This is a genomic window from Winogradskyella wichelsiae (genome assembly GCF_013403925.1).
GTDB lineage: Bacteria > Bacteroidota > Bacteroidia > Flavobacteriales > Flavobacteriaceae > Winogradskyella > Winogradskyella wichelsiae.
Window position 1 is genome coordinate 115,344 of record NZ_JABFDJ010000002.1, and the last position, 57,671, is coordinate 173,014.

Annotated in this window: 49 protein-coding genes (2 of these 49 cut by a window edge); 28 read left to right on the plus strand and 21 right to left on the minus strand. The window is 32.2% G+C overall.

Translation table 11 applies throughout. The annotated features are described in order from the left end of the window. The 4 genes from HM985_RS04180 to HM985_RS04195 form a co-directional block, all read right to left on the minus strand. Positions 1–2,353 carry the 5' portion of a TonB-dependent receptor gene (locus HM985_RS04180; protein WP_179375051.1) on the minus strand. Its footprint begins 377 nt before the window's first position, so only the first 2,353 of its 2,730 coding nucleotides appear in the window; its start codon is at positions 2,351–2,353; its stop codon lies beyond the left edge, outside the window. A gap of 77 nt (positions 2,354–2,430) precedes the next feature. Next, positions 2,431–3,303, minus strand: coding sequence for a GLPGLI family protein (locus tag HM985_RS04185; RefSeq protein WP_179375052.1), 873 nt, complete (start codon positions 3,301–3,303; stop codon positions 2,431–2,433). Between the two features lie 111 nt (positions 3,304–3,414). Beyond that, positions 3,415–4,272: a GLPGLI family protein gene (locus HM985_RS04190; RefSeq protein ID WP_179375053.1), complete on the minus strand. Its 858-nt coding sequence runs from the start codon at positions 4,270–4,272 to the stop codon at positions 3,415–3,417. Next, the gene (locus HM985_RS04195; protein WP_179375054.1) at positions 4,272–4,664 is read right to left on the minus strand and encodes a hypothetical protein; all 393 of its coding nucleotides are present in this window, start codon (positions 4,662–4,664) and stop codon (positions 4,272–4,274) included. Before HM985_RS04195 ends, HM985_RS04190 begins: the two co-directional genes overlap by 1 nt. Before the next feature lie 125 nt (positions 4,665–4,789). Here HM985_RS04195 and HM985_RS04200 point away from each other — a divergent pair, with 125 nt between their 5' ends. The 4 genes from HM985_RS04200 (at position 4,790) to HM985_RS04215 (ending at position 8,479) form a co-directional block, all read left to right on the plus strand. Continuing rightward, a complete protein-coding gene (locus HM985_RS04200; protein WP_179375055.1) occupies positions 4,790–6,328 on the plus strand; it encodes a sensor histidine kinase in 1,539 nt (512 codons plus the stop codon). After that, on the plus strand, positions 6,321–7,004 hold the full coding sequence (locus HM985_RS04205) for a response regulator transcription factor (protein WP_179375056.1): 684 nt from the start codon (positions 6,321–6,323) through the stop codon (positions 7,002–7,004). Before HM985_RS04200 ends, HM985_RS04205 begins: the two co-directional genes overlap by 8 nt. Before the next feature lie 62 nt (positions 7,005–7,066). Continuing rightward, positions 7,067–7,861: a hypothetical protein gene (locus HM985_RS04210; RefSeq protein WP_179375057.1), complete on the plus strand. Its 795-nt coding sequence runs from the start codon at positions 7,067–7,069 to the stop codon at positions 7,859–7,861. A gap of 3 nt (positions 7,862–7,864) precedes the next feature. Continuing rightward, positions 7,865–8,479 carry a deoxynucleoside kinase gene (locus HM985_RS04215; protein ID WP_179375058.1) on the plus strand — a complete coding sequence of 205 codons (615 nt, stop codon included), beginning with the start codon at positions 7,865–7,867 and terminating at the stop codon, positions 8,477–8,479. Positions 8,480–8,534: 55 nt separating this feature from the next. On the opposite strand, the gene HM985_RS04220 is transcribed toward HM985_RS04215, so the two are convergent. Further along, positions 8,535–9,539, minus strand: a complete 1,005-nt coding sequence (locus tag HM985_RS04220; RefSeq protein WP_179375059.1) for an App1 family protein — start codon at positions 9,537–9,539, stop codon at positions 8,535–8,537. A gap of 164 nt (positions 9,540–9,703) precedes the next feature. Here HM985_RS04220 and HM985_RS04225 point away from each other — a divergent pair, with 164 nt between their 5' ends. The 4 genes from HM985_RS04225 to lspA all read left to right on the plus strand — a co-directional run bounded on the left by HM985_RS04225 (position 9,704) and on the right by lspA (position 15,447). Further along, positions 9,704–12,259, plus strand: a complete 2,556-nt coding sequence (locus tag HM985_RS04225; protein ID WP_179375060.1) for a S9 family peptidase — start codon at positions 9,704–9,706, stop codon at positions 12,257–12,259. 134 nt (positions 12,260–12,393) lie between these two features. Then, positions 12,394–13,947 carry an NAD(P)/FAD-dependent oxidoreductase gene (locus tag HM985_RS04230; protein WP_179375061.1) on the plus strand — a complete coding sequence of 518 codons (1,554 nt, stop codon included), beginning with the start codon at positions 12,394–12,396 and terminating at the stop codon, positions 13,945–13,947. A gap of 94 nt (positions 13,948–14,041) precedes the next feature. Beyond that, a complete protein-coding gene (gene fabD / locus HM985_RS04235) occupies positions 14,042–14,935 on the plus strand; it encodes an ACP S-malonyltransferase (protein WP_179375062.1) in 894 nt (297 codons plus the stop codon). Positions 14,936–14,946: 11 nt separating this feature from the next. Beyond that, positions 14,947–15,447, plus strand: coding sequence for a signal peptidase II (lspA, locus tag HM985_RS04240; protein ID WP_218843365.1), 501 nt, complete (start codon positions 14,947–14,949; stop codon positions 15,445–15,447). On the opposite strand, the gene HM985_RS17215 is transcribed toward lspA, so the two are convergent. The 3 genes from HM985_RS17215 to HM985_RS04250 all read right to left on the minus strand — a co-directional run bounded on the left by HM985_RS17215 (position 15,448) and on the right by HM985_RS04250 (position 18,160). Beyond that, positions 15,448–15,639, minus strand: a complete 192-nt coding sequence (locus tag HM985_RS17215) for a hypothetical protein (protein WP_246284952.1) — start codon at positions 15,637–15,639, stop codon at positions 15,448–15,450. A gap of 255 nt (positions 15,640–15,894) precedes the next feature. Next, positions 15,895–16,914, minus strand: coding sequence for a UDP-glucose 4-epimerase GalE (gene galE / locus HM985_RS04245; protein ID WP_179375063.1), 1,020 nt, complete (start codon positions 16,912–16,914; stop codon positions 15,895–15,897). Positions 16,915–16,999: 85 nt separating this feature from the next. Next, positions 17,000–18,160, minus strand: coding sequence for a DegT/DnrJ/EryC1/StrS family aminotransferase (locus HM985_RS04250; RefSeq protein ID WP_179375064.1), 1,161 nt, complete (start codon positions 18,158–18,160; stop codon positions 17,000–17,002). Positions 18,161–18,283: 123 nt separating this feature from the next. Here HM985_RS04250 and HM985_RS04255 point away from each other — a divergent pair, with 123 nt between their 5' ends. Beyond that, on the plus strand, positions 18,284–19,522 hold the full coding sequence (locus HM985_RS04255; protein ID WP_179375065.1) for a 3-deoxy-D-manno-octulosonic acid transferase: 1,239 nt from the start codon (positions 18,284–18,286) through the stop codon (positions 19,520–19,522). Positions 19,523–19,525: 3 nt separating this feature from the next. Here the strand turns inward: HM985_RS04255 and HM985_RS04260 are convergent, their stop codons facing one another. Further along, positions 19,526–20,785, minus strand: a complete 1,260-nt coding sequence (locus tag HM985_RS04260; RefSeq protein ID WP_246284953.1) for a M20/M25/M40 family metallo-hydrolase — start codon at positions 20,783–20,785, stop codon at positions 19,526–19,528. Positions 20,786–21,094: 309 nt separating this feature from the next. Here HM985_RS04260 and HM985_RS04265 point away from each other — a divergent pair, with 309 nt between their 5' ends. Further along, positions 21,095–21,508 carry a hypothetical protein gene (locus tag HM985_RS04265; RefSeq protein WP_179375067.1) on the plus strand — a complete coding sequence of 138 codons (414 nt, stop codon included), beginning with the start codon at positions 21,095–21,097 and terminating at the stop codon, positions 21,506–21,508. 69 nt (positions 21,509–21,577) lie between these two features. Here HM985_RS04265 and HM985_RS04270 read toward each other — a convergent pair whose 3' ends face one another. The 11 genes from HM985_RS04270 to HM985_RS04320 all read right to left on the minus strand — a co-directional run bounded on the left by HM985_RS04270 (position 21,578) and on the right by HM985_RS04320 (position 42,723). Continuing rightward, a complete protein-coding gene (locus HM985_RS04270) occupies positions 21,578–22,582 on the minus strand; it encodes a LacI family DNA-binding transcriptional regulator (RefSeq protein WP_179375068.1) in 1,005 nt (334 codons plus the stop codon). A 203-nt stretch (positions 22,583–22,785) separates the two neighbouring features. Then, complete coding sequence (locus tag HM985_RS04275) at positions 22,786–24,204, minus strand: MFS transporter (RefSeq protein ID WP_179375069.1); 1,419 nt, start codon at positions 24,202–24,204, stop codon at positions 22,786–22,788. 2 nt (positions 24,205–24,206) lie between these two features. Beyond that, complete coding sequence (locus HM985_RS04280) at positions 24,207–25,715, minus strand: glycoside hydrolase family 30 protein (RefSeq protein ID WP_179375070.1); 1,509 nt, start codon at positions 25,713–25,715, stop codon at positions 24,207–24,209. Positions 25,716–25,726: 11 nt separating this feature from the next. Continuing rightward, complete coding sequence (locus tag HM985_RS04285) at positions 25,727–26,785, minus strand: glycoside hydrolase family 2 TIM barrel-domain containing protein (protein ID WP_246284954.1); 1,059 nt, start codon at positions 26,783–26,785, stop codon at positions 25,727–25,729. Next, positions 26,786–28,075 (minus strand): glycoside hydrolase family 17 protein, encoded by a 1,290-nt coding sequence (locus HM985_RS04290; RefSeq protein WP_179375071.1) that lies wholly within the window; start codon positions 28,073–28,075, stop codon positions 26,786–26,788. A 13-nt stretch (positions 28,076–28,088) separates the two neighbouring features. Then, positions 28,089–31,547 (minus strand): hypothetical protein, encoded by a 3,459-nt coding sequence (locus HM985_RS04295; protein ID WP_179375072.1) that lies wholly within the window; start codon positions 31,545–31,547, stop codon positions 28,089–28,091. A gap of 176 nt (positions 31,548–31,723) precedes the next feature. Next, positions 31,724–33,355, minus strand: coding sequence for a glycoside hydrolase family 16 protein (locus tag HM985_RS04300; RefSeq protein WP_179375073.1), 1,632 nt, complete (start codon positions 33,353–33,355; stop codon positions 31,724–31,726). A gap of 13 nt (positions 33,356–33,368) precedes the next feature. Next, positions 33,369–34,973, minus strand: a complete 1,605-nt coding sequence (locus tag HM985_RS04305) for a hypothetical protein (RefSeq protein WP_179375074.1) — start codon at positions 34,971–34,973, stop codon at positions 33,369–33,371. Positions 34,974–34,985: 12 nt separating this feature from the next. Continuing rightward, a complete protein-coding gene (locus HM985_RS04310) occupies positions 34,986–36,485 on the minus strand; it encodes a RagB/SusD family nutrient uptake outer membrane protein (protein ID WP_179375075.1) in 1,500 nt (499 codons plus the stop codon). A gap of 21 nt (positions 36,486–36,506) precedes the next feature. Beyond that, positions 36,507–39,656, minus strand: coding sequence for a SusC/RagA family TonB-linked outer membrane protein (locus HM985_RS04315; RefSeq protein ID WP_179375076.1), 3,150 nt, complete (start codon positions 39,654–39,656; stop codon positions 36,507–36,509). 247 nt (positions 39,657–39,903) lie between these two features. Continuing rightward, on the minus strand, positions 39,904–42,723 hold the full coding sequence (locus tag HM985_RS04320; protein ID WP_179375077.1) for a triple tyrosine motif-containing protein: 2,820 nt from the start codon (positions 42,721–42,723) through the stop codon (positions 39,904–39,906). A gap of 206 nt (positions 42,724–42,929) precedes the next feature. Here HM985_RS04320 and HM985_RS04325 point away from each other — a divergent pair, with 206 nt between their 5' ends. Beyond that, positions 42,930–43,538, plus strand: a complete 609-nt coding sequence (locus tag HM985_RS04325) for a hypothetical protein (RefSeq protein WP_179375078.1) — start codon at positions 42,930–42,932, stop codon at positions 43,536–43,538. Between the two features lie 46 nt (positions 43,539–43,584). On the opposite strand, the gene HM985_RS04330 is transcribed toward HM985_RS04325, so the two are convergent. Further along, a complete protein-coding gene (locus tag HM985_RS04330) occupies positions 43,585–44,829 on the minus strand; it encodes an NAD(P)/FAD-dependent oxidoreductase (RefSeq protein ID WP_179375079.1) in 1,245 nt (414 codons plus the stop codon). A 108-nt stretch (positions 44,830–44,937) separates the two neighbouring features. Between HM985_RS04330 and HM985_RS04335 the strand changes: the two genes are divergently transcribed. From HM985_RS04335 to HM985_RS04415, 17 genes are all read left to right on the plus strand, one after another. After that, positions 44,938–46,470 carry an HAL/PAL/TAL family ammonia-lyase gene (locus HM985_RS04335; RefSeq protein ID WP_179375080.1) on the plus strand — a complete coding sequence of 511 codons (1,533 nt, stop codon included), beginning with the start codon at positions 44,938–44,940 and terminating at the stop codon, positions 46,468–46,470. A gap of 2 nt (positions 46,471–46,472) precedes the next feature. Beyond that, positions 46,473–47,105, plus strand: coding sequence for a hypothetical protein (locus HM985_RS04340; protein WP_179375081.1), 633 nt, complete (start codon positions 46,473–46,475; stop codon positions 47,103–47,105). Further along, positions 47,105–47,836 carry a 3-oxoacyl-ACP reductase FabG gene (gene fabG / locus HM985_RS04345; protein WP_179375082.1) on the plus strand — a complete coding sequence of 244 codons (732 nt, stop codon included), beginning with the start codon at positions 47,105–47,107 and terminating at the stop codon, positions 47,834–47,836. The genes HM985_RS04340 and fabG overlap by 1 nt, the downstream gene beginning before the upstream one ends. 13 nt (positions 47,837–47,849) lie before the next feature. After that, a complete protein-coding gene (locus tag HM985_RS04350; RefSeq protein WP_179375083.1) occupies positions 47,850–49,067 on the plus strand; it encodes a beta-ketoacyl-[acyl-carrier-protein] synthase family protein in 1,218 nt (405 codons plus the stop codon). An 8-nt stretch (positions 49,068–49,075) separates the two neighbouring features. Next, positions 49,076–49,318 (plus strand): phosphopantetheine-binding protein, encoded by a 243-nt coding sequence (locus HM985_RS04355; RefSeq protein ID WP_179375084.1) that lies wholly within the window; start codon positions 49,076–49,078, stop codon positions 49,316–49,318. A gap of 16 nt (positions 49,319–49,334) precedes the next feature. Further along, positions 49,335–50,219, plus strand: a complete 885-nt coding sequence (locus tag HM985_RS04360) for an LpxL/LpxP family acyltransferase (RefSeq protein WP_179375085.1) — start codon at positions 49,335–49,337, stop codon at positions 50,217–50,219. 6 nt (positions 50,220–50,225) lie between these two features. Then, positions 50,226–50,663, plus strand: coding sequence for a hypothetical protein (locus tag HM985_RS04365; RefSeq protein WP_179375086.1), 438 nt, complete (start codon positions 50,226–50,228; stop codon positions 50,661–50,663). 6 nt (positions 50,664–50,669) lie between these two features. Beyond that, entirely contained in the window at positions 50,670–51,116 is a 447-nt protein-coding gene (locus HM985_RS04370) for an acyl-CoA thioesterase (RefSeq protein ID WP_179375087.1), read from the plus strand. A 6-nt stretch (positions 51,117–51,122) separates the two neighbouring features. Continuing rightward, positions 51,123–52,253: a beta-ketoacyl-[acyl-carrier-protein] synthase family protein gene (locus HM985_RS04375; RefSeq protein WP_179375088.1), complete on the plus strand. Its 1,131-nt coding sequence runs from the start codon at positions 51,123–51,125 to the stop codon at positions 52,251–52,253. Further along, entirely contained in the window at positions 52,250–52,873 is a 624-nt protein-coding gene (locus HM985_RS04380) for a 3-oxoacyl-ACP synthase (RefSeq protein WP_179375089.1), read from the plus strand. Before HM985_RS04375 ends, HM985_RS04380 begins: the two co-directional genes overlap by 4 nt. After that, positions 52,873–53,130, plus strand: coding sequence for a phosphopantetheine-binding protein (locus HM985_RS04385; RefSeq protein ID WP_179375090.1), 258 nt, complete (start codon positions 52,873–52,875; stop codon positions 53,128–53,130). Before HM985_RS04380 ends, HM985_RS04385 begins: the two co-directional genes overlap by 1 nt. Position 53,131: 1 nt before the next feature. Beyond that, the gene (locus tag HM985_RS04390; protein ID WP_179375091.1) at positions 53,132–54,328 is read left to right on the plus strand and encodes a beta-ketoacyl-[acyl-carrier-protein] synthase family protein; all 1,197 of its coding nucleotides are present in this window, start codon (positions 53,132–53,134) and stop codon (positions 54,326–54,328) included. Next, positions 54,325–55,353: a beta-ketoacyl synthase chain length factor gene (locus HM985_RS04395; protein ID WP_179375092.1), complete on the plus strand. Its 1,029-nt coding sequence runs from the start codon at positions 54,325–54,327 to the stop codon at positions 55,351–55,353. Before HM985_RS04390 ends, HM985_RS04395 begins: the two co-directional genes overlap by 4 nt. Then, a complete protein-coding gene (locus tag HM985_RS04400; RefSeq protein ID WP_179375093.1) occupies positions 55,347–56,123 on the plus strand; it encodes a polysaccharide deacetylase family protein in 777 nt (258 codons plus the stop codon). The genes HM985_RS04395 and HM985_RS04400 overlap by 7 nt, the downstream gene beginning before the upstream one ends. After that, a complete protein-coding gene (locus HM985_RS04405) occupies positions 56,116–56,742 on the plus strand; it encodes a LolA family protein (RefSeq protein WP_179375094.1) in 627 nt (208 codons plus the stop codon). The genes HM985_RS04400 and HM985_RS04405 overlap by 8 nt, the downstream gene beginning before the upstream one ends. Beyond that, positions 56,720–57,352 carry a hypothetical protein gene (locus HM985_RS04410; RefSeq protein WP_179375095.1) on the plus strand — a complete coding sequence of 211 codons (633 nt, stop codon included), beginning with the start codon at positions 56,720–56,722 and terminating at the stop codon, positions 57,350–57,352. Before HM985_RS04405 ends, HM985_RS04410 begins: the two co-directional genes overlap by 23 nt. Positions 57,353–57,422: 70 nt before the next feature. Beyond that, positions 57,423–57,671 carry the start of a porin family protein gene (locus tag HM985_RS04415; RefSeq protein WP_179375096.1) on the plus strand. 354 nt of this gene lie beyond the right edge of the window, so 249 of the gene's 603 nt are visible here — the first part of the coding sequence; it begins with the start codon at positions 57,423–57,425; the stop codon falls past the right edge of the window.

Below are 57,671 nucleotides of genomic sequence, written 5' to 3' on the forward strand. Positions count from 1 at the left end.
CTTCTCTAAAATTAGTACTTAATTCAGGTGTATAACTTTGAGAAAAAGTTTCATTTATAGATCTCACGTCTTCAATAAATTGATTACTCTTACTATAGTTATAGCTCGCTCGTAAGCTTGCTTTCAACTTACCATAAGTACGTTGTATACGTCCAATAGCTGTAACACTCTCATCTGCAAAATTTGAATTAAAAAATGTATTAGTTCTAATTACATTATCGAAATTAGTAAGAGACCGTACTTGATCAATATTTTTATTATAATTAAGTATTGCAAAAACATTAGTATAGTTGAATAAGTTAAAACTAAAGTAACGTAGGCTTAAGTTATGTGATAATGCATTTTGTAGTTGCGACTCACCATACTGAATACTATTGTAGTCATTTAAAACTAAACCTTGAGCTAAACTTGTAACATCTGTAAATGAGTTTTGCATGTTGTAGCGAAAGGTTAAACTTTCACTCTTTTTAAATTGAATTTGAGTTTCAAAATCTGGTAAAATTTTAAAGAAATTATCCTCGTATGTTTCACCAAATTGAGTGTTTTTATTTCCGTATGCATGAACAGAGAATCCCGGTGTAATTGTAAATTTTCCGGTTTTTAATCTATAGTGTAATCCAAGGTAAACATCACTAAAATTATATTCTATATCATTCTCATTGCTTAACACGTTACCATCTTCATCGGTTAAGCTAGCAACAGGATCGTAAAACGAACCATCATCAAGAAATTGAAAGATGTTAGAATTAAACTTCTGATTACTTAAAATAGTACCTAAAGTAAGATTAATGTTACTTTTTGAATTCAAGATATTGTAATAATCTAATTTAGCATCTAATTGATTAGATTTCACTCTACGTTCTTGATTTAAATTATAATTATCTTGAGCTGTATTTAGTCCCAATACATTTGCAGTGCTTTCAAAAGTATCTTCATCCTTTAAACCTGTTACATTATAAAAAGGATCTTCGTCTTTGAGTAAATGTTGTGCTTCAAAGGCAAAAATATTTTTCTCATTTAATGTGTAATAATAATTCACATTTTGATTAATACTAAAAGGTTTAGCTTCATCTAGCTGATTTGTATTACCAACAACAGAAGAAAATTCATTTTGCATTTCAGAATCACTAGAGATTCTACCTAAGATATCATAATTTAACTGATTGTTTGCGTTTGGCTTATAGCTTGCACTTAATTTAGCTAAACCTTGGTTGGTAGCTTCTCTACCTGTTTGTGATGTTTCTTCATCAGGAATTCCTAATTCTGGGTTTGTATAACGCACAAAACTTTCTTGTTTTGTATTTAATCGGTTAGAATTATAGATTAAAAAACCACTTAAATCCAAAGCTTCATTTGGTGCATAACTAAAATTAACGGCTGCTAATTTTGACTCTATAGATTGTGAATCACCAACATTTGTTAAACCACGTAGTCCATTATCACCAAGGTTAATACTTGTTCCGCTATTAGAACTCGGACTTCTAAAACCACCGCCAAAATTTCTGATATCACGCCCCGTTAAAGCGACTTCCCCCGTATTATTTAAATCTCCAATAACATTAATACTGTATTTAGGGCTATAATAAAATAGTTTTGGTTGTACTAAATATAACTCGTCATTTGGTGAAGGAGCAACACCACCACCCGCAGTAATATCTCCAAACCAAAAATTTTCTTTACCTTCTTTAAGTTTAATGTTTATGGCTACGTTATCCTGATTGTTTTGAACACCGCTTAATTGACCGACCTCAGCATAATTACGTAAAACCTGTATTTTATCTACCGCGTTTGAAGGTATATTCTTAGTCGCTAATTTTGAATCTCCATCAAAGAAATCTTTTCCATTAACCATAAGCTTCGTCACTTCTTTTCCTTCTACTTCTATCTTTCCATCTGCTGTTATTTCAACTCCTGGTAATTTTTTAAGAACGTCTTCAAGCTTTCGCTCAGTACCATTCTTAAAGGAATCTGCATTATATATTAAGGTATCACCTTTTACGGTTACAGGCATTTCATAAGTTAGCTCAACAGCATCAAGCATGTTGTCTGAAAACATATTAAAATCTTTAGTAATATTCACTTCTTTAGTTTCTACAACATCATCGACAGACTTTAAACCAATATAACTCACTTGAATACTATAATTCCCGTTTTTCCCTAATGAAATAACATATTTTCCATTAGCATCAGTAATAGCGTAAGATTCTAAGGCATTAGATTCTTTATTAATAGCTATCACATTAGCAAGTTCTAAGGGTTCTCCAATGCTATCTCTTACGATACCTTGCATTTTAATTTGAGCATAAGAACTCATAACTACTAAAGTAAATAGCAGTGTTAAAATATTTTTCATATAAAATAATTTCTTTGGTTGGTAATTTAGAGCGTAGCATAAATTATACGCGCTATTAGAGTATTCTATTTTTGTTGTTAATTTCTACCGCGTCCGCCGCCTCTACCATTACGACCGCCATATATTTCGCGCATCTCTTCCATCTTTTTAGTAGTGATTTCTGTATATTCCGCTTGTGTCACTTCTTCACCTTTTTTAGGCTTCTCGATAGTTTCTTTTTCTGTCGGGTTTAATACAATTTTAGTACAAAGAATTGTAGTGCGGTCTGCATTAATTTCCAAAATTAAACCTGGCAAACCCCAATAATCGTCTGGACCTTGGTTTACCGGTATTTGTGGAGAATACCATGCAACAACCTCTATTGTTTTAGGTGCTACCAGTATTTCTGAACCGCTAGAATCTTTCTTTTTTTCCGTCTCATTTCTTCCTCCCCCTCTTGGTCCTCTAAAACTCTGTAAGTCAATACCAGTTGGTACTACCGTTGCTGTTGCTTTAAAACAAGTATACTGACCAATTTTTTTGGTTTCAGTACCCATTACCCATTTTAAATCTTTTAAATCATCTTTAATTAAAAACTGTTTTCCAAAAAACTCTTGATCTTGAATAACTTCTTTGGTTTGAACGTTTTTATATTTAGGACCCCCTGTTAAACTCGCACCAAAACCTCTTCTTCCGCCTCCAGATCCAGGAGCTTCTAATTTTTCTTCTTCTTTATAAATAGATTCTGACTTAGAAAAAGTTAAAGTATATTCTTTTTCTAAAAAGCTCTTCATACGTTCTTGAATTTGCTTTTTACGTTCAGCACTCACATCTTGTCCTCCAAACTGATCCATATCCATAGTCGTTTTAGACATGTAATAGGCTTTTCCTTGAAAATCTTGAGCAAACAAACTAGAACTGGAAATAATCATAGTTAACAATAGTGCAATTTTAAGCGGTAATCTCTTCATCTTTAACAGTATAATTAAAATCGATAATAAATTTCATTAATCTTTATAAAGATAAGACTCCGCAAACTTAGAAAAGTTAAATCCACGATTGTTAAACTTGTGTTAAGAAAATTAACCACCTATTGATATATGAATTGCTCCATCTTTCGATCCTCTGCTTGGTGCATAACGCTCCATCATTTCTTTAGTTTTCTTCTCCATGATATCATTGTACTCTTTTTGATTAACTTCTTTACCTTTCGTTGGTTCTTCAATCTCTACTTTTTCTTTTGGATTGATAACAATTTGACTACAGATAATCGTTAATTTCCCATCATGCACTTCTAAAATTAGTCCTGGCAATCCTTGATATTTTGCTGGACCATTACTCACTGGAATTTGAGGGGTGTACCAAGCTGTAATAGTACGATCTTCCATTTCAGGTTTCTTTTCTTCATCATATTCATCATCTTCATTATCTATTGTTGAATTACTATTAAAGTTTAAATTTACTTTAGGAACTTGTTTTGTAAAGGTGGCTTTAAAACACATGTACTCACCAATATGTTTAGTATCGGATTCTAATTGCCATTCAATTGGAGATATAGAATCTTTGATTAAGAAATTTTTCCCCATAGTTTCTTTTTGATCAACATAAGTTTTATTCTTGACGTTTTTATAAAACACATCAGACCCACTACTACCAAAAGACATCTGAAAACCGCCTCCTACTTGTGGTTTATCTAACTCCGCTTCTTGCTGGTATAAAGATGAAGATTTATCGAAAGTTAATGTATAGGTCTTTTGGAATTGCTTCTTCATCATTTCCATCATTTGCTTCTGCATAGCATCATTCATTTTGGTGCTATCCATCTTAATATCAATTTTTCGTTGGGTTTTGTATGTTGCTACACCTTGAAAATCTTGAGCGTTAACAGATGAAACGACCCCTATCAATATAAAAATTAGGATTCTAGTAATTGTTGTCATTATTTTCTGTTTTTTAAATTATAAAATTTCAATACTGTAGCTTTCATTTTTTCAATATTCTTTAGAAATTTTGATTTTTCATTTGCACTTCCTACAACAGTATAAGTCATGCTACCTTTTAAATTATCCTTATCCTCTGAAAAGCTACAGTTTAAGGTAAAACTTAATTCTTCATTGCCATCCATCATTTTAAATAACTCATCTAAATCTTCCGATTTAAAAGTAGATTCTAATTCTTCAAAGGAATCAATTGTAACCTCAATACTAATCGCATCAATTTTTACTGATTTGTCTTCAACTTTAGACTGACTATATCCAACAACCGAAATTAATAAGACTAAACACGTGAATACTTTTTTTAGACTAAAACAGTCACGAATCTTTGATTTCATTTTAATATGGTTTTATAATTAATACCCTACAAATATCTCAACACCAATTCTATTTTTAGGTTAACTAGTGTTAACGTGTGTTAACCAATAACTTTTACTAAATAATAACTTTATACATTTGAAATATGAATAATAAAAGATACAGGTGGATTTTATATACCATTGTTGTCGTAATTGTTGCCACGATTAGCATACAAGTCTATTGGAACTACAAAAATTACCAAACCAATAAACAGCAATTAATAAACGATGTACAAGTCAGCTTAGATAAAGCAGTTGATGATTATTATGCAGCTTTAGCAGAGCGTACCACTATTGGTTTTATTCTTGAAGGCGACCAACAAAAAAATGCTTTCGAAGAAGGTAGTGAGCTGGAAAAATTTTTTAAAACCATTGATGAATCTAATAAAGAGTTTACAAACCTTGATTCTATGGATACAAATAGTATTGAAGGTATAACGGTCTTTAGAGGATTTAAGGCAGATTCAATGTCAGAGGCTCATGATAAAACACATAATCCTTTATCAGGAGAGCAATTTAAATTAAAAATAGATAGTCTAAAAAATAACCATAAAGATGTCAATTTAAAAAATGCCGAATTTCTCACCTCTAAAGTGATGATTTCGATAAAAAATGACACACTCGATGTTAAGGTTGTTGAAGAATTAATAGCTAAAGAATTAGAACGCAAAAGCATTAATGTCGACTTTTATTTAGATTATAAAGACATTGAACGTGATGTTAACTATTTTAAGGTAAACGGATCCTTACCAGAATTGGATCCTAACCATATGTCTGATAATTATTTGCAAACAGACACAAAATCTAGATTCCTTCCAAAAGGTACTTTTTTAACCATTCTATTTACTAACACCACTAAAACTATTTTATATCGCATTCTTGGAGGCATCCTAATTTCAACGTTATTAGTTTTGGCCGTAATTAGTAGTTTATTCTACCTCCTAAAAATCATAAAACAACAAAAGCAATTAGCCGAAGTAAAAAATGACCTCATCAGTAATATTACACATGAGTTTAAAACGCCTATCGCTACCATTAGCGCAGCATTAGAAAGCATTAGTAATTTTAATGCTATCGATGATAAAGAAAAAACCAAAAAGTATCTCAATATGTCTTCCACTCAATTAGGTAAATTAAATACTATGGTCGAGAAACTACTTGAAACCGCAACTTTAGACAGCAACAATTTAGAGTTGAATAAAGAAAATTTTGATGTTACCAGTTTAGTTGACACTTTAATTAATAAGTATACCATTCAATTTCCTGATAAAACATTCAAGAGTGATATTCAGCTTGAAAGTTTAGTTGTTAATGCAGATATCTTTCATATTGAAAATGCCTTAAATAACATTTTAGATAATGCCGTAAAATATGGAGGCGAAATAATTACCGTTGAATTAAATACAAAGAAAAACAGTTTACATATTTTAATTTCAGATAACAAAAACAGTCTCAGTAACGAAAACAAACATCAAATTTTTGATAAATTCTATCGTGTCCCAAAAGGTAACACGCATGATGTAAAAGGTTTTGGTATTGGCTTATATTACACAAAATCTATTATTGAAAAGCACAACGGTTTAATAGCTTTAGTTTTGAATAAAAATTTAACCACATTTAAAATTACACTTCCAAATGGCTAATAAAATTAAATTACTATTAGCTGAAGACGAAGCAGCTTTAGGACTCATCATAAAAGAAAGTCTTGAAACTCGTAATTTTGAAGTTATACTCTGTGAAAATGGAGAAATCGCCTACAATAAATACTTAGCGGAATCACCCGAGATTTTGGTTTTAGATGTAATGATGCCTAAAAAAGATGGTTTTACATTAGCCAAAGACATTAGAGCTATAGATGATGCTATTCCTATTATATTTTTAACAGCAAAATCGCAAACAGCAGATGTAGTTGAAGGATTTTCTATTGGAGGAAACGATTATTTAAAAAAGCCTTTTAGCATGGAAGAACTTATTGTAAGAGTTCATAATTTAATTGGCAGAACAAAAATTCAAAAAAGTCCAGAAATTATAATTCTTGGTGCATTTACTTTCGCCTTCCATAAACAGCAATTAAAATTTAAAAACGAAGAATCTATTAAACTGACGCACAGAGAGGCTCATTTGTTATTTCATTTAATAAAAAATAAAAATCAAGTTTTAGATCGTTCACTAATTTTGAATAAACTTTGGGCAACAGACGATTTTTTCTCTGCAAGAAGTATGGATGTTTTTATCAGTAAACTCCGCAAGAAATTGAGTAAAGATGAAAGTATTCAGATAATTAATGTACGTGGATTTGGATATAAGTTAACAGATTAGAATTTAACACATCTAAAATGCTACAATTTTCGTATTTTTCATAACTTACTGACCAAAGAACTATGAACAAGCTATTTTATATATTCGTTTTATTTAGCTTTTTCAGCTTTTCGCAACAGGAAATTAAAAAACAAATCTCTGCAATTTTAAAAGATTCTACAAAAATTGAAGCTAAATCTATTTTTGGAATTGATAATTTCAAAACACTTTATTACACAACAGATAACAACTCATTTCATAAAAAAACCAAGGATACTATAATTACTTACGCCAATTTTCAATTAGGTGAAATTACTTCTGCTGATACTTTTAACCCTTTAAAAATAAATCTTTTTTATAAAGATTTTAATACCGTTGTTATTTTAGATAATCGATTAGCTGAAATTTCAAAAATTGACTTTAATACCATTCAACCTTATAAAAACATTTCTTTTATTTCTTCTGCTTACAACAGTTCAATTTGGATTTTCAATCAAGATTATCAATATTTAGAATTGTATGATTTTAAAGCTAACAAGTTAAAGATAAAAACAATGCCTGTACAATCTAATGTACTAGACCTAAAAAGCGATTACAATTATTGTTACTTACTCACCGAAAAATATCTCTATGTATACAATTATTTTGGTAGTTTAATTAAAAAATTAATCAACGAAGGTTATACAAGTCTAGCTTTTAGTGAAGCCCACTTATTTTTAAAATCTAATAACAAACTGTACTTCTTAGAAAAAAACGAATCTACCATACACCCTTTAAAGCATCCTAATTTGTTAATAAAACAGTTTTTGGTAACGAATGAAACCTTGTATATTTACCACGAAAATTCACTACGTCATTACCAATTAAAAATAGAATAGATTATGCATGTTGCTATTGCAGGAAATATAGGAGCCGGAAAAACAACGCTCACAAAATTACTCGCTAAACATTTTAAATGGGAAGCACAGTTGGAAGACGTGGTTGATAATCCATATTTAGATGATTTTTACAATCAGATGGAGCGCTGGAGTTTTAATCTACAAGTGTATTTCTTAAATAGTAGGTTTCGTCAAGTGAATCAGATTCACGATAGCGGAAAAGAAATTATCCAAGATAGAACCATCTATGAAGATGCACATATTTTTGCTCCCAACTTACACGCCATGGGTTTAATGACAAATCGTGATTTTGAGAATTACTCTTCTCTTTTTCAATTAATGGAGTCTTACGTTAAAGGACCAGATTTACTTATTTATTTACGCAGTTCCATTCCTAATTTGGTAAATCAGATACATAAACGTGGACGCGATTATGAAAACACTATTAGTATTGATTATTTAAGTCGATTAAACGAGCGTTACGAAGCATGGATCTCTACATACGATAAAGGGAACTTACTAATTATCGATGTAGACAATCTAGATTTTGTTGATAATCCTGAAGACTTAGGTAACATTATTAATAGAATTGATGCAGAAATCAATGGTTTATTTTAATTGAGCATCCTTAGTTAGAGATCTTACAACATGGTTTTAACTTTTAATAATAGCATTAAGAGATAAAACCATGTTTTTTAGCATGTTCAATAGCTTGCTCACTACTTTCTACCATTAAGACTTGCGTGGTTTTATAATTTTCTAAAAGTCCTTTAACACGGATCATTCTTTTTTTATGCTTAACACTGCGTAAGTAAATAGCTAGGATTCTATCCGGAAATTCTTCTGCAATCTCTATATAAATATCAGGATCGTGCTCACCGCTATCTCCTATTAATATAAAAGGCAAATCGGGATAGGTCTTTAAAAGGTTAAGAATTTCTTTTTGTTTTTGAGGTTTTTCATCTTGAGGTTTCCTTTTCAAAAAATTACTAAAACTTCGTAATAAAATTGGCCCTTTCGGAAAATCATTCTGTCTTAAAAAGAGTTCTAAGTAACGGTATAAATTCCAAGGACTATGACTTACATAAAAAATAGGATTCGCATTTTTTCCTGAAACTCCACGATGTAATTTATGGTAAAATTCAGCAGATCCCTCTAAAGGAATTCTATTTTTAGCATGCTTAAATATTGAGTTATAAATGACGCGCCATTTTAAAATAGAGACAACTCCTGTATGCAATATAGTATCATCTATATCGCTAGCAACACCAAATTCTGCTTTAGTAGAAGGAATTAATAATTCACCAGGGAACTTATTCTTATTCTGAATTGTTCTTTTAAGCGTAACATCGTTATAAGAAAGTTCAAAGGATAACCAACCTTCTTCGTTGGTTAATTCACTTAAATTTTTTAAAGTTTCTTCAGCAATAAAATATCCATTTTCATCTGTAGTAACCTTTATAATTTTATTATTGGGCAACTTTAAATCTAAACTAACATGCTTAATTTCATCGGTTTCAAAACGTTTCCAAGTATTCACTATAAGATGCCAAATATGTTGATTTTCTAAATCAATAGACTCATCTTCTAAAGCTCTACCTCGAGCATAAAAGTGAGAATTTGTTCCATAACTTTGAAACGCAATAATCTGTAAAGGGTCTTTTTTTAACCAGGCCAACTCTCTTGTTTTTTTGAGCTTTCAAGATACTAAAATCGCGTTATAAGAAAAACGTTAATGGCGTTAATTCGTTAGGCTAATGTTAAATCTTTTTAAACTTCATATTATTCAAAGTATTTTAGTCAGATATAGAAAATATCACACCTAAAACCAACCCACTAAGCATGCAAAGATTACTACTTCTACTACTTTTAAGCTTGTCAATTACTTCAATAAATGCACAGCAGAACGAACAAGAAAACACAACACCTACACCAAATTACAGAGCGGCAGCAAAATTCTCTCCAAACAACTTAGGGAAGTTAGTACACTCTACATCAGTAAGACCACATTGGTTAAAAAACGGAAATCACTTTTGGTACCAATATAAAACCACAGAAGGTTCTAAATATTATATTGTAGATGCCGATAAAAAAAGTAAAAAAGAACTTTTTGACAATGAAAAAATGGCAAAGTGGTTAACTGAGATCACTAAAGATCCTTATGATGCTCAGCATTTACCAAAGTTTAATTTTGAGTTTGTAAAGAATGAAACTACGATTCGTTTCTATGTCACTTCAACTGAAAAAGTAGATGAAGATAAAAAAGACGAAGATTTAGATGAAGAAAAAGAGGATACTATAGAGACCGATTCTACAAAAACAAATAAAAAGGAAAAAGGAAAAGCTAAGAAGGCTAAAAAAGTTAATAAAGTATATCATTTTGAATACCGCCTAGGTAGCAATGGCTTAACTGTTTTAGATAATAAAAAGAAAGAAAAAGAAGATTGGAAAAAGTGGGCAAATATAGCACCAGATAGTTCTATCGTCTTATTTTCTAAACATTACAATTTGTATTGGATGGACAAAGAAAACTTTCTTAAAGCTGTGGAAAATGAAAAAGATTCTACTATTGTAGAAAACCAATGGACAAAAGATGGTGAGGAAAATTATGATTTTGGAGGAAGTAGTCGTGGCGAAAACAATGAAGATAAATTAAAGAATAAAGATAAACGTAAATCTGTACGTGGTATTTGGTCTCATGATTCTAAAAAGTTTGTATTCCAAAGAACCGATTCTAGGCATATCAATGACTTATGGGTTATTAATACAACCTCTAGCAAACGCCCTACTTTAGAAACGTATAAATACCACATGCCCGGCGAAGATGAATATTACAAAACTGAACTTCATGTTTTTGATATCCCTTCAAAAAGTAACATGTTAGTGCAATTAGATACGGTAAAACAACAAAGTGTTCAAGTATATCGTGAGCCTAGATTAAAATCGAATTACGATGATGATTTTACACCATCATTACTTCTTTCTAAAAAAGGAAAAATCTATTATAACACCATTAGTAGAGATCGTAAAAAATTGGATATCTGTGTTGCTGACATCAATACTGGTGAAACCAAAGTTTTAATTGAAGAACGTTTTAATACCTATATAGAATCTCGTCCTTTAGTATTACTCAATAACGAAACGGAAATGCTACATTGGGCAGAACGTTCAGGTTGGGCACATTACTATTTATATGATAGTGAAGGAAATTTAAAAAACGAAATCACCTCTGGCTCTTATCATGTTGAAAATGCTATTGGTGTAGATGAAAAAAGTAGAACATTTTACTTTACTGCACATGGTATTCCTAAAGATCAAGATCCGTATTACGAACACCTTTATAAAATTAATTTGAACGGAACAGGACTTAAAGCTTTAAATCCTGGTGACTATAATTATAGTACAGACATGGCAGATTCTAATGGCTATTTTGTAAGTAATTATTCTAGAGTAAACACAGTTCCTAAATCAGAATTAAGATCGAATACCGGAAAACTAATCATGGAATTAGAAGAAGCGGACTTATCACAACTTATGGCTACAGGTTACCAATTTCCTGAAACTTTTAAGATGAAAGCAGACGATGGTATTACAGATATTTACGGTGTAATGTACAAACCTTTCAATTTTGATGACACTAAATCTTACCCACTTTTAGAATACGTATATCCAGGTCCACAAACCGAAGCGGTTAACAAATCTTTTTCAGTTCGTATGGATCGTTTAGATCGTATGGCTCAAGTTGGTTTTATCGTGGTAACTACAGGGAATCGTGGTGGACATCCAGACCGTTCTAAATGGTATCATAATTATGGTTATGGAAACTTAAGAGATTACGGTTTAGCAGATAAAAGACATATTGCAGAACAATTAGCAGATAAACATGACTTTATTGATATTAATAAAGTAGGAATTTATGGCCATTCTGGTGGTGGATTTATGTCTACAGCTGCCATGTTAGTATATCCAGATTTCTTTAAAGCTGCAGTCTCTTCAGCAGGAAACCATGATAATAACATTTATAACAGTTGGTGGAGTGAAACACATCATGGTGTGCAAGAAGAAATGGATGAGGATGGCAATGTGAAGTACAAATATCTAATAGACACCAATCCATCTTTAGCAGAAAACTTAAAAGGAAACTTAATGCTTATTACGGGAGACGTTGATAATAATGTACACCCAGGAGGAACCATTCGTATGGCAAATGCTTTAATAAAAGCTAACAAACGTTTCGATTTTATGCTAATGCCAGGACAACGTCATAGTTTTGGGAAAATGACAGAATATTCGTTTTGGTTAAGAGCAGATCATTTTAGCAAACATTTTCTTAATACCGAAGCAACAAGTGTAGATATTACAGAAATGAACAGAGATCAGCCTAAAACAAAATCTTAATTTTTATCCATTAGAAATAATAAAAAGTCACGTTAAATAACGTGGCTTTTTTATGCTCTACACTCAAATACGAATCGTATAACTTATTACTATATAACAGTTTTGAAAACATTTCTTTTCTTTAATTTTGCAACATGATAAAAGCCTTACAACTACGCATCAATTTACACCAAGAAGGACAACCCGATGGCTTGCTTAATAAAGCAGCTTACGATCTAGATATAAAATCTTCTGAAATTACTGGAGTCAAGATTTTAAGAAAATCTATTGATGCACGTAAGCGCAACATTATGTTCAACTATAAAGTAGAGGTTTACATTAATGAGCCTATGCCTGAGACTTCCAATTATCATTTTGATTACAAAGATGTCTCTAAAGGTAAACCTGTTCATATTATTGGTTTTGGACCTGCAGGGATGTATGCCGCATTGCGTTGCATAGAACTCGGTTTTAAACCTATTGTCTTAGAACGTGGTAAAAATGTACAAGATCGTCGTCGGGATTTAAAAGCAATTAATCAAGATCAATTTGTAGATGAAGATTCTAATTATTGCTTTGGAGAAGGGGGAGCCGGAACTTATAGTGATGGTAAATTATACACCAGAAGTTTAAAACGTGGTGATGTCCGTAGAATTTTTGAAAACTTAGTGTATCATGGTGCAACGGATCAGATTTTAGTTGATGCACATCCACACATTGGGACTAATAAATTGCCTAAAGTGGTTCAGAATATTAGAGAAAACATCATCAAATTTGGAGGCGAAGTTCATTTTGAAACTCGTGTTACCGATTTCACAATTAAGAATGATAAAATTGTTGCCATTCAACTTTTAAACGGAACAGAACTAGACACTGAAAAAGTGATTTTAGCCACAGGACATTCGGCTAGAGATATTTTCTATTTATTGAATGACAAAAAAATCAAATTAGAAGCAAAATCGTTTGCTATGGGCGTTCGTGTAGAGCACCCTCAAGAGATTATTGATGGCATTCAATATCACTGCGAAGGCAAACAACGTGATGAGTTATTACCTGCCGCATCTTACAGTTTAGTACAGCAAGTAAATGACAGAGGTGTTTATTCCTTCTGTATGTGTCCTGGTGGATTTATAGTTCCTGCAGCAACGGCAAACGGAGAAGTGGTTGTTAATGGCATGTCGCCTTCAAAACGAAATAATAAATTTGCAAATTCAGGGATTGTAACAGAAATTAATGCTGACAAAGACCTTTACAAATACGAACATTTTGGGCCTTTGAAAGCGCTTGAATATCAAAAAGATTTAGAACGTTTAGCGTTTACATCAGGAGGTCGAAGACAATCTGCACCAGCACAAAGACTAACCGATTTTGTAGAAGGTAAATTATCATCCAGCTTAAACGAAACCTCATACCAACCGGGATTAAAATCGGCACCTTTACATTCGTTATTACCAAAAATAATTGGTGGTTCTTTACGAAAAGGATTTAAAGCTTTTGGCGAAAAAATGAAAGGTTATTATACGGAAGAAGCTAATATTATTGGTGTAGAATCGCGTACCTCATCGCCTGTAAGTATCCCAAGAACAGAAACTTTAGAACATCCTGAAATCACTAATTTATTTCCATGTGGAGAAGGTGGTGGTTATGCTGGTGGTATTGTTTCTGCTGCAATGGATGGAGAGCGTTGTGCTGAGGCGGCTTGCATCTAGTACAGATAAAAAAGCAGTAGTAGTAATCCTGTTAAAATCTTAAAAACGATAAATAATTAATTGTTACTTTTGCAGCTCTAAAATTAGAACAAAAATGAACGCATATATATTTCCAGGTCAAGGTGCTCAATTCTCAGGAATGGGATTAGATCTATACGAAAATTCACCTTTAGCACAAGAGTTATTTGAGAAAGCTAATAAAATTTTAGGCTTTCATATTACAGATATTATGTTTGAAGGATCTGCTGAAGACTTAAAAGAAACAAAGGTCACCCAGCCTGCTATCTTTTTACATTCTGTAATTTTAGCAAAAACACTTGGAGACAGCTTTAAACCAGATATGGTTGCTGGTCATTCACTTGGAGAATTTTCTGCTTTAGTTGCCGCTGGTGCTTTAACTTTTGAAGACGGATTAAAATTAGTCTCTCAAAGAGCCCAAGCGATGCAAAAAGCGTGTGAATTACAACCAAGTACTATGGCTGCTGTTTTAGGATTAGAAGATGCTATTGTAGAAGACATTTGTAAAACTATTGAAGGAATTGTTGTTCCTGCAAATTATAATTGCCCAGGCCAGTTAGTAATTTCGGGCGAAGTTGAAGCTATAAACAAAGCTTGTGAAGCTTTAAAAGAAGCTGGAGCTAGACGCGCTTTGGTATTACCTGTTGGTGGTGCTTTTCACTCACCTTTAATGGAACCTGCTCGAGAAGAATTAGCAGCTGCTATTGAAAACACTACTTTTAGTAAACCAAATTGCCCAATATATCAAAACGTAACAGCATCTGCAATTACAGATGAAAACGAAATTAAAGCTAATCTAATTTCTCAATTAACTGCACCTGTACGCTGGACGCAATCTGTACAACAAATGATTACTGACGGAGCTTCTCTTTTTACAGAGGTTGGACCAGGTAAAGTTTTACAAGGTTTAGTAAAGAAAATAAATCGCGAAGCACAAACAGCTTCAGCAACTTTTAAAACTAACGCCTAAATCTCAAGATTTTGAATAGGAATTTATTTATTACACTCCTCATCATATTTAACATTGCTATCGATCAAGTATCAAAAGTAATCGTTAGAACTACCATGATTAAAGGAGGCAAGGGACAAATTAACGTTATAAAAGATTATTTTCAACTTATTTGGGTTGAAAATAAAGGGGCCTTTTTAGGTATGGGTAGCGATATGAATCCAACTTTAAGATTAGTCTTCTTATTAGTCTTGCCGACACTTGTTCTAGGCTACGTTATTTATTATATACTAAAGACAAAGGAATTAGACCGTATGAGTCTTATTGCCTTTTGTTGTATTGTAGGAGGAGGTATAGCCAATGTCTTTGACCGTATAGTATTTGGCGAAGTCACTGACTTTTTCTACATTGATTTAGGTGGCGTTTTTAGAACAGGAATCTTTAATGTTGCTGATCTTTCAGTAACCACTGGTATGATAATATTACTCTTCAGTGGTATTTTTAACAATAAGAAAAAAAGAAAAGATTGTTAACTAACGCGCTAGTTGGCAGTCTTCACAATCTTTAATTTCTCCGTAATAAGTCTCACGATATTTGTGAATTGTCTTATAAGGAATACTTAAAAATTGTTTTTTAATATAGGTGACATTTGTTTGTAATACACCCATTTTTTTGGTGAAGCGACCTTCGGTTTTGGTCTCCCTTTTAATACTAATCAATTTCATGTTGTTCAATTATCATTCCATGCAAAGAAAGGGCTTTAGATGACCAACTCCAAGAAATCAATGTTAAATACTGATTAACAAGCTTTTGTATTGTGATATCAAAAATTAGACACCATAACCTTTAGTATATTCTTAGTTTACTTTAAGCTCCATTACACATTCAATAATTCAAAATTGAATTAAAAAACAAAATCCATTACTTAAATTAAGTAATGGATTCAAACATTGTATCTATTATAAAAACAAAATAGACCTTTATTTTGTTCTGATTTTTTGTTCCCATTTCCAGGCTGCAGACATCGCATCATCTAACGTTAATTCAGTTTTCCAACCTAGTACATTATTAGCTTTAGAAGTTTCAGCATAAGCAGCTGTAACGTCCCCTTCTCTTCTATCTACAATTTTGTAATTTAAAGCTTTACCAGAAACACGCTCAAAAGATTGAACGGCTTCTAAAACAGTACTTCCTGTTCCTGTTCCTAGATTAAAAAACTCATAATTAGAATCATTTTTAACATTTAGTAAACGTTGTAAGGCCAACACATGTGCTTTAGCTAAATCAACGACATGAATATAATCTCGTACACAGGTTCCATCTGAAGTGAGATAATCACCGCCAAATACAGAAAGTTGCTCACGCATACCAATGGCTGTTTGCGTAATATAAGGAACTAAATTTTGAGGTACACCAAGCGGTAATTCACCAATTTCAGTGCTCTCATGCGCACCTATAGGGTTAAAATAGCGCAATGCAATAGCTTTAATGTCCCCATTAACACGACATGTATCTCTTATTATTTCCTCACCAATCTGCTTTGTATTTCCGTAAGGTGATTCTGCTGGTTTTACTGGTGCATTTTCAGTTATTGGTAACTCATCTGCCTGTCCGTAAACCGTGCAAGAAGAACTAAAAATAAAATTTTTCTGACTTAAGCCTTTCAATTCTTGAAGCAAATAAATTAACGTGGTTATATTATTTTCATAATACATTAATGGTTCTGCAACACTCTCGCCTACTGCTTTGTTTGCAGCAAAATGAATCGTTCCAACAATATCATTATGACGTTTAAAAAAATCTTGAACGTCAGACTTTACCTTTAAATCCAACTTTTCAAAAATTGGTTTTTTATTGGTGATTGCAGTTATTCCGTCCAACACATCAATAGTAGAGTTAGACAAATTATCTATAATAACTACTTCGTAGCCTTCATTCTGTAATTCTACAACGGTATGAGAGCCAATAAAGCCTAAACCGCCTGTCACTAAAATTTTCATGTGTTTTATATCTTACTTTTGAAAGTTACATGCTATTATATCAATCACATTTAAGTGATAAACCATTTAACACGCTTATTTCTTATTATTTATTTGTCGCTATAAAATTTAAAACTGTACTTGTAATAAATTCAATTTGATCATCTTCTAATTCTGTATGCATTGGTAAAGAAATTACTGACTTTATTAACTGATTTGTTACTGTAAAATCAGCCTCATTATAGCGCTCATCTAAGTAAGCCTTTTGTCTATGTAACGGAATTGGGTAGTAAACACCACAGGGAATATTCTGCGCTTGTAAATGGGATACTAAAGCATCTCTATCTACATCTTTTAAATTAAGTGTATATTGATGAAAAACATGGCAATCACAAGTATCGCAAATCTCACCACATTGGATTAACCCACTAGGTGTTACAATATTTGGATGATTTTTAAAAGCCTCATTATATTTTATAGCTGTACTTCTTCTGGCTGCGTTATAGGTATCTAAGTGTGGTAATTTAGCATCTAAAACTGCTGCTTGAATTGAATCTAAACGCGAATTTACTCCAACTACATCATGGTGGTAACGTTCGTACATACCATGATTTACAATACCTCTAATTTTATGTGCTAATTCGTCGTCATTTGTAAAAATTGCACCACCATCTCCATAGCACCCTAAATTCTTAGAAGGAAAGAAAGAAGTTGAAGCTGCATGGCCTATAGCACCTGTTTTGGTTTTAGAACCATCACGATGTGTATATTCTGCACCAATACCTTGTGCGTTATCTTCAATAACATATAAATCATGTTCTTTAGCTAAATCCATAATCGCATCCATATCGGCTGGTAAGCCAAATAAATGAACAGGGACAATTGCCTTTGTTTTTGGTGTAATGGCTTTTTTAATTGCTTCTACATCGATATTGAAACTTATAGGGTCTACATCAACTAAAACCGGAGTTAATTGTAATAAAGCAATAACCTCAACGGTTGCTGCAAACGTAAAGTCAGCAGTAATAACTTCGTCACCTGGCTTTAAACCCAAACCCATCATGGCAATCTGTAAAGCATCGGTACCGTTTGCACATGGAATAACATGTTTAACCCCTAAATAATCCTCAAGATTTTTTTGAAACTGATGAACTTTTGGCCCGTTAATAAACGCAGCACTATCCATGACTTCTTGAATTGAAGGATCTACTATATCTTTAATTTTGGCATATTGACTTTGTAAGTCAACCATCTGTATTTTTTTCATTCTGAAGATTACATTTTAATGTGTAAATAAACAAGCTAAAAGCTCTAAGCGAAAATACAAAATTGTGAGCGCTATAGCAATGTAATTAATTGAAAGAAATGTATTTTAGCACAAATCTTTTTTTTGAAACTACTCTACTCCATAGGAATTTATATTGCAAGTTTTGTTATTAAATGCTTAGCCTTATTCAATTCTAAATTGAAGCAAGGCGTTGATGGCCGTAAAAACACTTTTTCAAAACTTAAAAAAGCGCTTAAACCAGAAGACAAAACATTTTGGTTCCATTGTGCTTCATTAGGCGAATATGAACAAGGCTTACCCGTTTTTGAAGCTTTAAAAATTAAGCATCCCGATTATAAAGTGGTATTATCTTTTTTCTCTCCATCAGGTTTTGAGGTTAGAAAAGACACTAAAATTGCAGATGTTGTGGTGTATCTTCCTCTTGACACCGCTACAAATGCTAAACAATTTCTAGACCTTGTTCATCCTGAATATATTCTATTTGTAAAATACGAAATCTGGCCAAATTTTTTACATGAAATTAAAAGACAAAACTTAAATGCCATTCTTATTTCTGCAGTATTTAGAAAAGATCAAGCTTTTTTTAAATGGTATGGCAGTTATATAAAATCTGCATTATTTGCTTTCAAACATATTTTTACCCAAGATGAAAATTCAAAAAAACTACTTAAAAACATCAATTATAATTTGGTTTCCGTCTCTGGAGATACAAGGTTCGATAGAGTTTCTAACCAACTAAAGGTTGATAATTCGGTTTCATTTATTGAAAATTTTAAAAATGATCAATTATGTGTCGTTTTTGGTAGTAGTTGGCCTGAAGATGACAAGTTATACCTCGATTATATTAATAACAATTCTACTTCAAACGTAAAATTTATTATTGCTCCACATAATATAAAACCGAGTTATATTTCATCTTTAAAATCACAATTAAATGTAAAGACTATTTGTTTTTCAGAATTAAAACCTGAAGATAATTTAGCAAATTACAATGTATTTATTCTAGATACTATTGGCTATCTAAGCAAGGTTTACAGTTATGCCGATATTGCCTATGTAGGCGGTGGAGCTGGCGCAACAGGACTGCATAACATTTTAGAACCAGCCGTTTTTGGTATTCCTATTCTTATTGGTAAAAATTATGAAAAATTCCCTGAAGCTAAATCTCTTATTAACTTGGGTGGTGTAACGAGTTTAGAAAGTTCTACTGCTTTTAAATCTACATTAAATGCTTTAATTACAAATGATGTTTTAAGAAAAAATCAAGGACATATTACAAAATCTTATATAGCATCTCATAAAGGAGCTGTACTTAAAATTATGGCTTATTTAAATTTATAAGTATTACAATTTAGAATTCACTAATCTATACATTAAAACTGCAGTAATTTTTGCTTGTACTGCTACTGTATTTAAATTACCTGTTTCATCTATAGTATGATCACCTCCACCCCCTGTAAGCCCTAAACCATCGATGGCCATATCTACATATTCTGAAGTAAAAGAAATATCAGCAGCACCAGCATTTCTGGGATTTACAGCTGTTACGGAACCAAAGCCTAAATCTTTACTTACTGTATTAAAATAACCAAGTAATTTGGTATTCCCTTCTGTTAAAGTTAAAGGAGGATACCCTCCTGAAGAGAATGTTAGTTCTGCTTTTGTTTTTGGATAACTCTCAGCAACAATTTTTTGCATCGTTTCCTTAGCTTTTTTTAATTGCTCTAAAGATACTGCTCTCAGATCTCCACGAACCATCGTTTCTTGAGACACCACATTAGTTTTCCCCAAGGCCTGACCACCTGTTCCATCTTCATTTTCACTTAAAGAAGTCCCTCCTATTATAAATCCAGGATTAAAAGTTAGATCCTTTTCGTTGGCCAGTTGTAAGTAAAACGCATTTAAAATCCTTGAGGTTTCATAAATTGAACCTGTACCAACAGTTTCTGTAAAAACTTGAGAAGAATGTGCTGGATTACCAGTTACCCTTAATTTCCAATCTGTAGAACCTCTCCGAGATACTACAATAGTTTTAGGGTTATTATCACCGTTTTCAAAGCCTAGAGCAATATCTGCACGTTTAGCTGCATCAATTAAATCTTTCTTAGATAACTCTAAAGGTTTACCACTTTTTTCTTCATCTCCAGTCATTATAATTTCTATAGACATATCGTCTAAAAGTCCCGCCTTTTGTAAAGCTTGCATTGCCAAAATAATAATGACATCTCCTCCTTTCATATCCGCTACACCAGGTCCTTTTATTATAGAATCATTAAGCATAGTATATTCTTGAAACGGACTGTCTAACTCAAAAACAGTATCTAAATGTCCTATCATTAAAAATTTAGGCCCTTTTCCCCCCTTTCGTGTTGCAATTAGATGCCCTGCTCTTCCGTAGGATTCGCCGTTAGTTAAGTGAGTTTCAAAACCTAATTTATCCAGTTCCCCTTTAAAAAGGTTACCAACTGCTTTTACCCCAGTAAAATTCATGGTACCGCTATTCATATTCACGGACTCCTTGATTAAACCAATCGCTTTGTTTATGTTAGCGTCTACAGCATTTATTATTTTCTTCTCGTCTTTATTAGTCTGTGAAAAACTCAAAAATGAAAAACAAAATAATACGATAAAACTGAAATTTTTATAGTTAAAATCTATAATCATTATGGTGACTTATTTAATTATTTCTTATTAAAAACATTTACCTACAAGATGCTGAATTGTTATTCTGAAATCATTCCTTTTAAAAAGATATATCCATCTGTAAATATAAATTTATATTTTTTAGAATTAGAAAATTAATTAACTCAATCGACGTCCAAATCTGGTATTACTTTCGTATTTATCAAACATGTACGTAGAATTAATCAACGTAACCAATTGAAAATTTATATTAACATTAAAACTATTAAAATGAAAAAAGTTGTATTAAGTTTAGCTCTAGTCGCTGTTTTAGGATTATCATTTACGTCTTGTAGAGAGACAGAAGAAAAAACTGAAGATAAAATTGACAATGCAATGAATGAAGCTGGTGAAGCTATGGATGAAGCAGGTGATGACATTGAAAAAGCTTTAGATGACGCGGCTGATTCTTCTAATGAAGCTTTGGATGATGCTGAAGCTGCGGCTGATAAGGCTATAGACAGTATAGAAAAAGATGCTGAGTCTATGTCTGATGACGTAAAAGCTGCTGCTAGCGATGCAAAACAAAAAGGTAGCGATGCTGTTGACAAAGCAAAAACCAAAGGAACTATCGCTGTTGAAGATGCTAAAAAAGCAGGAAGTGATGCTGCAACTAAAGCTTCTAACAAAGTAGAAGATCTATAATTAGCTCAAAAAAAGCAAAACAAAAAAGCCTGATGAAAATCAGGCTTTTTTTTGTTTTAAACTTTCTATTTATTGCACAGATTCACTCAATTGAAGTTCACTAGGAACTACGATGGTTCGTACATTTAATTCTTCATTATTAATATTCTCTATCAATAATTTCGTAGACATTTCGCCTATATCGTGTGCTTTTTGATGAATAATTGAAATTTTAGGACTCGATAAAACCTGAGTATGTTCATATCCAAAACCTATAACTGATAAATCTTTCGGAATTTCTCTTCCTAATTTCTTAGCCATGTTGATAGCTACAATCCCTGTAATATGATCAATTGAGAGAATAGCATCAATAGAAGGGTTAGCTTTAAGATAATTATAAATCTTGGTCTCTATATCCATATCTACCGCATGATCAAAATTTAATACATAAGTTTCTAATTTATGATCTTCTAATGCCTTTGTATAACCTTCTATTCTTAATTTACCTACACTCAACTCTTCAATATTACTAACTAATAGAATATGTTTTCGCTTATCATTAATTATTAAATATTCTGCAGCTTCATAAACCGATTGAAAATCATCTACAATCACCTTATTACACTCAATATCATGGATGACTCTATCAAACATTAAGACAGGTTTTTTACTTTTAATGGCTGCTTTTATGTGCTCAGTTTTTGCCTCAACTTGGCTTTCTCTCGCCACAGCAATAATAAAACCATCAACACTTCCATTAGACAACAACTCTAAACTACGTTCCTCTTTTAAGAAGGTTTCATTAGATAAACAAACTATAATATCATATCCGCTCTGAGTTGCTGTTTTCTCTATACCATGAAGTACTTCTGCAAAAAACGGATTAGTTACTGTAGGAAGTATAACACCAATTGTTTTAGACTTATTTGTCTTTAATTGCTGCGCTATTCTATTTGGTTTGTAATTTAGCTTTGTCGCTAATTCTTTAACACGTGTTCTAGTATTCTCACTAATCTCGTGACTATCATTTAATGCCTTTGAAACGGTTGAAACAGAAATATTTAAAAGTGCAGCTAATTCTTTTAGTGTTGTCATTTTTTATGTTTTTATTAAAATAAAAAAAAGAGCATATAACATACGCTCTTTAAATTTACTTTTAAAAATATTAAAAACTAGTTTTTAACTAGTTTTATTGTTTTAAAACTATTAACAGTCGTGATTATTGCAATATAAACACCATTGTTAAATTTTATAGCATTTATCACAGCAGATATCTAAAAAAAAATAATTTTTATATTTTATCTTAGTGATTCTGCTTTACGCTGATCTAATTCTGCACGTATTTTATTTGAACGTTCTTCGGTAAGATCATAATTTCGCATAATGTACATTGCTACTAAAGTACCTAAAATAGGTAATCCTGAAAAGAATAGCCTTAAGCCCGTTATAGCATTTTCCGATTGAACATCTAACAAAGAATCAAATCCAATAATTGATAATATGGCACCACTTAATCCGCCTGCTATACCAAAACCAAATTTAACCATCCACCAGTATATCGCTCCAAAAACACCTTCGCGTCGTTTACCTGTATGTAGTTCGTCTAAATCAATTACATCTGCCGTCATAGACATCATAAGTGTAAATAACCCCCCTATTCCAAAAGAGAAAAACGGTAAAGCAAATAAAAACAGATAAGGTTTTCCTGGAATAAATAAAAACCAGAGCATAATGTAACCTATCACAGAAATACCTTGTGAGACCATAAATGCTTGTTTTTTCCCTAATACTTTAGACATTTTTGCTACGATAGGAATTACTAAAAACGTTGTAACTAAAGCTCCTATACTTCCAAATAATGTAGGCCATATACCTGCAGCGGCGGCATCTCCATTAAAAAGATAGTAAACAATTATAAAAAATGTAAAACTAGCCACGGTATTAAAGGCATTAAAGACAAAGAATGTCGCAAAACACAGTTTTTTAAAAGGTTCGGATTTGAATGCTTCTACAAAATTGTCTCCAATTTCCTTTAAACTACCTCCAATATTCTTAATCGTTAGTGCTGAATAATTTTCATTAACTGTTGACCTACTTTTAATAAAAATAGCTGGCACCATAGCACAAATCGCAAAAATAATACCGACCCAAACAGCTAATTCTCTTACAGCAACATCTGCAGTAGGATACCATTCTGGATCATACATTATAACCCAAAACCAAGGTGCTATTACCCAAGCCCATTGACCAATCCACTGCGATACAGCCATAATACTAGTACGCTCATGAAAATCATCGCTCATTTCATAACCCATGGCTACGTAAGGCACACTAAAAATGGTTAAGCCTAAATAAAACATAAAGGATGTTAGTAAAAAGTACCAAAAATTATAATCAAGTGAATTTTCTCTAAAGAGTTGCCACATAATTATAAACGCAACCCCCATTATAATAGCTCCGATAAACACATATTGCCTACGTCTTCCCCATCTAGATTTGGTATTATCTGAGATATAACCCATAATTGGGTCAGTTATAGCATCAAAAATTCTTGGAGCTAAAGAAACAACGCCCCACATCCAACCCGGAAAACCTAAATCTTTAACTAAAACCACAATGAATATACCAATAACAGCAGGAAACATTTGATTTGCAAGCATTCCTAATCCAAAAGCAACTTTTTGACCTAATGGCACTTTATTGGCAATTGTGGACATAATTATTTAGTTTTAGTTGGAATCATTATTGTTTGAATCGCTTGTCCGCTTATTTTAACCTTTACAGTTTTATCACCAAGCGCTAAAGTGAAATTTTTGAATTGCTTACCTTCATTAAAAATCACAATTGCGATAGAATTATCTGGATTCTTAGCTGCAGTAACCATAAGGTCTTTATCTGCATTTTCAATATCAATAACTTCTGCCCCTGGTCTTATGTATTTACTAAAGTGAGCCATCGTATAATAAAGTGGTGTAAAGTAAACCTCATCAGCATCTGGATCTACAATCACAGGCGCAACACACCAGTTTTCAAACCAGTTTGGTCCACCTTGACGGTCTAAAACCATATTCCAGTCTACCCATCCGTCTACCCAATTGTTAAGACAACCAATAATATCTCTTGCATAGCGATTTACTGGTGAATATTTTGGATGTAGATGTTTGTCTTCATCTGAAGCCCAATCCCAACCCCAATCTGTAGCTTCTTTCTGCCAGTACCAAGCATCATCTTGCCATTTTGGAATTTCAGAATCTACACAACCTTCAGTTTCTATAAGGTATTTATTTGGCGCTTTGTCATGTGCGTATTGTAATTCTTCTGGAAAATAATCATACGTACTCTCGTACCAGTGAATAGCTAAACCATCGAAATATTTTGAAGAAGCTTCATCTTTATACATTTCATCTACCCATTCATTTATCCCTTTTCTATTCTGATCATAACCTAAGATATTTACGTCTCCAAAACCAACAGTTTCTAATTTTGGTCCTAAATGATTTTGAACAAAATCCGTTTCTTCCGCTGGTGTAAAGTGCATACTTTCCCAGTTATTCCCATTTCCGTGAGGTTCATTTACCGGTGTTAATCCCCAAATATCAATTCCTTCAGCTTTGTAAGCATCTAAGTATTTAGAAAAATACAATGCAAAAGTATCGTAGTATTCTGGCAATAATTTACCACCAACATAGGCTTTGTTATCTTTCATCCATGGTGGTGAAGACCAAGGTGAAGCAATAATGTTAAATCCATCTTTTGAAATCGCTTGAGCATCTTTAATCATGGGAATTAAATCATCACGATCTTCCTCTATATTAAAGCTCTTTAATTCCATATCATCTACAACAGGTGCATATGTATAGTTACTTAAAGAAAAATCGCATGAAGCAATATGCGTTCTCGTTAAAGAATAACGTGCGCCATCTTCTGCGAAATAAGCCTGTAAAATTGTATCTCTATTTTTCTTACTTAATTTGTTCAATAAATAAGCTGAAGATTCTGTAAAAGACCCTCCAAAACCTGTTATAGTTTGAAACGTTTTTTCTGGTAAAATTTTAATTACAGCAGCAGAATCTACTTCTGTAAATTCCGTAATTCTTGTTAGCTTATTACCACTTTCTGAAGTTTCGTAAACTTCAACTTTTAAAGTGTCGTCCTTCTTCTTCTCAGGAGCACAACTTACTACAGCTAAAATTAAGAGCGCCATTAGGCTGATCCTTGTTCGTTTCATATCTGTGTTATTTAATTTTTCGTTTTATTTACATTGGTGTAAATATCTTTTACAACTGTGTAAACTTCTTTCTTATTTCTATCGATATCTACAATACCCCAAAATTCTTCATTTGGGCTACCATCAAAAGGAACTCCAGTACTGTTTGGTGCTGTTCCTCCTGTATCTTGTACATCATCATTACCTGCTTTCCACCACCCGTCGGTAAATGAAAATAACGTCACTCCAGAGCATACATCTTGATCTGCAAACGTCTTATTTAAAATAATGGTTGTTGCATCTGCTTGTGCTTTTTCATTAACACCTTGCGCATAACCTTCATTTGCAATTTGCATGTAGCTATCAGCACCCGTTTCTGACAAATACATCGGTTTTGTACTTACTTCTTTCCATTGCTCAAAGATGGTTTCTGGTCGTATTGATCGGTAAACATTCATTCCCCAAACATCAATATTTGGACTCAATGAACGTGCTAACTCATTAGGCAAATCTCCATGCGCTGTTGTTACTGGGTGCGAAGAATCATTTTGGTGAATAATACCTGCAGCAGTATTCATTGCGTTGTACCAATTTTTAATATCGCCTTCAAACCATTCAGGATGATAATTATATTCGTTCCCTAATTCCCACATTAAAATGGCTTTATGGTTTTTAAATTTATTTACTAAATCTATAAAAGTCCCTGAATAGATATCATAATGACCATCTTGTTTGTACCCGAATCCCATGATTACTTTTATACCCGCTTCTGCAATCTCATCGAGTACTTTTTCATCAGAAATTGGCGCATATACTCTAATCGTATTAATCCCAGCCTTAACCATAAGATCTAAATCTTGAGTTAGCGTACTAAAATCTCTTTTATTAGGACTTCCTTTAGGAACCGGATGATAACAAATACCCTTAATTAAATACGTTTCATCATTTAGTAATAATTGTCTTTCTGAAACTGAAACAACATCTGTAACAGACACAACATCGTCAATAGGTTCTGGAATTTTTTTTGTTTCATTTTTACACGATACAAAAGCAATTAAAACAAGAGTTATGATTAAAAATTTCTTCATCATTTATTTAGGATATTCTGTATTTGGTACTAAAACGGCTTTCATTAATGCTTCTAGATTACCGCTATACGTTTTTGTGATTGCTTTACCATCTCTAGTTAAACCTTCAAAAACACCTTCATCTACCAAATTCCATAACGGGTATTTCGCTTCGCTTTTAAGATTTATTAATCCAAAGTGATTTTCTGAACCGTCTTTATTTGCGGCATCTTTCCATTGTTCATCAAAAGCTTCAAAATAGAAACAGCTAATATTTTCTTTACTTGTCCATTCACGTAGATGTTTATAGTACAACCCTTGTTTATATTCGTCTGTAGCTCTAGAGCCATTTACACCATAATGCCCATTAGAAATTGTTGCCCAACCAGTTTCACCAATATGAATTGGTTTATTAACACCAATACTTTTCATGTAATTTGAAACACTATAATACTGTGTTTTTGCAAAATCTAAAGCACGCAACATAGCTGCATCGACCTTTTCTTTATCTGATAAGGTTGCTTCTGACTCAGGTACTTTCCAAAACTTTGCATTGTAATACGAATTATGATAAGGGTAAGTATGCATAGAAATATAATCTACAGCATGAGCTAATTTTTCTAAATCTTCGGTGTGATAACTCGCATCTCCACCTCCCCAAGAAGAATAATCATCCGAGCTTGTAATCCATAAATCTGAAGGCAAATCTCCTGATTTTTTTAAATTTTGAAGATGATTTACCCATCCTAAAATGATATCTGGTGTTACATAATAACTGGTTGCCCAAGTTACCATAGCCTCATTACCAACAGTCAATATTTTTACAATATCAGGGTATTGGTTTGCTAAAGCTACCGCTGTATTTACCTCAACAGGATTTCGATCACTTCCTTCTGTATGAATCGCTTCTCCATCACCTGTACCAAAAGCATTTTTACAATCTATCCAAATACCAAGCATCACGTACATCTCAAAACTTGAATCTTCATCTTTCAGTTCTGAAATTGCTTTTAACAAATTTGCTGCCTGATTAAAATGAACATTATATGTTCTAAGCACTTTTATTCCCATAGCATTTAGAAGCTTCATGTCTTCTTTTAACTCTAGAAGTGTTGGTTGTACATCTCTTGAATTTGCTCTATAACCACCGTAAGAAATCGCTAAATACTCAGGGTTCCCTAAGATATCCTTAGCACTTAAAACCGCTGTTTCTTCAACAGGTTTTGAGTTACTTTCTTCTTTTTTTGTATTGTTACATGAAAATACAAGTAACGATACCAAAACAAATACGGCAGATTTTATAAAATGATTCATACTAAATAGTTTACTATTTCTTTATTGAAACTCTAATTTGATCAACTTCTCCTGAACGCTTAAAGATTTTATCGCTGATGTTTTTATCAAGTTTTAAATCATTAAACACTTTTACAGAACCATCATTTAACAGTACTTCAATCTTATTATCATCTTCTAATTGATAGATAATAGGCACTTGACAATAAGTAAAACAAAGTGAATTTTTCTCTAATTGAATTGTTTTAGAAGATTTAGCAATGTTTGTATAATTGAATTCTGATGCTGATTTTAAAAACTCTTCTCTTCTTAAAAGTCTTGGATTAAAATAAAGTTTACCATCTTCAACAAAAACACCTAATTCACCAAAACGGCATAACACATCTTCTTTTACCTGACCTGTCATTCCTGGTTGCTGTGCTCCTTTTCCTCCTGGCGTATGAGAATAAGGATCAGTTGGAAAAGCACCATATAATTCTGGTGATTTATGTACACCAATGCCTTCACCTATTTCGTAATAATGATCTAATAAGCCTCCGATTATTGCTTCACTTTCATTATTATTAATCGCTTTTATACAATTTTCTTGTGCCGCTAATAATAACTTAGAAACCATGTGCCAATAGATAGACCCTAAACCTTCGTAGCCATAGAAAGTACCAGAACGTCCTGTAAATGATTTATGATTAAACACTCCTTCAAAAACAGCTAATAATTCGCTTTTTTCTTTTTCTGCTAATGCTTTATAACTTTCCGGTAATTCTGCAATGGCCGCTTTTAAACTTTCTGCATTATTAAAATTACCGTTAAAATGATATTGCCCTAAAACATCTTTTTCAATGATTTGTTTGTTGTTATTTTTTAATAATTCTTGTAATAATTTAGAATTATTAACAGCACTATCAGGAACGTTATTTCGATCTACAAAACGTGCTAATTGCTTATTTGGATATAAAATATAGCTGTACTGATCTGCTCTAAATAAAGCACTTGCTTTTAAAGCGTTTAAGACTTCCAAAGCTTCTTTTGAAGATAAATAGCCTGAACTTAAAACAGCAACTTGCCCCTCTAACATTTCAGATAAATAAGAAATAGAAACTTCCTTATCATTCTCAACCGTCATTAAGTTATAAGCATGATATAAACTATCTGTACGCTTATTTGCTTTTATAGTGTGCTCTAAATATTGTTTTGCAACGGTAAAGAATTCTATTAAATCTGTTTTAGAAATTGAAGCTTTTTCATTTTTAAAACCAGATTTATAAATAGCCATACGGTAAGTGCTACCTGCTTTTCCTAAGCCGTCTAAAATAGTTTTTCTGTCTTCGTTAGAAATTGCAGCACTTAAAACAGCTTTATTGCTTGATAAAGTTTCTACAACTTTGGTAAAGAACTGATGTAATTCTTCTGAAATCTCAACTGTTTCTAATTCAGAATTAGCAACTACTTTTTCAAAGAAATTTAAGAAACGCTCTAAATAATATAACGTTACCATTGAAACGCCATTGCCAACAAGTGCGTTGTTTGCATCGTTCCATTCTGGTCGTTGTGTATTTAACCAAATTCCACCTTCTGGAATAAAATTAGACACCTTTGCTAACACCGTTACTAATAGTTTTTCAACTAAATTAACTTTGTAAATAGAATTGTTTTTATCTTTTAATAAAGCCCCATCAACACCAATCTTAGCACGTTCTTCTGTTATTTTTTGATTTAAATTGTGATCAAAATCAATCGTATCCTTTGGGTTTTGTAATGTTTCTTCGTAACTCTTAATTTTATAAGGTACGTTAGCAAATACAAATACATTTTCTTTAAAAGAATCTGCTAAAGTTGAAGGGTAATGTTTTTCTATAAACTCTAAAAACTTCAGTAAATAGATAATTTGGTGATCTCCCCAATACCCGATGTAAGACCATGGATCGTCTTCTTCTATAACTTCCCAATCAAATCCGTCTTTAGTAACACGGTAAGGGTTGTAACCTTCAAAAGTGGTTGCGTTAAGAAATTTATGAATCATTCCTTCAATAAACTCAGGATATGCATGCGCTAAAGCTTCCCAGTTTTGAAAAATATCTCTCCAGTTTCCTTGATAATCTAAGATTTTAGAACCATCTATTTCATTGGTTGTATTGATCGAAAATTTATTCCAAGGTCTGCTTGGATCTCCATGCCTTCTACTGAATTTTAATGGCAAATACTCGAGACAAAGTCTCTTGAAATCTGAATCTGTATCTTTTTTCGCTAAATCTTTAACGTCATCTACCGTAAAAATTTCTGGTAAAGCATTTAAAATTTCAGCTTTATTTTTAGCGACTTCTTTATTAGCTTTATTTATATATTTTACAAAATCGGCTTTTTCAATGTTATAGTTATCATCAAAAATACCACCACGCATTACATTAAATAACGTGTTTGCAAAATGTCTTGTATTTCTTAATTGATCTTCTCCAAGTTGAATGCCATCTGCAGCACCTGCAATGTCGATAAGGTTTTTAGTTCCTTCATCAATATCGCTCTGTACATGATCCCAAAGTTGAGCATCATTTTTAATTTTTTCTGAAATATCACAGATGTTACTAGCCGTTTGATTAACGTTAGCTACAAAAATCCATGAGCTTGCTTCATTTGATTTCAACTCTAAATCTGAAGACACAAAATAAGCGCCTTTTTCAGCTCTTACATCTTCTTCTTGTTTAATATCTATTCCTTTTCTAAAGTTATTTAATTGAAGTGAAGACACTAAATATTTAGGATTATTTAAACCTAAAGACCAAACAATATTTGCTTTTAAAGCTTCACTTGGTTCTGCTTTATCTACAATAACTGCACTTAAAGCAAAGATCCCAATACCTGAATCTTTTTGTAATTCATTTTTCTTATAAGCATCTACCAAATTACTGTATTGGTTTTGCATATCTGCTCCAATACCAAATGGCACAATGTTTTGTAACCCGTCTAAAACGGTTACATTGACAACCTCTGAAGTATTATTTATTAAGGTTGATTTTTTTATAAATCCGAAGGTATTACTAGAATTCCATTCGTATTTAAAAGTTAAACCTAAATCAATATTAATCTCTTCAAAAACTAACTTATTTCCATAAGCGTTTTTATAAAGATTTCTTTTAATATCGTAAACCCCTTTATATTTATCTGAAAACGGCTCCCAAAGAAATGTTTTATCATTTTTATGAACTTGAAAAATAGTTTTAGGTCCCGTTACATCAGCGAATTCTGTAATTTTATCATCCGTATAATAAGGAAATAAAGCATATTCAGAATTTTTTCTTCCAGCACTTAATCCTCCATTACTTGAAACAAACATCCAATGGTTAGAATTATTTACAAGACTCATAAAGAATGGTCTCATTTGATCGCTATTAGAAATTTTATAGAACTCTTGATGGTCAAGAATAACTAATTCTCCTTTTACTTCTTCATTTTCGACTGAAGCTTTTTTGGTTCCTATATAAATGGGATTATTGGTCATTTACTTAAATATTGATTCAATAGTTAGCCTCTACAAAAAAAATCAAAAGTTTGATTTCCCTATATCTGACTTACTTTTTTATTAAAAATTTTTGAGAAAATTATGGAAGGTAGCCCAATTGACAAACAACTAATTGGGCTACTCCATACTTAATATAACAAAACAAATATTATTGTTTATTGATAAACTCTAACATAATCAATTTCCATACTATCTTCTGTAAAATCAGAAGCTACAGTTCCTCCTAATGTTCCACCCATAGCAACATTTAAGATTAAGAAAAAGTCATTGTTAAATGGTAGGTCTGCAGAATTTACTACTGTATGAAATACAGTATCATCTACTAAAAATACAAGTTCTTCAGGTGTCCACTCAACAGTATAATTATGAAATTCTGAAGTAGAAGTTGACAATTGTGTACTACCAGAATCTCCAGCACCTGGAGATACAGCAGGATGATGCACAGTAGACAAAACAGTATTTTTATCTTGTCCTTTTTGCTCCATAATGTCTATTTCTCCTGAAGCAGGCCATGTGTTAGTTTGGTAATCTGCACCAAGCATCCAAATTGCTGGCCATGTACCAAGAGAAGCTGGTAATTTAGCTCTCACTTCTACTCTTCCATATGTAAAGTCATATAAACCTTCAGATTTTAATCTTGCAGAAGTATAACCTGATCCATCTACTTTAGCTGTGATTTTTAAGAAACCCTCTTCTACAATAACATTATCTGCATCATCAGTATAAGATTGTAGTTCTTGATTTCCCCAACCATTATCTCCTGTACCTAAATCGTAAGTCCAGTTTGTTGCATCTGGTGCTCCATCTACATCAAATTCATCAGACCAAATTAAACTATCGTAAATACTAGTAAACGAATCATCTGCATCTTCACTGTCAGTCGTTAAGACAAACCACCAGTCAAAATCTCCATTTCCATCCGTTGTCTTCAAGGTAATTTCATTAGGAGTAGATCTATCAAATATTTGATATGTATGGTTACCACCTAAATAATACGAGATAAAAGCAGTACCACTTAGACTGATTGTTTCTACACCACCCGGAGCAATTAAAGCCCAATCTGCTGTGTAATCACTGTAAGGTACATTTTCTACATCATCACCGTTAACAGTTCCTCCTGAAGCAATTTCGGATACTAATCCCCCACGACCAAAAATAGTTCCTGATGTATCTGTTGTAGGATCGTCATTTGTATTATCTGTAATATGAGTGAATGTACCATCTTCATTAAAGATAAAACGATCATCATACATACCAACACCCGCTTTTTCATCAGCTCCGGCAGAATACCATTCAGCTACTACGGTTCCACCAACTGGTCCTAAACCAAAGTGACCCGCAGATTCTGATTTCAATCTCCAAACATTTGTTCCGTCTCCAATTAATTTATCAATTAATTCTTGTGGTGGTGAATAATTTGCAAAGACCTCTACATCTATCATTGTAGATGTTGAAACACCACCTGTTCCGTAAGCCACAACAGTAACTCCATAGGTGTTTACTCCAAGTGTACTAAATGAGTTTTGAAAATCACCAGAAATCGTATTGCTCTCTACACCTTCAATTATATACCTATAAGTTAAGGCATTATCCGCGATTGCCGTAAAATTAACTACGCCTGTTCCATCCCCATAAGGATTTGCATTATCCTGCCCAGCAATTTCTGCTGACACCACCAAATTACTTGGTGCAATAACTTCTCCGAATTCTGCATCATCCTCCTGACAACTCACAAGAATGAACAAAAGACTAAGAAAACTAATTAAAGTATATTGTATTTTTTTCATGTTTCTTAAAATTTTAATTTATTGTAATATCATCAACGTAGATTGTATAGTCTGAAGACCCATCACCTGCTGTTCCGTTATCCATAATTAATACAAGATTATGCCAATCTACTGAAGTATCAATTCCTGCAAAATCGAACGTTAAAGTTTCCCATTGGTTAGCAACAGTCGTTGTTGCAGTAATCTCTGATGTCTCAATCGTATTTGGCCATGCTGTATTGTCTTCCATTTTTAATAATAAATTTAAGCCTGCACGAGGTGACCATACTTTAACTGTAATTACAGAAGTACCAATAACTTGAAAAGGTGTTGGAACATTTATTTTAGAACCTGCCCAAGTTTGACCGGCTCCTTTTATCATTTCTGCTACCATAGCTGAAGAGTTACCATTTAAATCTGGATTACCTACAACAGATATTGCACCACCATCAAAACTACTTAAAGTAAAATTGAGTCCTGATTCTTCTTCAAAATTAATTGGTGAAACATCTGGTACAGACTCATCACTTTCTTTGTATAGATATAAATTATCTACAAAAATTGCACCTCCATTTGGTACGCCTTCAAGTTTTAATTGAAAAAGAGCACTAAAATCTAATAATGGATTTTGATCGGTAAAAGCTGACAAAGGAATATCGAAAGACGTCCATTGCTGAGCCGTTAGCTCTAATTCGTATGCCGTTTCATTTGATGTATCATCTGGTCCAGAAGTGATAGGTGATATACTTGCATTATTTTCATCTGCTGTCCAAACATCAATATGCAAATATTCCATTTGAGACGCATCAATTGTTCCTGACAAATCAATTCCTTGATAATTTAAATTTGCATATTGAAGCATTTCATCTCCTGCTAAATCAAATAAATTATACGTTGTTGACTGACCCCAATTTGGATTAAAATCTACACCTTCAATATCAGTATAAATACCGCTGAAAACCGAAATTACATCTTCTTCTAATCGCGATGGCTGATCGGGCGCAGAACTTAATGGTTGTACAATCTCTACAGCTTCGAAATCTTCAGTATAACTTAATGTTGCAATTGCACCACTAAAAGCTTCAACATTTATGGTATAAATACCAGCTTGTTGATACGTATATGAAATAACATCACCACTATTAAATATAGTTGGCTCTGCTGTTTCTTCCTCTCCAAATGACACTGCGTAATAGGTTGCAAAGTCTGCTTGAGCTGCAATATTTACAGCTTTAGAAATTGCAGGGTCATTAGTTATAGTTACTACTAAGTTTTCTGGTGCTTGAAAAGATACAACCACAGCCTCTGTGAATACAGTACTTAACCCATTTAAATTAGAAGCAATTATATTAAACTCATAATTTCCTTCTGCATAAGTATGCTCAATACTACTTCCTGGTTGAACAGAATTAGAAAGCTCTGACCCATCACCAAAATCAAAAACATATCCTGTAACTCCGTTACCCGAGGGTGTAATAGTTACCAAACCTGTATTATCTTGTGTTACCATAACTAGAGCCGAAATATCTGTTGGTGCTTCTAGTCCATCTGCAAATGCTGTATCTACATTATCTTCAGTACAGCCGTAAAAAACCATTACTAAAAGACATAATCTTAATGTGTGTTTTAATATTTTCATAAGTTTTATTTTTTAGTATCCATCGTTTTGAGATAAGCCCGAAATTTCTATTTCTCTCTGAGGAATTGGGAAAAGTCCATTTGTAGCAGGATTGTAACCTAAACCACCTAACACACTATCTACTTGACCCGTTCTAACTAAATCGAAAAAACGGTCACCTTCCATTCCAAGTTCTAAACGTCTTTCATCCCATATTGATTGAACTGTTGCAGTAACTCTATGATCTTGATCGCCAAAAGCTCTATCACGCACCATATCTAAATAAGTTTGTGCCAGAGATTGATTGGCAGATGCAGCTCTTAAATTTGCTTCTGCTGCCATTAATAATACTTCAGAATAACGGATGGTACGTTGGTTATTATCGTAATTTAATTCTACTTGACCGCTTGTTTGTCCTTTTCTTGGTAAATATTTTTTATTATATAAACCTGTATTTTTGTAAGGAGCTACTTGATAACTTACATTTAGACTTGGGTTATTAGCTGCGTAAGCTTCAACATCGAAAGTTGTGGCTTCTTTTCTTTGGTCACCATCTTCGTAAGCTAATGCGAGGTCTTGAGTCGGCAAATTGGTACTCCAACCTGAGTTGTAAGGCATTGCTGCTGTACCATTAAAACCTCTAACACCACATTGCTGAACAGCATAATTTCCTTGCCCTCTTGTTTGACCATCCCAATTATAATATGGCTGTCCGTTAGAATATTGTACTTCATAAACAGATTCTGAACCATTTTCACCTTCTGGCAAAAAGATATCATCCATACTTGATACTAAACTAAATGGACCATCTACCACATTCTGAAGAACAGGAACTGCTTCTTCAAATTTCTCTTGATATAAATATATTTTTCCTAATAATGCTTGAGCAGCATATTTAGTAATTCTACCTTCTTGAGATTGTGCCGTTGGCAACACATCAATGGCTTGAAGTAAATCGATTTCCATTTGAGCATAGACGTCTTCTTTAGGTGATCTTTGCAATGTACCGAAATCTGTAAGTCCTAATTTGTAATCCGTAAATAAAACAACATCACCGAACATTTTAACTAAATTAAAGTAGTAAAAAGCTCTTAAGAAGTGAACCTCTCCATATAAGGCTTCTTTACCATCAAAATCAATGATATCACCTGCAATGTTAACATCTCTATAATCTATTAAATAATTGGTTCTGTTCACACCTTCGTAAGCAGATTGCCATAAATCTTCAATTGTACTATTGTTTGGTAAAATCTGATAATCATCAACTTGCTGTAAAGAGACAATATCTGATGCGTTTTCACCACCAGCTACAGAATTATCTGAAGCAAGATCCCCCAATACGATGACTCCGTTTAACCATTGTGTTGGTGTATAACAACTAACAGCCATTGTTCTATAATCTGATTCTGTCTGTAAGTAATCAAACTCTGTTACTTGATACTCGTCATGCGGATCAAAATCAACCACATCTGAACAACCCATAAAGATTGTAAGTATGATTACTAACCCAATACTATTTTTTATATTTTTCATACTATTATATTATTTTGGATGTTAAAATTTAAGATCTAAACCTAACAAAAACGTTCTCGCTTGTGGATAAGCACCTCGATCAATACCCGTATCTAAAATTCCACCAGATATTTCAGGATCATAACCTGTGTATTCTGTAAGCGTTAATAAGTTTTTAGCTTGTGCATAAATACGCACTTTACTAAAAAATATGTTTAACTCCTCTGGTAAAGTATACCCAAGCATCAAACTTTTAATTTTAATAAAACTTCCGTCTTCCACATATCTATCAGAAGGTCGAATATTACTATTGGTATCTTCAAAAGTAAAACGTGCATTATTAGCATCATTAGTAGTCCCCTCACCTGTCCATCTATTTAAAATGCTTCTTTCTCTATTTGTATATTGCGCATTACGTTCGTAAGCTCTAAAAATATCGTTACCAACTGAAGCGTATGTAAACATGCTTAAATCGAAGTTTTTATATTCAAAACCTAGGTTCCATCCAACAGTAAACGTTGGAAAAGGATCTCCAATTTTTGTTTTATCGTCATCGTCAATGACTCCATCGTTATTTGTATCTACAAAACGGATATCTCCTGCCACTGCTCCTATCTGAGTTGCATGTGCTTCAATTTCTGATTGATTTTGAAATAATCCATTAGTTTCGTAGCCGTAGAAATATCCAGGTGTAAACCCTTTTTCAAAACGTGTAACATCTTGAGACTGACCATTAAAATAAGACCCACCTGAAACAAATGCAGTTCCGTCACTATTAGTTTCTGTCACTTCATTTTTAGATGTTGTAAAAGTTACAGAGGTATTCACCTTAAATTCTTTAGCCCCATAATTGGTATAAGATAAAATAAATTCAAAACCATTACTTTCTGTACTACCAATATTTGATGCCACAGGCTCTGATGTACCAGCATAAAGCGATGGTGCATCAATAAATAATAATCCATCAACTGTCTTAGTAAAATAATCTGCAGTAAGAGAAAAGTTATTATTAAGAAAAGTTACATCAAACCCAATATTATATTGTAATTGCTCTTCCCATGCTAATGTTGGATTGCTAAATGAATTTACAGTAGCTCCTGAAACAAATTCGTCTCCAAAAGTATATCCGTTACTATTAGCCGTAGAATTATAACTCGGTCCACCAACAGTAATTTGCACATATTGAGGATCTACTTCTTCATTACCTACAGTACCCACACTACCTCTAATTTTCATAAAATTAATGGCATCAAAATCAAAGAAGTCTTCATTACTAATTACCCAACCTAAAGAACCCGCATAAAAGTTAGCAAACTTATTATCATCACCAAAAGCTATTGAACCATCTCGTCTTGCAGAAAATGAAGCTAAATAAGTATCTTCATAATCATAATTAACCCTACCGAAATAAGATAAGTTTCTACGTTCTAAATTTTGGTAGCTATATCCTGTATAAGCATCTGTATTTATATCAGAATTGATACCCGTAGCAGAATATACATCTGCCCAAGCCCATGAATTATCTCTTACATCTTGTCTTGTTGCACCAAAACCTTCACCAGTTGTTTTACTTGTAGAGATCCCTAATACTAAATCAAAATTATGCTTTTCATTTAGACTTACATTATAGTTAAAAAAATTCTCCCAAGTATAATTAAAACTAGAATCTGAAGTTTCTGAAACGCTATTATGAAAAGTTGGGATAATACTTGTTGTGCCATCATCATTAAGAACTGTATCTGATTTAACTGTTCCATCCGAATTATAATCACTTGAAACATTATTTGGCCCATAATAGGCTAATGGGGTAAAGCTTTTACCTACTGCATCCCATTTTGTATATCCAAAACGAGACGTTACTTTAAGGTTTTTAAGCACGTCATATTGTAATTCAAATTTACCGTATAATTTATTCCCATTACTCTCATTGTAAGTATCCTCTAATCTCTGAACAGGATTAAATATTTCAGACAATAATAAGTTACTATACCCATAGGTTGCAAAATCATTTGAATCTGTATTATATGGTGTTACTGTTGGGTCAAAATTAATAGCATTCCCTAATATTGAGTTGAATGAATTCTCTGCAATTGACTGACTCTTGATGTTTGCATAACTAGCATTAAGAATAAATTTTAATTTAGAAGTCAATTGAAAATCTATATTTGCAGTAAAGTTTAATCTATTAAAATTAGACTTATCCTCACCACCTACTATACCATCTTGACTGACATAACCTGTCGATAAAAAGTAACTCACTTTTTCTGAGCCCCCTCTAGCAGAAAGCGCATAAGAAGTTATTGCTGCATCTTTAAAAATCTCATCTTGCCAATCGGTACCTTTACCTAAAACTGAAAGATCAGGAAAAATAAGATCTCCGCCAGCAACTACACTACCTTCATTTATTAATGCCCCATATTCAGAAGCATTTAAAAGGCCTAATTTTCTATCTACAGATTGAATCCCTGTGTAAGTATTAAATGAAAACTCAACCTTTTGATTCTTTCTACCTGATTTGGTAGTCACCACAATTACACCATTCCCTCCTTTAACTCCATAAATAGCTGTAGATGCCGCATCTTTTAAAATAGACATTGACTCTATATCTGCAGGGTTTATAGAATTTAAATCACCTAATGTTTGAGGTGAACCATCTATAATAACAATAGGCTGCGCACCAGAAAATGATGGAATACCTCTAACCAATACCGTTGGTGTACTACCGGGAGCACCACTTTGTATAACTGAAACACCAGAAGCACTACCTTGAAGCGCCTCTTCAACCCTTGTTGGTTTAAGTTTCTCAATTGACTCTGACTTCACTGTCGATATAGCACCAGAAACATTAGTTACTTTCTGTGTCCCATACCCAATTACTACCACTTCACTAAGAGATTCCGTATCCTCTATTAGAATGATGTTTAATGATTCATTGTTTTTAATAGTAATTTCTTGTTGGATAAACCCAATATAAGAAATGACTAAAGTTGAATTTAAAGGCAAATCAGTTAGAGTGAAATTACCATCGAAATTAGTTGTTGTTCCTTTCGAAGTATTCTTAAGGATAATGTTTACACCTGGAAGAGGTTGTCCTGAAGCTTCTTCAGTAACCGTTCCCGAAACATCTACATTTTGTCCATTTACTGCCATTGATAAAATGAAAGCAAAGAGCGCGAAAAGTTTTATTTTCATAGTTCTTAATTTAGAATATGCAAATTATAACAAATTCTTAATGTTATCTTAAAACCAAACACTACAAAAAACATACAAACAAAAAAAATAAGGCTATAAATAATGATATCACATTATTTATAGCCTTATTTTAAGGTATCTCTATTATTTATTAACTAATAATATAATTTAATACAGTACTCTCAATATACTGATTTATAGCATTTGTATAGGTAATGTATAGGTAAAAACGACATCTGTATAGGTGTTACAATTCAATAATATAGCTTGATAAGCTATGATCATGATCTAATTCTAATTTTTTACGCAAACGATAGCGCTTCACCTCAACGCTTTTATGAGAGATATTAAGAAGAGGTGCTATTTCTTTAGAAGAAAGATTTAGCCTAAGGTATGCACATAGTCTTAAGTCACTTGCTGTAATAGACGGGTGAAGCGCTTTTATTTTCTTCATAAAATCCTTATCCACATTATTGAACGCTTCCTCAAACAATTGCCAATCTCCAGTGTTATTGATACTGCTATTAATTAGTTTTATAACATTATCAACCTCGTTTAATGATTTACGCTTAGACAATTCATCTTTAATATTGCTTAACAATTCATTTCGTTTTACCAAATTCATGGTTGCCATACCAAGTTCTCTGTTCTTATTTTCTATATCTAACTGGAGGTTGGTATTCTTAAATTGAATAAGTTGACGCTGGTTCTCTAATTGTTCTAATTTTAACTGTCTCTCTTTCTTTTCTAAAAGCTTTTGCTGCTCCTTTTTGTAATGTTTCTTATTAAAAAAGTACAGCACATACAAAACTAGAATAGATAAAACAACGTAAGAGATAATTGCTAGAGGTTTAAAATACCATGGTTTATCTATAGCAAAAGAAAAAGAAACATTATTAGCCGAAGGAATACCATTTGATAAAGCCCTAGCTTGAAATGTATATTCCCCATAAGGTAAATTTTCAAAAAAGGCTTCAGAATTGGAAGACCAGTCACTCCATTTATTATAAATACCAATTAACCTATATTGATATTTAGAATTAGAGAGCATACTGTAATTTGTGATGCTATACTGAAATTTTACATTATTGGTCTCATTTTTAAAAACTTCATCACTTTTTAAATCTAGTGCTGTTAATTCATTAGGATGACTACCATACTGAACATTATTTAAGTGCATATCTAATGATCTATGCTCTATTTTACTTAAATCAACTGTAAGATAACCTTCGGTTGTGCCTATTAGGTAATTATAATCTCCTAAGTCCAACATGTTTTCGAAACCAGATTTACTCTTACGGACTTCGTTAGATATACCTATTACATTAATTTTAGGATCACTAGAAAATTTACCTGGCTCAACATAAGTAATATCATTTTTAGAAAAAACCCATAACCGATTATTCTCAACATCACTAAATAGTTTTCCTGAAACATAATTATCATTATTCAACAAACCACTTAAAAGTGTATCCTTTTCAAATTTTTGTTGGTCTCGTTTGAATTCAAAAACACCCTCTTTATAACTATATAAAACGCGATTATCATAATCAACAATACTGGATTTAATCCCTGCGCTCACGGGCAACTTTTCATAATTGAGCACCTCCCTCAATTCAGTATCAAGTTCTACTTTATAAACACCTTTATATTCATGATTTACTAATAGTTCTCTTGAAGAAAGAAACTCAATATATCTAGATGAAATATTAAATCCTTCAATTGTATTTCTATAATGCCATGTACCATTTACTTTCTCTAGTACATTTATTCCTTTGTAATTTCCTTGAACCAATAAATTGGGATAATCTTTTACCTCTTTAATAATCCAGGTACCAATTTCACTAGAAACTTGCTGAACAGCTGTACCATTTATAATAAATGTCCCCTTATCATGTCCACAAAATAATTCATTCTTCAAAATAGATAAATTCCAGACTTGCCCTTTTGTTCCTTCTATAAAAGTAAATTTACCATTTACATCTATAGGTTTATAAAACAAACCCTGGTTAGTACCTAAATATAAAAGCCCATCTTTTTTTGCTGCAGTATAAACCGCACCTAAAACCCCTTGCTTATCGGTATAAACCTTATATGGTGACTTTAAATTAATAACATTAATGCCATTATCTAAACCCAACCAAACATTACCAAAACTATCTTCCATAATCGAAAGAATCGTATTATTAGACAAGCCCAAAGACTGATCTAGTTTTAAGAGCTCTTTACCATTTTGATCAACATGAAGCATACCATTAGCAATGGTTCCTAAAATAAAAGTTCCATCCTTTAAACGAATACTACTATACACACTTAAATGAGCAAAAGTATCCTGAATATTTTTATTCCACAGCTCTAAAACTCCATCCTTATAATAATAAAAACCTTTATCTTTTGTTTGAAACAACAACCCTAAACCTGACTTAAAAACATTGATTAATTCAATATTCCCAATTTGATCTATCGAAACAACTAATATTTTTCTACCATCTTCGATCTTAAAAATCCCATAACCTGTTTTTTGAAAATAGATAGTATTATCTACTTTAAACATTTTGTTAATTCTATAATTAGAATCAATAACATCATAACTTTCATCGTCTGTATTATAGATATAAATACTCTCAAAAGATTGAAATAAAACGTAACCATCAACTACTATTATACCCCAAAACTCTTCATCTTCTTTAATAATTAGATTTTCACTTTTACTTAACGAAGTATATTTTAACAAACCCTGCTTATCCTTTATCCAATAACCAAAATCCATGTATCCACCAGAATAAATTTTATCACCAGAAACCTTTACAGACCTCAAAATACCTTCATTTCGTGAAGCATAAAGTTTCCACGAAGCACCATCGTATTCTAATAAACCCTTATTATTAGCAACATAAATAAAATTATCATCAGATTGAGATATTGCCCAATTCTGATCTTCTGCATTATAATCTTGTGGAGTAAATATTTGAATTGGAGGAACCTCTTGAGCGTCAACTATAATATTAAAAAATAGTGCAACACATAAAAAACAAAGATTGATTCTAAATTTATTTGAAAACGGCATGAAACTGTTGTTGTAATATGTTATTAAACTAGCAAATTTATGACTATTATGTAATTACTAAAATAGGAATAGAGTCCATAAAAGTATGTCATTTATACTAGAATTGGTCAGAAAACAAATAAAGCAAGTTCTTTGTACAATATAAAAAAACAACTTGTTTAATAAATTTTAATACATTTGACTCATAACCAATCACATTATAAAATATGAAAAACACATTAACTCTATCGTTTATCTTGTTATTTTCAACTCTAATTTATGCTCAAAAAATGAAAGTTACAGAAGGCGATTTTGATTTCATCAAAGGGCAATCTGAAATCAATGTTGAATTTGACTACAGCAACTTAACATTATTAAAAGACGAGCTTACTAACGATGAATACGTAAAAGCACATTCTGAAGATTTAGAAAAAAAAGGGAAAGGAAAAGGAAAAGCTTGGAAGAAAAGTTGGGAAGCAAGTAAAGACCTCATTTATGCTCCTAAATTTCTAGAACTTATGAATAGGGATTTATATGAAGATGAAGGTGTCTCTTTTGAAGAAGGTCTTACAAAAGCAAAATATACTCTAATAGTAGAGGTTATATGGATATACCCAGGATGGAATGCAGCGGTAATGAGACAACCTGCTAAACTAACTACAGTTTTAAAATTTGTTGAAACAGCAAATAGGGACAATGTAGTATTAAAAATCACTAGTAAAAATGCACCTGGAAATAGATTTGGAGGGACATTTAGCAACGAGGATCGTATAGGTGAAGGTTTTGCTAAAACAGGAAAAAGCTTATCCAAATTAATTATGAAAAAAGCTTTCTAAATTAAATTTGAATACATTATTATAAAGTGAGTAGTTAAAATTTTAACTACTCACTTTTTTCTTTTTCCATATCTATAACATAAGCTACAGCCTTAACAAGCCTATGGTGATTCTTTACAAAAGGGTTTGTTTCATCCCAAACATACCCCGCCAAAACGGAACAAATCTGTTTCTTTATTTCTGGGTTTTCAGGCGTATGAAAGAATAATTTCTGAAGATTCCCTGTATACCATTCCTTTACATAGGTTTCAAATACACCAACTCCATTTTTCATGTGATCAGAGTATTCTAATTCCCAATCCACTGTTTCATCTTGAAGAGATTTAGTAATCAATTTTGCAGCTAACAACGCCGATTCCGTTGCAAATGTTACACCAGAAGAAAACACTGGGTCCAAAAATTCAGCACTATTACCAGTTAAAACATATCCATTACCATAAAGTTGTTTTACTGATTTAGAATAATCTGAAATCTCAATAGGTTTAAATTGAAATTCAACATCCTCAAAGCGTTCTTTATAATAATTAGAAAGCTTCAACATCTCTCTTAGTTTATCAGAAGAACTACCTTTGAATGAGTTTAAAAACTCAGAAGAACCAACGTAACCTATACTTGTTATCCCATTAGAAAATGGAATAACCCACAACCAAGTTCTCAAATCAATAACATCAAAAGTAATACGCGTACCTTCCCAACCCTCAGGACGGTTGACATCTTTTACATGTGTAAATATCGAAGATTGATCTAAAAGCTCTGAGGCCTTTTCTAAATCTAAAAGACGAGGCAAAACACGCCCATAACCACTAGAATCAATAATATATTTAGCACGTACCGTTCTATTTTCTCCTAATTTATTCTTGATAGTCGTTTCTGAAGAACCATCATCATTAAAATTAACAGCAACAACTTCTTCTTCAAATTCAATATCAACACCTTTAGATAAGAGCTCATCAGTTAATGTTTTGTCAAAATCTGCTCTAGGTACTTGCCATGTCCAATCCCAACCTTTAGTATGCTTTTTGCTAAAATCGAAATTACAAACCTCATCTCCTCTTAAAAACCGTGCTCCCTGTTTTACTTCATAATTTCGCTTTTTTAAACAATCCAATAATCCAACTTCAGCAAAATGATCCATACAGCGCGGTAACAAGCTCTCACCAATTACAAACCTTGGAAAAATATTTTTCTCAACCACTTTTACTTTAAAACCATTATTATGTAAATATGATGCAGCAACGCTACCTGATGGCCCTGCTCCAATAATTAATACATCAACATTTTCAACACTCATATCCTTAATAGTATATAAATCATTTATTATTCTAAATTTGCATCCCAAAATAACTTCATTTTTCGTTATTTAACTATTATTTTTATTAAATATTACCAACTTATATAGATGCTAAAATTAACAGGAAACTTAAATGTTGAAGATTTTTATAAAATCATTTTCGAAAATAACCCTTTAGAAATAGATAAAACTGTTTTTCAAACCATTGAAAATAGTTTTAATTTTTTAAGAGATTTTTCTGAGAACAAAACCATTTATGGTGTTAACACCGGTTTTGGACCAATGGCTCAATATAAGATTGCAGATACGGATCGTATAAAATTACAGTATAATTTAATACGAAGTCATGCTTCTGGTACAGGAAACCCTATTGACCCTAAGTATGTGAAAGCTGCAATGCTCGCAAGACTGAATACTTTATCCCTAGGGAATTCTGGTGTACATAAATCTGTCGTAGAACTTATGAGTAAGCTCATAAACCGCAACATAATTCCTTTAATTTATGAACATGGAGGGGTTGGAGCAAGTGGTGATTTAGTGCAACTAGCACATTTAGCACTCGTATTAATCGGCGAGGGAGAAGTTTTCTATAAAAATGAATTAAAACCAACAAAAGAGGTTTTTGAAATTGAAAATTTAAGACCAATAACTGTAGTTTTAAGAGAAGGTATCGCTTTAATGAATGGTACTTCTGTAATGACAGGTGTTGGTATTGTAAATACAATTAACACGAGACAATTATTAAATTGGACCGTACTTTGTTCTTCTGCTATTAATGAAATTGTAGAAGCCTATGACGATCATTTATCTGCAGAATTAAACCATGCTAAAAGACACAAAGGGCAGCATAAAATCGCTGAGCAAATGCGTGCTAATCTAAGCGATAGCAAGCTTACCCGAAAGCGTGAAGATTACTTGTATAATAAAGAACAAAATGTAACAATTTTTGAAGAAAAAGTACAAGAATATTATTCGTTACGATGTGTTCCTCAAATTCTAGGTCCTGTTTTAGATACTTTAGATAGCGTTGAAAACATTTTAATTGAAGAAGTGAATTCTGCAAACGACAATCCTATTGTTAATGTAGAAAAGCAAAATGTTTATCACGGTGGAAACTTCCATGGAGATTATGTATCCTTAGAAATGGATAAATTAAAATTAGTGGTTACAAAAATGAGCATGTTGGCAGAACGTCAATTAAATTATTTACTGAACCCTAGCCTTAATAATATTCTTCCTGCCTTTGTTAACCTTGGAACTTTAGGATTAAATTTCGGAATGCAAGGCGTACAATTTACAGCAACCTCAACTACTGCAGAAAATCAAACATTATCTAACCCTATGTATGTGCATAGCATTCCTAACAATAATGACAATCAAGATGTGGTGAGTATGGGAACTAATGCTGCTTTAATCACAAAAAAAGTGATTGAAAACACATATGAAGTTGTTGCCATAGAAATGATAACCATTATACAAGCTATTGAATACTTAGAAATACAAGACAAAGTATCTTCAAAAACTAAAAAAATGTATGAAGCCATTAGAAATTTAGTGCCTGCATTCAAAGAAGATGTTATAATGTATCCTTATGTTAATAAAGTGAAAGGCTTTATCATGAATCATGAAAACAATATTTAAAAATGAAAATAAGACTAATTGTATTATTACTTCTTTTTCAGAACATCATAAATATTGAAGCACAAGAACTAAAAGACGTTTTTATAGAAAAGGATTACACTATTGATTTTATTGGTATTGATTTTTCAGCCTGTAAATTAGTTGGAACATCTTCAGATTTTAAAAATGCTGAGATTATAAAAAATGATTATTTCCCTAAGTGGAATAACTTTTTTTATAGTGAACCAGAAAAATATGACGTTGCCAAATATTTAAAAAAAGAAAACGTAGTCTATTTAATTGAATCTGTAGAAACTATAAATAATTCTACTGATGAAGATGAGTTGGTAACCAACACAACACCTCAATCTTTTTCGGAAGAGAAATTACAAGATATGGTGACTGCTTATGATATTAATTCTCAAAGCGAAGTCTCTATGGTTTTTATTGTAAATGCATTAAACAAATTCAGAAAAAATGCTGTTGTTAATTTGGTATATTTCAATTCAAAAACAAAGAAAATAATATACAGCAAAGAATTAATAGGAATACCTAGAGGATTTGGATTAAGAAATTATTGGATGGGAGCTTTTTATAATATTTTAAATAATATTAAAAAAGTAGAATATAAAATTTGGAAAAAAGAATATAAATAATGAAGTGCGCATTAATAACAGGTGGCTCTAGAGGCATAGGAAAATCAATTTGTATACAATTAGCAAAAGATTCGGATTATCATATTTTAATTAATTACCAAAGTAATAAAGAAGCGGCATTAAACACCTTAGAAGCTGTAATAGAAGCAGGCGGAACAGGTGAATTATTACCTTTTAATGTTGTAAACATAGAAGAAGTACAATCAACATTAGACAATTGGCAAAACCATAATAAAGATGCTATTATAGAGGTCATTGTTAACAATGCAGGCATCACAAAAGATGGCCTTTTTATGTGGATGAAACCCGAAGATTGGAACAACGTGATTAACACGAGTCTTAATGGCTTTTTTAATGTTACCAATCATTTAATCCAAAAAATGCTCGTTCAAAAATATGGTAGAATTATAAATTTAGTTTCGTTGTCTGGCCTAAAAGGTACGCCTGGCCAAACTAATTATTCTGCTGCAAAAGGCGCTGTTATTGCTGCAACGAAAGCTTTAGCTCAAGAAATAGCAAAACGAAATATCACGGTAAATGCTGTTGCTCCTGGATTTATTAAAACAGATATGACTAATGATTTAAATGAAAAGGAACTTAAAAAATTAGTCCCAGCAAATCGTTTTGGAGATCCTGAAGAAGTCGCACATTTAGTCTCTTTTTTAGCATCAAAAAAATCATCTTATATTACAGGCGAAGTTATTAATATAAATGGAGGTGTTTACTCTTAAATAAAACTACCAAATGGGAAGAGTTGTAATAACAGGTATGGGAATATATTCTTGCATAGGCGAAAATTTAGAAGAAGTAAAGACATCGCTATACAATGGAACTTCAGGAATTGTTTTTGATGAAAAACGCAAACCTTTTGGTTACCGCTCTTGCTTAACAGGTATGGTGAAAGAGCCACAACTAAAAAAACTATTAACCAGAAGACAACGCATTAGTTTAGGCGAAGAAGGCACTTATGCTTACATGGCAACAATAGAAGCTTTAGAAAACGCTAATATTACACAAGAATTTTTAGACGCTAATGAAGTTGGTATTCTTTACGGAAACGATAGTACAGCTAAATCTGTAATTGAAGCCGTAGATATTATTAGAGAGAAAAAAGATACGACTTTAGTAGGCTCTGGTTCTATTTTTAAGGGAATGAATTCTACGATTACCATGAATTTGTCTACCATTTTTAAATTAAAAGGTATCAATTTCACTATTAGTGCAGCCTGTGCAAGTGGTTCTCATGCTATTGGTATGGCTTATCAACTTATAAAAAGTGGACTTCAAGATTGTATCATCTGTGGTGGAGCTCAAGAGATTAACGAACTTGCTATGGGTAGTTTTGATGGTCTAGGCGTATTTTCTGCAAATGAAGAGCAACCAGGAAAAGCCTCTAAACCTTTCGATAAAAACAGGGATGGCCTCATTCCAAGTGGTGGTGGAGCAACACTTGTTTTAGAAAGTTATGAGTCTGCGGTAAAACGTGGCGCACCAATTTTAGGAGAAGTTATTGGTTACGGATTTTCATCAAATGGAGAACATATTTCCACACCCAATGTAGATGGCCCTTCTAGAGCCATGAAAAAAGCAATAGAGCAAGCCAATATACCTATTAGCAGTATCGACTATGTAAATGCACACGCCACCTCAACACCTGTTGGTGATGCCAATGAAGCAAAAGCCATATTTGATGTATTTGGAGAAGATGGTCCTTATGTAAGCTCCACAAAATCTATGACTGGCCACGAGTGTTGGATGGCAGGAGCAAGTGAAGTGATCTATTCTATGTTAATGATGCAACATTCATTTATTGCACCAAATATCAATCTAGAAAACCCTGATGAAGACGCGATTAAATTAAATTTAGTTAGCAAAACTCTAGATAAAAAAATTGACGTATTTTTGTCCAATTCCTTCGGATTTGGAGGAACAAACTCAGCCCTAATAATAAAAAAACTATAATCCCTGTTATGAATAAAGAGGTTATTATTGAAAAAATAAACGACTTTCTTATAGACGAATTTGAAGTTGAAGCAGAAGATCTTTCACCTGAAGCCAATTTAAAAGAAGCTTTAGAATTAGATAGCTTAGACTTTGTTGATCTTGTAGTCGCTGTTGAAGCTAATTTTAGTGTAAAACTAGTTGGTGAAGATTTTATTAATATTCTAACTCTTCAAGATTTCTATGATCTTATTGAAAATAAATTAAGCTAAATTTTACTAAAACTGAATGGCTAAGGAATGGGAAGGCAAGTCTAGGGGTTCGGTCTTAGGATATAAAATTTTTGTTTTTTGTATTAAAAAGCTTGGTTTACGTACAGCTTATTTTGTATTGATTTTTGTAGCTTTCTATTTCTGCTTTTTCGCTAAAAATAGTACAAAGTCTATATATTATTATTTCCGAAAAAGACGTCAATATTCAAGATTTAAAAGCGTTATAAGCATCTATAAAAGTTATTTTGTTTTCGGACAAACGATTATAGATAAGATTGCTATTTCTTCTGGATTAAGAAATAAATTCACTTATAATTTTGACGGCATAGATCATCTTAATACGGTTTTAAAATCTAAAAACGGAGGTATTCTAATTAGCGCTCACATTGGAAATTTTGAAATTGCTGAGTACTTTTTAAATGAATTAGAAGAAAACGTAACCATTAGTTTATTAACAACAGATGCCGAACATGGAGATATTAAAGCTTATTTAGAAAGTGTAACCAAAAAATCTAATATCAAATTTATAATCATTAAAGATGATTTATCGCATATCTTTGAAATAAATGCTGCCTTATCTCGAAATGAAATAATTTGCATTACAGGAGATCGTTATGTAAAGCCTTCAAAATACTTAGCACATAATTTATTTGGTCAAGAAGCACTATTTCCAGCAGGCCCTTTTCTTTTAGGATCGCGACTAAGAGTCCCTGTGATTTTTGTATATGTAATGAAAGAAACGACAACGCGTTATCATTTATATGCCAGAATTGCAGATTTTAAAAAGCGTGATCAAATAGCATTGCTAAAATCTTATACCGAAAGCCTAGAGTGGATGCTAAAAAAATATCCCTTGCAATGGTTTAATTATTTTGATTTCTGGAACGATTTAAAAGATTAACACATCATGAATTTACTTAAAGAACCTATTACGGATCAAAACATCATTCAAAAATTAATTCCGCAACGCGCGCCTATTGTAATGGTAGATTCACTTTTATATTTTGAAGAATCTAAAGTGGTTTCTGGACTAACAATTCCTGAAGATAATATGTTTGTTCAAAATGGGTTTTTAACGGAGCCAGGACTTATAGAACACATAGCACAAACTGTAGCGCTTTATACAGGTTATCATTTTTACATAAATAATAGTCCCGCACCAGAAGGTTATATTGGAGCAATAAAAGGTGTAACTATTACAAAACTTCCAAAAGTAAATATGCAAATAGAAACAGAAGTTGAAATCTTACAAGAAGTTATGGGGGTTACTTTAGTCCAAGGCACAACAAAATTAAATGGTGAAGTAATTGTAACAGCTCAAATGAAAACAGTCTTAAAAAACTAAATTCAAATGACTTCTAAAAAAAGAAATAACACTTTAGAAACAAGCTTAAAAGTCATGCACACTATTAGAGTACGTTTTAATGAAACAGATGCCCTAGGTATTGTTTGGCATGGCTATTATTTACATTATTTTGAAGATGGGCGTGAGGCTTTTGGAAGAAAGCATGGGATTTCTTATTTAGATACAAAGGCAGAAGGCTATGTATCCCCTATTATAAAATCGAGTTGCGAACATAAACTACCTCTACGATATGGAGATATTGTAACTGTAGAAACCACCTATATAAATACACATGCGGCAAAGCTTATATTTAGATATAAAATTTTAAATGAAGATGGACAAACGGTTTGTACGGGAGAAACTATTCAAGTTTTTGTAGATGATAATAATGATTTATCACTAACACTTCCACCCTTTTTTGAGGCTTGGAAAGCCAAAAATAATCTTTTATAAATTAATATGAAAGACGTTTTTATCACTGCAAATTCAATTATTTCTCCTCTTGGATTTACTTCAGAAGCTAATTTAGCTAAAATATCCAAAGAGCATTCTGGCATTATTTTGCATAGTGATTTTAGCACTTCACCATGTTACGCTTCTATTATAAATAATAAAAAACTAGATCAATCATTTAGCACATTAGGAAATTCTAAAATGTATACAAAATTAGAGAAAATGATGATTTTGTCATTACAAGATACCATTTCTCAATCTACGTTTACCATATCCGATAAAACAGCCTTAATAATTGCCACTACAAAAGGTAATATTGATGCTCTCAACAATAATTTTAAACCAGAACGTGCTTATTTGCCTGTTTTAGGTAAAAAAATTCAAGAATTTTTTGGATTTAAAACCGAACCTATAATTATATCTAACGCTTGTGTTTCAGGTATATTGGCCATAGCTGTTGCAAAACGTTTTATACAAAATAATTATTATGATAATGCTTTTGTGGTTGGAGGAGATATTGTTTCAGAATTTACATTATCGGGCTTTCAATCCTTTCAGGCAATAAGTGATAAACCTTGCAAACCGTTTTCAAAACATAGAACAGGAATAAGTATTGGCGAAGCCGCTGCTTCAGTTGCCATTACTAATAAAAACACAGAGAAGGAAGCCATTCAAATTATAGGTGACGGAAGTTGTAATGATGCTAATCATATTTCTGGACCTTCAAGAACTGGTGAAGGTTTATATTTAAGTATTCTTTCGGCTTTAAAAGAAGCAAAAATTCAACCTGAAACTATCGATTATATTTCGGCTCACGGAACAGCTACTGCATTTAATGATGAAATGGAAGCCATTGCTTTTAATCGTGCAAAATTAGAACATGTACCTTTAAATAGTTTAAAAGGCTATTACGGCCACACCTTAGGTGCTTCAGGATTACTAGAAGCTATTGTTGGCATTCATTCCATAAAAAACAATTTATTATATAGTTCACTAGGTTTTGATGAATTGGGTGTTTCAATACCTTTAAATATCATTAAGAATACAATTAAAGCTGAGGTTAACACCTTTCTAAAAACAGCCTCTGGTTTTGGTGGTTGCAATACAGCTGTTCTTTTTAAAAAAATGACGCTTTGAAAACAAACCTAAATATCATAACATTTTGTCGTATAAAAAACCATTCTATTTCTATAAATGGAAAGGAAGTTATTCAAAAAGATTCGCAACTTACTTTTTCTGAATTTGCAAAACTAGTGTATAAAGAAAAAGCCTTTGCATACCCTAAATTCTTTAAAATGGATAACTTATCTAAACTAGGATTTTTAGCTTCTGAATTTCTTTTTGAAAAAGCAGATTTAGATGCTCACATTAAAGAAAATATTGGTATTGTACTATCTAATAAATCAGCAAGCTTAGATACCGATAGAAAGTATCAAGAAACTATTAATGATAAAGCTAATTATTTTCCGAGTCCTGCAGTATTTGTTTATACTTTAGCCAATATTATGATTGGTGAGATAAGTATTAAACATCAAATTAAAGGAGAAAATGCTTTCTTTGTTTCAGACAAATTCAATGAATTGCTTTTAGAACAATATACAGTTAGCTTAATTCAGAATAAAAAAAGCAGTCACGTTTTATGTGGTTGGATTGATGTAGACAAAGACAAATATGATGCATTTATGTATCTTGTAGCAAAAGAAGGAACACAAAATTATTCAAAAGAAATTATTAAAAACATATATACTACAAATTAATGGACGCATTAAAAAAAGAACTTAAAGAAAGTATCATCGAGCAATTAAATCTAGAAGATTTGAATGTTGATGATATTGCTGACGATGATGCATTGTTTGGAGATGGCCTTGGATTAGATTCTATTGATGCTCTAGAACTTATTGTAATGTTAGATAAGGATTATGGCATAAAATTAACTGATCCAAACGAAGGCAAAGCTGTATTTGTTTCTATTGAAGTTTTAGCTAAATATATTTCAGAACACCGTACCAAATAGTATGTCTCAAAATCGTGTTGCCATAACTGGAATGGGAATTATTTCTTCTATAGGAAACACTATAGAAGAGAATTTACATGCCCTTTTAAATAGTAAAAAAGGCGTTGCCCCCATTGTAAATATTAACACACGACATAAAAATAAAATTAAGGTTGGTGAAGTTTTACAAACCAATGCAGAACTTGCTAAAAGCCTTAATCTCGATAAAAACAATAACTATTCAAGAACGGCACTATTAGGTTGTATTGCGGCACAACAAGCTGTAAAACATGCTAACATTAAAGATATTGAAGCTCTTAAAACAGGTTTAATATCATCTACAAGTGTTGGTGGTATGGACTTAACTGAAAAACACTTTCAAAACTATAATAGTGAAAGTAGAAGGTTAATTAACAGTCATCATGCGGCAGATAGTACCGAAAAAATTGCAGCACTTTTAGGCATCACCGATTTCACATCAACTATTAGTACCGCATGTTCTTCTGCCGCAAATGCTATAATACTTGGTGCTCGACTTATAAAATCAGGGCAATTAGATCGTGTTATTGTTGGAGGAACAGATGGTTTAGCAAAATTTACAATCAACGGATTTAAAACGTTAATGATTTTATCGGACACCGATTGTACTCCTTTTGACGCCAACAGGAAAGGCTTAAATTTAGGGGAAGCTGCAGCGTATTTAGTACTAGAATCTGATGCTGTTGTTAAACAAGACAACAAAACTGTTTTAGGGTATTTAGCAGGTTATGGTAATGCAAATGATGCCTTCCATCAAACGGCTTCGTCAGAAAATGGTGAAGGTGCTTTTTTAGCGATGTCTAAAGCATTAAAGATTGCAGAACTAAATCCGATAGACATCAATTATATTAACGCACACGGTACTGCTACACCTAACAATGATTTATCGGAAGGCAAAGCCATAAAACGTATCTATGGAGATTCGGTTCCTGATTTCAGTTCTACTAAAGCCTTTACTGGGCATACATTAGCTGCCGCAGGAGCGATAGAAGCTGTTTACTCTATTTTAGCCCTTCAGAATGACGTGATGTTCCCTAATCTCAATTTTAAAACAGCGATTCCTGAACTCAGTATGGTTCCCATAACCGAAGTCACAAAAAAACCTTTAAACTACGTTCTTTCTAATTCATTTGGTTTTGGTGGAAATTGTTCAACCCTTATATTTTCTAAAGGCCTATGAAACCCTGTTATATAAATAGTGCGGTTTCAATTTCTGCACAAGACACTTTAAAAGATTCTATTTTTTTAGAGCACATTCTTTCTTTTGAAGGGAAGTTGGCTCGGGCAATTCATCCCAATTATAAGTTATTTATAAGTCCAATTGCAAGCAGACGAATGGCTACTGGTGTAAAAATGGGAGTTGCAGCAGCGAAGAAAGCACTAGAGTTAGCAAAATTAGAAACACCTGATGCTATTATTACAGGCACAGGAATTGGTTGTATAGAAGATTCTGAAAAATTCTTAAATGCTATACTCGATAACGACGAACAGTATTTAACACCAACATCCTTTATCCAATCTACCCATAATACGGTAGGTGCTCAAATTGCATTAACCTTAAAATGTAAGGGCTACAATGTAACTTATGTACAAGGTGCTGCTTCTTTTGAATCTGCTATACTTGATGCACAATTAATGCTTCATGAAAATGAAGCAAACACAATTTTAGTTGGTGGCACAGACGAATTAGGTAAATTTCTTATCAACGACATTATTCTTGCTGAAGAAGCAGAAGAACATCCCATATTAACACCTTTTGGAGAAGGTGCTCACTTTTTTACCTTATCATCTTTAAAGCAAAATAACAGTTTCTGTGTTCTTAAAGGGCTTAAGATTTTTAATAAAGCCACAACAGAAACTATTCAAACTAAAGTAGAAGCTTTCTTAAAAGAAAATCATTTAATACCTGAAGATATTGATGCTATAATCCTCGGGAAAAACGGAGATGCTTTTGATATTTTATATCAATCACTTCAAGATTCTATATTTAAATATACACCACAACTACATTACAAACATCTTTGTGGTGAGTTTTTTACAGCTTCGGCATTTGGCTTTTGGACAGCAACAATCATTATTAAGCAACAATATATCCCCGATGTTTTAAAGCTTAATTCTATAGATAAATCTGGCTATAAAAATGTACTGCTTTACAACCAACTTAAAGGACAACAACATAGTTTTACCTTACTAAGCTCATGTTAAACTTCAAAAATATAAATGTTTTAACATTCATTCTTTTTCTTGGCTTGCTACTATTAAGTCAGTTTTTTAACATATCTATTTTCTTTTTTATAGTTCTCTTTTTAGCATGGCTTACGCTAACAAGTATTGGTAGTTTTACTATCGGTTGGAACTATCATTTAAAAGCCTTCAATTCAAAAAAAAATCACACAAAAAATCAAGTTGCCATTACTTTTGATGATGGTCCAAATGCAGAATTCACACCAAAAATTCTAGAATTATTAAAAGCTCATCATGCAAAAGCTACGTTTTTCTGTATCGGTAAACATGCCGAACAACAGCCTGAATTGGTACAGCAAATTATAGAAGAAGGTCACACTATTGGAAATCACACCTATACGCATTCCGATTTTTTTGACTTCTACAATAAACAAAATGTAATTGCTGAAATTAAAAACACGAATGCAATTATTTATTCGATTATAAATAAAAAAATGAAATTGTTTCGTCCACCATATGGCGTTACAAATCCCGCCATAACTAAAGCACTAAAACACACCAAACACCATGTTATAGGCTGGAATATTCGGTCTTTAGATACGATAAAAAAAGACGAAGAAGATATCTTTAACCAAATTACTAAAAACATCAATCCTGGTGCTGTTATCTTATTGCACGATTCACAAGAAATCACAGTGCGAGTTTTGGAACAATTGTTGTTATTTTTGCAAGAGAACAATTATCAATCCGTAACAATAGACACCTTATTTAATATAGAAGCTTATGCGTAATATTTACTTTTTTCTTTTTTTAGGTATCGGAATTCAGATTGCTAGTGCTCAAAAGTCACTTACAACAGAAGAAATAAACACTTTTAAATCAGCGGTAGAAAAACTAGATAGCAATACCCAAACCATTGTTAGTGATTTTATACAATATAAGCATCTTAGCTTTTTAAGTAATGATGTTGAAACACAAGGAAAGCTTGCTTTTAAAGTTCCTAGATTGGTAAAATGGGAATACACATCGCCTTATAAATACAGTGTTATTTTTAAAGATGACAAACTATTTATTGATGACGAAGGTGATAAAAGTAAAATTGACATTGGCTCTAACAAAATGTTTAAAGGTCTAAACAGCCTTATTACAAATAGTGTAAAAGGAAATATGTTTGATGACAATGCCTTTGAAATTTCTTATTTTAAAGTTGATGAATTTTATTTAGTGAAATTTATTCCAAAGGATGAAACCATGCTTCAATTCATTGCTAAATTCGAATTGAAGTTCTATATAAAGACAAGCGATGTTGTAGAGGTAAAAATGATTGAACCCTCAGAAGATTACACAAAAATTATTTTTAAGAATAAAACAAGAAACACAACTTTAGATGAAGCGGTTTTTAATAATTAATCTATTTATTCTTTGTCTTTTCTCCTCTTGTGCAATTTCTACAGTAAAAGGGCTTTCGGAATATGGTGCTGAGGTTACAGATTTTTCAAATCCATATTTTGCAAATGCAGATATAGATTATGTGTATAAAACTAAAATCAAAGCTTATAATAATGATTTTGGTGGTCTTTTAATTATCAAAAAAATTAAAGAAAACAATCATCGTATTGTGTTTACCACCAATTTTGGAAATAAAATATTTGATTTTGAATTGATTAATAATGAAATGAAAACACATTTTATTATGAAAGAATTAGATCGAAAGATTATCATTAACACACTTAAAAGAGACTTTCAAACTTTAACTCAAGAACAGAATAAAATTAATAAAGCTTTTTCTGATGATGAAGGACATCTTATTTTTCAATCTAAAACAGAAAAACGATTTAATCATTACTTCGTTAATCAGCAAACAAAGAAACTTACACAAATTATAAATACAAATCATTCAAAAGAAAAAGTTATCTTATCTTTTTCTAACATTAAAAATTCTATTGCTGAAAATATTAACATTCAGCACCTAACAGCACCCATAGAAATTAATATAAGTTATTTAAGCCCACACGAATAAACACTTTATTACTTCTTAATTATAAGATATTTCTGCATTTTTGTAACCTATTTAATCAATCAAAACCGCAATGAAACAACTAACAATCATCCTAATTACATTATTCTCTTTCACATTTATTAATGCTCAAGTAGAAATTAAACCTGGTATAAAAGGCGGTATGAATATCGCTGGCTTAAGTAACCTAGAAGAAAACGGAGGTGTACGTAGCGAAAAACTAACCAGCTTTCATATTGGTGGAACTTTATCATTTAAATTTGCAAAATTTTACACCTTACAACCCGAAATTCTTTACTCTAAACAAGGAAGTGATTACAGA

Excerpts from the sequence above, each read along its gene's own strand:
- HM985_RS04335 (WP_179375080.1), top strand. The coding sequence starts at position 44,938 with ATGCTAAAATTAACAGGAAACTTAAATGTTGAAGATTTTTATAAAATC.
- HM985_RS04270 (WP_179375068.1), bottom strand. The coding sequence starts at position 22,582 with ATGACAACACTAAAAGAATTAGCTGCACTTTTAAATATTTCTGTTTCA.
- HM985_RS04395 (WP_179375092.1), top strand. The coding sequence starts at position 54,325 with ATGAAACCCTGTTATATAAATAGTGCGGTTTCAATTTCTGCACAAGAC.
- HM985_RS04360 (WP_179375085.1), top strand. The coding sequence starts at position 49,335 with ATGGCTAAGGAATGGGAAGGCAAGTCTAGGGGTTCGGTCTTAGGATAT.
- HM985_RS04280 (WP_179375070.1), bottom strand. The coding sequence starts at position 25,715 with ATGAAACGAACAAGGATCAGCCTAATGGCGCTCTTAATTTTAGCTGTA.
- HM985_RS04185 (WP_179375052.1), bottom strand. The coding sequence starts at position 3,303 with ATGAAGAGATTACCGCTTAAAATTGCACTATTGTTAACTATGATTATT.
- HM985_RS04355 (WP_179375084.1), top strand. The coding sequence starts at position 49,076 with ATGAATAAAGAGGTTATTATTGAAAAAATAAACGACTTTCTTATAGAC.
- HM985_RS04200 (WP_179375055.1), top strand. The coding sequence starts at position 4,790 with ATGAATAATAAAAGATACAGGTGGATTTTATATACCATTGTTGTCGTA.
- HM985_RS04325 (WP_179375078.1), top strand. The coding sequence starts at position 42,930 with ATGAAAAACACATTAACTCTATCGTTTATCTTGTTATTTTCAACTCTA.
- HM985_RS04385 (WP_179375090.1), top strand. The coding sequence starts at position 52,873 with ATGGACGCATTAAAAAAAGAACTTAAAGAAAGTATCATCGAGCAATTA.
- HM985_RS04275 (WP_179375069.1), bottom strand. The coding sequence starts at position 24,204 with ATGTCCACAATTGCCAATAAAGTGCCATTAGGTCAAAAAGTTGCTTTT.
- galE (WP_179375063.1), bottom strand. The coding sequence starts at position 16,914 with ATGAAAATTTTAGTGACAGGCGGTTTAGGCTTTATTGGCTCTCATACC.
- fabD (WP_179375062.1), top strand. The coding sequence starts at position 14,042 with ATGAACGCATATATATTTCCAGGTCAAGGTGCTCAATTCTCAGGAATG.
- HM985_RS17215 (WP_246284952.1), bottom strand. The coding sequence starts at position 15,639 with ATGAAATTGATTAGTATTAAAAGGGAGACCAAAACCGAAGGTCGCTTC.
- HM985_RS04205 (WP_179375056.1), top strand. The coding sequence starts at position 6,321 with ATGGCTAATAAAATTAAATTACTATTAGCTGAAGACGAAGCAGCTTTA.
- HM985_RS04365 (WP_179375086.1), top strand. The coding sequence starts at position 50,226 with ATGAATTTACTTAAAGAACCTATTACGGATCAAAACATCATTCAAAAA.
- HM985_RS04300 (WP_179375073.1), bottom strand. The coding sequence starts at position 33,355 with ATGAAAAAAATACAATATACTTTAATTAGTTTTCTTAGTCTTTTGTTC.
- HM985_RS04340 (WP_179375081.1), top strand. The coding sequence starts at position 46,473 with ATGAAAATAAGACTAATTGTATTATTACTTCTTTTTCAGAACATCATA.
- HM985_RS04290 (WP_179375071.1), bottom strand. The coding sequence starts at position 28,075 with ATGAATCATTTTATAAAATCTGCCGTATTTGTTTTGGTATCGTTACTT.
- HM985_RS04285 (WP_246284954.1), bottom strand. The coding sequence starts at position 26,785 with ATGATGAAGAAATTTTTAATCATAACTCTTGTTTTAATTGCTTTTGTA.
- HM985_RS04330 (WP_179375079.1), bottom strand. The coding sequence starts at position 44,829 with ATGAGTGTTGAAAATGTTGATGTATTAATTATTGGAGCAGGGCCATCA.
- HM985_RS04390 (WP_179375091.1), top strand. The coding sequence starts at position 53,132 with ATGTCTCAAAATCGTGTTGCCATAACTGGAATGGGAATTATTTCTTCT.
- HM985_RS04315 (WP_179375076.1), bottom strand. The coding sequence starts at position 39,656 with ATGAAAATAAAACTTTTCGCGCTCTTTGCTTTCATTTTATCAATGGCA.
- HM985_RS04310 (WP_179375075.1), bottom strand. The coding sequence starts at position 36,485 with ATGAAAAATATAAAAAATAGTATTGGGTTAGTAATCATACTTACAATC.
- HM985_RS04230 (WP_179375061.1), top strand. The coding sequence starts at position 12,394 with ATGATAAAAGCCTTACAACTACGCATCAATTTACACCAAGAAGGACAA.
- HM985_RS04305 (WP_179375074.1), bottom strand. The coding sequence starts at position 34,973 with ATGAAAATATTAAAACACACATTAAGATTATGTCTTTTAGTAATGGTT.
- HM985_RS04405 (WP_179375094.1), top strand. The coding sequence starts at position 56,116 with ATGCGTAATATTTACTTTTTTCTTTTTTTAGGTATCGGAATTCAGATT.
- HM985_RS04350 (WP_179375083.1), top strand. The coding sequence starts at position 47,850 with ATGGGAAGAGTTGTAATAACAGGTATGGGAATATATTCTTGCATAGGC.
- HM985_RS04400 (WP_179375093.1), top strand. The coding sequence starts at position 55,347 with ATGTTAAACTTCAAAAATATAAATGTTTTAACATTCATTCTTTTTCTT.
- HM985_RS04410 (WP_179375095.1), top strand. The coding sequence starts at position 56,720 with ATGAAGCGGTTTTTAATAATTAATCTATTTATTCTTTGTCTTTTCTCC.
- fabG (WP_179375082.1), top strand. The coding sequence starts at position 47,105 with ATGAAGTGCGCATTAATAACAGGTGGCTCTAGAGGCATAGGAAAATCA.
- HM985_RS04190 (WP_179375053.1), bottom strand. The coding sequence starts at position 4,272 with ATGACAACAATTACTAGAATCCTAATTTTTATATTGATAGGGGTCGTT.
- HM985_RS04265 (WP_179375067.1), top strand. The coding sequence starts at position 21,095 with ATGAAAAAAGTTGTATTAAGTTTAGCTCTAGTCGCTGTTTTAGGATTA.
- HM985_RS04225 (WP_179375060.1), top strand. The coding sequence starts at position 9,704 with ATGCAAAGATTACTACTTCTACTACTTTTAAGCTTGTCAATTACTTCA.
- HM985_RS04215 (WP_179375058.1), top strand. The coding sequence starts at position 7,865 with ATGCATGTTGCTATTGCAGGAAATATAGGAGCCGGAAAAACAACGCTC.
- HM985_RS04250 (WP_179375064.1), bottom strand. The coding sequence starts at position 18,160 with ATGAAAAAAATACAGATGGTTGACTTACAAAGTCAATATGCCAAAATT.
- HM985_RS04210 (WP_179375057.1), top strand. The coding sequence starts at position 7,067 with ATGAACAAGCTATTTTATATATTCGTTTTATTTAGCTTTTTCAGCTTT.
- HM985_RS04320 (WP_179375077.1), bottom strand. The coding sequence starts at position 42,723 with ATGCCGTTTTCAAATAAATTTAGAATCAATCTTTGTTTTTTATGTGTT.
- HM985_RS04370 (WP_179375087.1), top strand. The coding sequence starts at position 50,670 with ATGACTTCTAAAAAAAGAAATAACACTTTAGAAACAAGCTTAAAAGTC.
- HM985_RS04195 (WP_179375054.1), bottom strand. The coding sequence starts at position 4,664 with ATGAAATCAAAGATTCGTGACTGTTTTAGTCTAAAAAAAGTATTCACG.
- HM985_RS04295 (WP_179375072.1), bottom strand. The coding sequence starts at position 31,547 with ATGACCAATAATCCCATTTATATAGGAACCAAAAAAGCTTCAGTCGAA.
- HM985_RS04375 (WP_179375088.1), top strand. The coding sequence starts at position 51,123 with ATGAAAGACGTTTTTATCACTGCAAATTCAATTATTTCTCCTCTTGGA.